The organism is Alteromonas gilva (genome assembly GCF_028595265.1).
Taxonomy (GTDB): Bacteria; Pseudomonadota; Gammaproteobacteria; order Enterobacterales; family Alteromonadaceae; genus Alteromonas; species Alteromonas gilva.
Genome location: NZ_JAQQXP010000004.1, coordinates 1 through 55,543, shown reverse-complemented (window position 1 = coordinate 55,543; position 55,543 = coordinate 1). Strand labels below are relative to the sequence as shown.

Here is a 55,543-nt window from a genome sequence, read left to right as displayed (position 1 = left end):
GACAAGTGCCGATAACGGGTCAATTTCACCACTACCACCCGAATATACGACTGGCATAAACGTATCTTCTACCACTTCTCTCAACGAAGACAATGCACTTGTTGCTAGCCATGCGGGAAGCGCCGCAAGCAAGGGAACATCATCAACAACACCAAACAATCCAGGATCTTGAGCTGAAATAACTTTAACATCAAATTTAGGAGTAATCGGAGAAGCTAGAAAGGTCCACATGATGATACCTAATGCAAATTCCTTGAGGGGATAAGGGGCATTTTCGTCCATCATTTGCTTAAAGAAACCCCAGGCTAAATACAGCACGAGTACTGTGGCAGATATCCCAACTAACGTACCATCGTTAGTTGTAAGCCTGGCAATACCGTTTATGGCCTGAAAGATGAATTCATGATTGCCATGAACTAAAATTTCTACTTCATTCATCGAAACAACTACCCAATATTAAAGATTGGGTAGAATTATAAGGATGGTTTGAGAGGAAGGGCGTCAGCAGACCTTATAGATTGGGGCAGTCTGCTGACACTTTACTAATCTTTATAGAATCGAGTACCGCTAGAAATTGTGTACACACCACCAGCAGCGATTTCTACCAATTTTTTAGCTTGGCGCTCAGTGATTTTGTAAGCAGAATAATGCACTGAACTTGAAGGATAGGAGCCCTCTTTTTCATCGCGCAAATGCGCTACCACACCTTTACGTGCTCGCAATGCATTTTCAACAATAGCCTGGGCTTCACCTGTTCTGGCGGTATTTTCAAGCAACAGCACAAAGTCAGGGGCTGAAATTGAGACAAATACATCGCGACTGTACTTTTCCAAGCTTTCGGATTTATCGCAGCCGTAGAAAGTGAACAGAACGTAATGTTCTTGATTAACAGTGATTACATCAGCACTGTTACTTTTACACCAAGCATGAGCATTTAAGCTAAAAACAAGTGCAAAAATAGAGAGTAAGATTGATTTCATAAAGGTCACCCTTAATTAAATTGAGTGACAACAAAACAGCCATGACAGCATGCCACAAACCGCACATAAAAACAACAATTAAGTCATATAGTTACAGGGGAAATTTGCTTACATTGAGAAGAGTTTACATAGTCAGAGAGTGGCAATAGGGCGACCATTTTAAATGGGGAATAATGCAGTAAATCGGGCCCCTAGTGGGGGCATGCAAACAAATGAGGCTTATTGCCTATATAAATAAAGACGCTACAACTTGGGTATGGTTATTTAATGTGGCTGTTGTTTTGTGGCGAGAGGAAAGTGATTAAATTTTAAGTGACAAAAAAAGGCCTACCTCTCGGTAAAGGCCTACCTCTCGGTAAAGACCTACTTATGGCTGTAGTTGGGATTATTCGAAAGGCGAGGGCTACCTGGATGAGTGTTTACTTGTAGTGAACTTAAAAGTTAAGAGTTGAAGAAAAACATCTTATTTCAATCATCGAGCACTCTGCCGGTTGCCCCTCTAATCAATGAGCCTCTTTAAATGTCTTGTAGGCACGGGCCTGAGGTCTGTCCGGGCGGATTGGTAACAAATTTTTGTCCCAGCTATTGAAAACCAGCCTCACTGAACAAATATCAGACAAACAACAGAAAGAGGCGCTTATGCACGATTATGCTGTATTTGGACACAATAGAGCTTCCATTGGTCGTTGGTTGGGAATCGCATCAGTAATCCTAACCGGCGCAATATCTAGCCTGATATCTTTGGTGAACGATTTAACTGGATTTCAGGCAGTAACAGGAGTTGCTATTACCACTGGTATTGTCTATTTCGGCTTGCACTGGTTGTTTAATAAATTTGCTTGGAAAATTCCTTTTTTCAAAATACCAAACCTTAACGGGTTGTGGAAAGTCGCAGGAACTACATTGACTGAGGAGGGGGAGATTAAATATCAGTGGAATGCTGAAATTGATATCGAACAAAATTGGGAAAAGATAGTTATATGCTTAAAAACAAAAAGCAGTACCAGTGAAAGTTACACTGCAACATTAGCTAAAGCCAATGGTAGTGAAGCCGGATGGCGTTTAAGCTATAGCTATAGCAACAACCCCAACTTAGAGCAATCACACGAACTTAATTCACACAGAGGATATTGCGAACTGTTGATCGACAAGCGATTGGAGTCTGGAACTGCAGCTTACTTTAATAGTAACGGCAGAAGGACATTTGGAAAAATGGAACTCACGAGGAGTGCCAATTGATTAGTTTCGATAATAGGCTAAAAAGTTTAAAAGATAGACGTCAAGGGTCGAGAGAAAGGGCGTTAATTGAGAATAATCTATCAATCTTTGATTCAATCGATGTTCGAACCAAAGAACGCTACGAAGAGTTGTCCGAGAGTGCTCCGATAAAATACGCAATTGGTGCGATGGCTGCTGTCGATTGTCGATCAACTCAGATATCCATTGACGAAGGCGAACGAGTTGCCACTACGCTGCTCAATATGCTAAGTACTTCAGGTATTAGTGCAGAAAAAGAAATTCAAGGCTCAGTTGCTTTGGACATCCACATCGAAGGTCATTCAGATGTTGATATGCTTGTATTGAAATCTGATATCGTAACGGTGCAAAATCCAAAAATAGACGCTACTCAATATTCAACACCAAAAGATAATCGACCGATGGTTGAGATCATAAAAGAGCTTCGTCAACAGTCAGAAGTCAAACTGACATCCAGATACTATCAAGCCAATGTGGATTGCACTGGCAACAAATCAATAGCTATTAGCGGTGGCAGCCTAAAACGTAAAGTGGATATTGTCCCTGCTTGCTGGTACCACAGCCATGATTATCAGCTAACAGGAGAAAAACATCATAAAGGTGTTAATATATATCATAAGGGCGAACATAAGCTCATTGGCAATCAACCGTTTCTTCATATCAAACGAGTCAACGATAAAGATTTATTGTATTCAGGTAATCTCAAGAAAGTCATTCGTCTGATGAAAAATCTAATAGCTGACATGCCCGACTACAAAAAGCGGATTGCCAAAAGCTTAACAAGCTACGACGTCACCGCAATTGGATACGATATGGGCGAGCAGCTAACTTGCCCATCCTACCTTTCACTAGCTCTTGTGGAAAAACTAAGAGCACATCTTTCATTGCTGGTAGATCTTGCTGCACTGCGTAATTTACTCGAAGTACCTGATGGCAGTAGGAAGGTATTTGATTCTGAAGATAAAGTTGAAGCATTGAAAATATTGCATCGTGAAGTAACAGATTTGGCCACATCTATTTATAAAAGTCTAAATCCGTATAGCCTAGATTCTTATAATTCAAACCAGTTACTGCAAAAGCAAATTTTTATCTGACGTTAGTTGAGTCCACAAAGAAGTAAGAAAGCTAGGTCCCGCATCTCTGTCTGTGAAGGTTACACCTCCACAGAGTTTGGACAAACAAGGCCCGCAAGAGAGAGGCTTTTGGATACAAAGTACTTGTACAGGGCTACCTTATACAGCTAACCTTTCATAATCTTGTCGCAGACAACCCATTTCACATAATCCTGAAAGTTGGCCACAGTATCGTCATTGCCGTTGTGGTATAAATACCCCTTGTTCACAATGTCCCTATTCCATGTATTAGCCAATTCAGACGTAACATAAGTAGTTCCAGCTTTGCCGGTCAAGCAAAGTCCGATCCGCTGTTTTTTCCAGGCCCTCTTTAAGACATCATTTTTCGACCAGTAAGTATTTAGACCTTCTTTGTTGAAATTTTGAGTGATTGTGTATGTGTAATACACCTTGGACTCGTCAACCTCGGTAATGTTTAGCACAGTGTTATTTCTGAGAACTGGCAGTACATACATGGCCTCATAAAGCTCAAAGGCTTCTTCAACATACTTTTGTCGAGCCTTTAGAGAGCTTTCTATGGTAGACCGTACAACCGTGTGAGAGGTGATCGAATTAATTGCTTCCTTTGCTTTCAGGTAGTCGGATGCAGTTGTTCCATCTAATTGTGAAAGCCTGTCAATTACCGCATAGGCTTTTTTGAGGTTGTCCTTAGCGTTGGCAGACCCCTTAACCAGTGCCATAACTGCTAGCGTTTTCTCACTATCCAATTCAACTTCAGCTGTGAGAGTGTATTTGTTGTTGGCTCGGTCCCATTGTTCATTGACAGGGTTAACAATTACATGAGCGACTGAAGCTGCTTTCACTTCTTCACTGAATTGCCCATTTACCAGCCTTTCGACTCCTGTGATCAGCACCGGCAAACGCACAATACCTTCACGCTGAGCCTTAACACGAGCGAACTGACGAACCAAATCATCTGGTTGACCATTGACAGCAACTTCAACCGTTACTTGAGTGCTGGCTGCAACTGCTGACGATGCAATAAACAAAAACAACAATAAATATTTCATTTGATCTCTCCAATTAGTACGCGCAAATTTTTACATGAGTCGCAAATCGCGCAACCAATTGGACCAAGCATAACTAAAATCTTTTAGAGCTTGTTTCTCTGCAGTTCTTTTCAAGGGCAACCCTTACGGCTGAAAGGGTGTTTGCTTGAATCTTCAAAGTCGAAGCTTTCCTTTTTTTGCCTTGCCTTTCAGACTGAGCGCTTTGAGCTATACGCTTATTAATCTGCCTGTCGATCTCTGCTACTAATCGAGATACATCTACTAACATAACTGACCTGTTCCACTATTCTTTGTTGAGTGCCATATACGAAGCCAATGCGCTGGTAACTTTGACTTTGCTATTGATATCTTCATTCACTTTCTGGCGAAGATGCTCAATTTGCGCTCTGAACTCCCCTGCCAATTTGTTCATATAGGCCGCATCAACCAACTTACCATCGTAATAGTTGCTTTCAGTAACAGCAGTTAGTTTCATTTTGGTCAGGATATCAAGCGCAACATCTTCAATTTGCTGATGTGCCATTTTTAGAATAACCATATCCGCAACTTCGTTTGCTGCCATGCCCTTCACATCTTTGGCGATTTTCAAGTAGTTTTGATCGGCCAACAGGGTTAACTTTTCTTGTTCTGCAGTAAGGTCTTCCTTTCGCCTTAACTTACCAATAACCCCGTCTTCTGTGGGGCCACTGGCATCACCTAACATAATCCTTTTATATTTTTCATAAAGGCCTTCGAAACTACCAGGTAGATTCGACTCAGCGCGTATATCAAGACAAGCCTCAACATAGTTACTGCCAGCCCCACACTCCCTGAACATACTTCCTTCGGTTGTGCCTGGCTGAATGCCATACAACAAGGTATCAAGAGACAATGAAGGCTCAATTGGCGTTGATTCTACACAATCCTTTCCAGCTGCTTCATTCGCAGTACAAGAGCCGCCTACTAACGCCTTGTGAATTACTGTTCCGAAAACTGATTGAATGAATTCGACCGTTGAACGGGTGTCGTTATATCCAAGATTTGGAAGAGTAAAGTTTGAATAAGAAGCGCTTATTGCTAATGCAACAAGGTTCTGGTCAAAGATTTCCTGCCTGGTGCTGTCAGACACTTTACTGCCACCATCTTCTTCATCTAATAAACCATCAAACCAGGAGCTAATGTTACCCTTGTAAGCATCCTTCCCAAGACCGGCTGAGTTAGCCATGTCACCAATCGCATTTGAAAACCCAGTGGTTTCGTCTAACGCCCCCCATGCGTTTTCACAAGCGTTTTTACCAAACTTATTCATCTTCTCGATGGTGTTGGAAATGTCTTTGGATACTGCTGCGCATGCTGGACAAATTGAATTCAACGCTATGTTGAAAAAATAAGGGGCGGCACCTTGCGCAACACCACGGGCTACCTGCACCAGCTCATCGCCAGACACCATGCCAAAAGATCCTGCAAAAATATCTATTCCGCTACAGCCACCTCCAACTGAAGGTGGGGAGAACCTAAGAAAGTCCACGTCAGTTTGTTTTACTCTGCCAGTAAATGAGCCGCCATAGAAATACCGGCCGTTTGATGTGTTATAAGTACCCGTCGCCCCCTGAGAATATGAGTCAAACAGCTCCTGCATATCTGCAGCAACAGCGCTCATTGAGAAAGCACAAATACCAGCCACAATAAAACGATTAATACTTTTCATGTCTATTTCTCTTTATTCAGATTCATTTAGAGGGGAGGTTTGGCCAAGTAGCTTTGCACGCAGGACATCGGCTAGATACCCGGGGTCCTTTTCAAGTTGTTCTTTATCTACAACGATGTTGCCTTTCTTGTTTTCGAAGACGTTGATTTCACGTACAGATTGAGCTTTAGCATATTGCTGCTCATCAATAAGCTTCGTTTCACGGGCTGCAAGAATTAATCTGTCTTCAATCTTCGGAAGCGCCTCAAGGCCTCGCGTCAATGGATAGAAAAACTCTTTGTTGTTACCAACCAAGAACATGGTGGGAGTAGCCACTACCTTCAGGCGTTTGGATACTTTCAACCCGTAGTCATTGACGTGTTGAAAGCCTTCCATGCCGGGAATCTGTTTACCATCCATAGAAACTGCAAGGATTTTCACACCATGTCGATGTTGTAACTCTTGAAGGATTGGTAGCTGTTTGTGACAAAATCCGCAATCAGAACGATAGAAAAACCAGATGTGAGCATTTTGTATCACTGCGGTAAGCGCTTCGCTGATTCCCCTTTTTGTCTGATCACGGAACATCGATAGGCCGACAGTAGTGGTTGGCCGGCGCTGGTTCTCATCGAGTGCAGGTTCAGTTTCAATAAACTCCATCATCTTTGTAGAAAAGCGCGTGGAGTAATCCAGCATTAGTCGCTGGGCATATGCGAATGATGCTAGGTTTTCCTTTGAAGGCGTTTCAATGGCGGTGTCACGCAGTCGGTCGATATTGTTTCTCAACCACTCAATATCCAACGTGATGTTCTTGGGTTCACTTTTCACAGACTTATTCGACTGAGTGCTAGACTCTGGAATAGCCTCATCTTCCTCAGTCGGCTCAGGTTCGACTTCAAACCAAAACCAACCGCGCTCTCTGTCAGAGTAGAAGTTTTTTGACTCTGGCTCGCCAGAGCTCAAGAGTGGCAACAACGCCAATAGAAGTAATGAATAACGCATATAGAAATAGCCCAAATATATAATTACCGGAATTATATTGCTGACTATTGCCTGCTTATGGTTACAGAGGTCAGTAAATTGCTATGTCTATGGTTGGGTAATAGGGTTAAGGACGCCAAAAGGCCTGTTGGCCCTTTCTCTGGGATAACGTTCTTAAGCCACTGCTGAAGTTGCTTCTGGCAAATCCAGTTGCATTGACTGATTTGAATCCTTGTCGGTTTTTTTTCTAAGCTTGCTAAGAGTTGTGCAAGTCATGCATTGCCTGACACGAACGTTCTTAGAAATAAAAGGCTTTTTGCATTTTTTCTCTGAACAATAGCTGATCACAAATTCACGCGAAGCCAGGCGCTTGAAAAAATAGTAAATACGATTCACAGACATCTCATCCTTAGGATAAAGCGCCATGTAGGTCGTATATAAACTAATCAATTTGCCTGCTGTCATACGATGGTTAACGACATCGCTACCAAATTTATTGATGAAAATACGCAGCAACCGGTCGGCGCTATAACGAAATTTGCCACGAGAAGTCAGCCAGGTTGTAGAATCCCTATGAGAATGACCATTAGGATCTGGCGCTGTGCTCACTTCAAACTCTTTTTTTCCATGACCAGTCAGCTCTGTAATAATTACATGCTGACAGCCAATCGAAGCAAGTAAGTTTGCTTGTTCTAATACCTGGATATGACGCATCGGTTATGCCCCCGCTCTACTCATTGAGTCGAACATCAGCGCCAATATTTCATCGTCTTCCTGGGAACTGGCAATTTCAAGTAATGCCTGAGTATCACGCACGTTAAACAAAGGAGAATTGTTAGCGATGGTAGCCAGCCTGAATATTTCGCGCTCACTCACTGCACCCAAGACATCAACGTCTTGCTTTGTATAACCGTATGCTCCACGAATTGCCATTGGATCCTTTCTTGCAATTCGAGCTTTACGCGCCAAGATGGCCAATTCATATTTCCTTATTGCATCAAAATCTGCCTGAACACTCATAATGACCAATCACCTTATTTAAAAATTACGTTAAAAGCAAAACAAGGAAAATACTATCAGCGCTTGCACATCTGGCAACCAATTTATTATTCATTGCTATCTCGATTTAGGGAGAAATATCAGTATAAGCACCATAGTTTGTGAGAAATCTCTTACACCAGTTGGATTCTGCATTATTATATTCAAAGAGAAAACAACAAACGAAAAATCAAAGAAGTAATTAAAAACATATACTTATGAAGGAAAATATAATTGGAATACCCAAAGGTATTATGATGCATACGTTTGTATCATCTGTAGCACCAGTTTTAGCCAAAAGAATAACGATTAAAACTTGACCAGATTTGTGCGGAATAAAAAGGCCGGTCAAAATCTATTTTTCCGGCTTTGGGTACAACAATGTATAAGAAAGGTTGCTACTGAATACTTAGCAAGTCAGTGCCGAAATCAACGTTGCCAGATGATTCTAAAACTTCCTCGTTACCTTGCTCTGCTGTTGAGGCCACTGCACTCGGTTCTGACAACACCTGTTCCTCAATTGCTTTCGCAGAAGGTGAAGTCTTAGTATTCTGAGTAGACTTTGGTTGAGCGATTGGCTGGCTCTCACCTTCAACACTTCTTGCGCCAACAAGTCCATTCATGGCTAACCTATATAGCTCATAATTCCTTGCTCTACCTTCTCGCCCTTGCAGATGATCAAACAACTCACCTTTAGGGATAGTGATCTTGAACGTAATACTCATGGTTAAGCAGCCTTGAATTTATTCAGCGCCTGATAGTACTGAATGCCACCAAAGTGCATTCCTGCACAAACAGCACTAAGTGGGTTCTTCACAATTTTGATTTTGTGATTTGGGTAAGCCTCCTGCAGAGCCTTTTTGTAAACCTTATGAGGGCCGCCCATCAAGATGATCTCGTCAATGTCTCCACCATTGCCAACAGCATTCTTCATTTTGGTAATCGCTGCACGGGTAACCGTTTCAATGGCGCCGCGTAAATCAAAGCTAACGTCTACCTCATCCCCATCGCAATCTTTTCCTTCGCAAACCGGGAATGGGTATTTCCGGCCAGCAATCCTGATGTGGTCTTTATGTTTCCAGAATGCCTCATCTAACTTCTCGATAGGAAAGTCAGTGAGCATTGGAAATGACAGTCGCATGACCTTGGATACTGAATCCAATACAGCAGACATACCCAAGTCTTCGCCACCAGAACGTGAGTCGTTCACTTTCAATCCATGAGACACGATCCAATCAAATGTGCCGTAACCTGGATCGACAGAAAGAACATTCAAGCCGCGCAGTTCGTTGTACCCATCCTGGCCAATCGAATTGGCATGAGCCAGAAGGCCACCTAACGGCTGCACAATTACCCATGCATCCTTGACTTCTACAATGCGGCCATTGATTTCATGCTTTCCAACGACAATCTTTTTGAGCTCATCACGCTTGCCCCAGTTTTCAACGGGCAGGCCTAATACCAACAAATCAATAGATGGTTCATTAATGTAATACAGAGCTCCGAGTAAAAGTGCCTGGTATTGCTCAGAAGATATGTAGGTATTGTTTAACACCCGGGCGGATTTCTTATCCGCGACTAAAGCGGCATCAGCACCAACCTCGTAAACAGAATCTTTGATTTTCACCTGCACTGTGTCACGACTATTCAGACCAGCGCTGAGTCCATCCTTTGTTGGGTCTACCTGAGACACCAACGAAGAGAATGTGGTGATAATTGGGTTTTGGTTCTTGTATTCCCCTGTTGTGAAGCTTGTGGTACCAAAACCAAGCTCAACTGCTCGAATAACTGCCATAAATGTATATCCTCTATAAATAAATCAGAAAGCACCCAAATGGCGCCAAATAGGTCTAAAACGCACTTTCGGTGAATCATCTATCTGAATAATCACTCCCAAGTAACCAAAAAGCCCTAAATAGGCCTAAAAGAGCGGGGTGATTCGGTTCTGGATAAATGGTTGGCCTAAAGTAACTAAAAAGACCAATAAAGACCGAAACTGGTATCAATCCTATATGCCGTTGGCCCTATTCGTTGTTTGTAGAGATGGGAAATATAGCGTGTCTATAGTCAAGAAACTGCTGTATTCCTGGGGTTCTGGAGTCTGCTGTCAAAACAATACCTGAACATTACATATTCAGTTTGGAATAATAGCTGAACACAGCTTCCTGCAGGTGTTTATCGAGTGCGGTTTCAGGCGTAAATAATAACTGCACATGTAATGTTCAGCTTTAATTTTCAGCGCCAGATTCAACAAATGAAGCTGAACAATAATATTCAGTTTTGTTTTATAAAAATATCGAGTGGCCTTACCGGGTGGTTCGTAATGTTCAGCTAAATTTATAACTGAACAAGATAGTATTATTCATTTTTAATAAAAATACCCCTTTCAGACAATTCAAGTTTTCATGGTCCTTTGGCCTTGAATGTTCATAGACCATTAAAAATACACCTCCCTACCGACCTAACTGCTTTTCATGCTGATACATAATTCGCTGCATTAAAGAACCGGATGGATGGTTATGTCAGAAGTAATTGAAGCGCCGAGTAGCTTGTCAGCGCCAACACAGATAGTTATCGACGCTATTAATGAGTCAATAGAGCATTACAAGCGTGAGGCTGAAATGATTGTTGCTGCCTATTGGCAGTGGGTTGAAGAGTCCAACAAACAACTGAGGGCGAGTAAGGCTATCGGTGAAAACCTGAAAAAGCGAACTGCGTATATGGGCCCAAGGGTTGAGTACAGACCTAGCGGCAGATACACCAAGCTAATTCCAAACTGGGTTTTCTATCCATACAGCGAAAAACGAATGAATAGTCCGAAAAACTTCAAGAATGGAGAGCGGATTAAGCCGGGCGCGAATAAAGAGTACGCATTATCCAAGCTGCTAAAAACGTCAGTGGGTTGGGACGGCAGAAAGATTATTGAAACCGAGAAGATGCTTATGCCAATACGAGAAAAGTTGGAGGCTCTTCATGAAGCTAAGGTGAGCCTGGAAAGGCGAGAGACAAGAATTCAGAGAATTGCTAACAAATATGAGGAATCTGGCAATGGCGAGTAACAATGAAAAGCAACACAGAGCTTCTTTTGGCAAAAAGCCAGTTAAGCAAAATAATGCTGTAACCATGACTTTGAAGGTGCCGTGCGACTCAGCAATCCTTCACAGCTATATGGAAAGAGTACAACCTTTGACATTGGCTATGTTTGAGCGGTTAGGCAGCCTAAAACGAATGCTTGTTAAAGACCGGCCGCTGACCGAGATGGTTACCAAGTGGCAGTCAACCAATATGCAGATTGCTTATGAGCAATTAGAAGAAATACGAATACGTCGCGAAACAGTCGTACTTACTGGTGCCCCAGATGTGCCGCAAATCAATGTTCCAGAATCATACGGTTTCACCTTTGAAGCATCACACCCAATTGTACATGACATGGTAAACCTCGTTAAAGCGATCAACCATGAGCTTAAAGAGAACGAGGCATTGTATTTTGCTGGTGTTATTGATGATGTCTATTTCGAACGCTTGAAGACGCAAACAGTATATACATTGTCCGGTGTAACAGACCGCATTGCTAAAGCGACCTCTCCAGGCAAAAGAAAGGAAGGGGGGAAATATGCGCCAGAATTGCTTGTTAAGCATATTCGTGGTGGTTATCGATTAGACTTTGCAGATGTTCCGTCATCATTTCTGGCTCTGGTCGAAGAGTATGAAGCTGAGACAGCTGCAATGAAAACGCTGGTCAACCGAACGCCGCTCCCGGAAAAAGTAGAAGAGAAAGTTGAAGAAAAAATCACGACAAAAGCCAAGTCAAAGGCAAAAGTGAAGGCTGCGTGATGATTGCGGGATTGGCTAAGAAGCTTTTTAAGCCGGCTTCGAAGCAACAGGTTGCCGGCTTAGTTGATATCTATGGTCGCCCTGTTAAAGATGCGAGGGAGTACTTTTACCCGAAAAAAGTAAAGGGTATTCCCGTATTTGATGTTCCCTCGATACTCACCCACTACCGAACTAAAGTTGATGAAATCATAAAAAGAAGTGGAATCGGAGAGCACCGTAAAGGTGTCAACGGGGAACCGTTGGTGGACTTACTGTTTACTCAGGTGATCGAGCGTTATATAGAATATATCCACATGCTTCCTGCGTCAGAAAACCACCACCACTCGACACCTGGTGGCATGATTGTGCATTCATTAGAGTCTTCTATTTATGCGCTTAGGCATGCAAGGGAGCACAAACCTGCTTCAACTGGGATGCAGGATTTGGACAGAAAGTGTGAGCCCATTTACCAATATGCTGCTTGGCTCGGTGGCTTCCTGCATGATGCGGGGAAGGTGCTTCAGGATATCCTGGTTGATGCTGTTGAGATATTTGATGGCAAAGACAATAAAACAATCACCAATGCTAATCGTGTTCCTTCATGGCAGCCGCAAAAGGAATCACTGATTTCATGGGCTAGAAGGTTTGGTGTTGCGACATACTCAGTAACCTACCTTCCTAACAGAATACATAACAAACACAATGTCGACTCGGTGCAATTGTTAGCCCCTGTTCTTGGTGGTGGCGAGGCATTGGATTACATCCTGAATGCCCCGGTTAACATCCACAGTGAATTGGCTCGTGTATTGACTGGCCATGACACAGGTAAGGACTACTTATCAGAGTCGGTGCGTCAGGGAGATAGATTGAGTACAGCTCGAGATGTTTCCAGAAACACGAACACATATCTTGGTGAGCAGAACGTATCGGCATCGGCAAAGATTTACCGTGGACTACAGTTGGCTCGTCCAACGTGGACCATTAACCGTGAACATGGGCACATGTGGATTATCGGCGGAGAGGTTTACCTGCGTTACTCCAAGGCGTTTGAGTCGATTGTTAAGACAGCGACAGAGAACCACTATGTCATTCCAAAAGATGTACGCACCGTGATTACGATCATGGAAGATAACGGAATGATTGAGCCGTATGACAAGTTAAACAAGACAGTCAAATTCACTGCAGGTCAATTCACACAGAAAGACATTAAAGATGTGTTGAGTGGCCAGAAAGTTGTTATCTGGGAAGAGTTAATCAAAGTAAAGTGGAAGGGCGTGGTATTTGGCTCTGACCCTATGCCTGATTCTGTCCCGGGCTTGATATTGTTACCCCGTGAAAATGCGTTGTTGGAGATTGATGAGAATGGAGGCGCTACCCGTCACGAACAAGGTGTTGGAGTGACTACGGAGTCAGAACAAGACAATCAGCCCCCTGCACCGGCCCCAGCACAGGCACAGGCACAGGCACAGGCACAGGCACAGGCACAGAATGACAATAATGCTGCTCAGAATGCTGCACCTGCCAAAAGCGCACCTGGTAAGAAATCCAGAAAGGAAGGCCAGGCTAAACAACAGGTCACTGAAATTGTAGCTACACCACAGCAGGGTAAGCCAAAGAAGAAGAATGACAATAAGGGCATTAGCTTTAAGAACGCACCGGTCAAGGAGGAGCAAGCTGATACCCCAGCTGAGTCAGAGTCAAGTACTGACATTACTGTCACAGAAGCACAAAAGGGAGTGGTTAAGGGCAAGGACACACTAAAGTCAGAGAGCGACAATGGTGTTAATCAACCGCTTGAATCGAGCGAGGCCTCATCACCGGTTGTGTCTCTTTTAGAGCTGCACAAAGCAGTATCTACATTGACGGTGAAGAGTGATAGCTCGTGGATGAAGCTAGAAGAAGTCATTTCCTTTATTGGCGAGGCAGATAAAGCCAAGGCTATCGAAAGCATGAAACAGCAGGGTTTATTGACGCTGACTAAAGAAGGTAATCCTATATTGGAAGTGGCCATGCTCGAAGGCAAGTTCACCCAACTGGTGAGCGTGTTACCGGTACCGTCAGAGGATGACAAAGAAGTTGTTCAGGAAAAACAAAAGGCAAAACCAGCTAAAGCAAAGCCTGCCACTAAAGCTAAGGCGAAGCCAAAAGCTCCAGCACAGAAAAAGCCACAAGCTAAAAGCAAATTAGTCGAAGGTAGTCAGAGTGATTCTGAAGAAAAGTCGGAATCTCCTGATTATGGTATCCACCTCATATTGCAGAACCCCAAAGAAAATTCACTGGGGGAGCTTATGGTGTACATGCGTGACAATGGCAAAGCATCTGAATTGGATGAAACACCCGAAGGGATGGCTTTCCAGTTAATCGCTTTGGCATACGCACTGAAGGACAGATTGGGTAAGCGCATCAAAGAGCGCGACATTGCCCGAGTTATTACTGAAGCCGGGTTCGGTGACTCAGTAATTGGTGAAGGTCATACGTTGAAGTATGTCATTCCCTACCCTTCCCTGTGCGACATTGATTTAACAGAGGTAATTAAATAATGGCGATGAAAAAAATAGACCCATCATTTTCAGAGCATTTGTTTCGCCCTATCTATGAATTGAACACCGCGTCAGCTTGGCTGGCCGGTGGTTTGACTACACCGTTTCTCAGTACCATGTATTCGGGTGGCGGTAGTTTGCCAACAGCAATGGCCATTGGCGCGGGGATGTTGGCTACTGGTACCTATCATGGGGTTAAGTCACTTCCTTTGCTGAAGAGACAGTTAAAGCTCTCTACCAATAAGAAGACATTCATGAGCGTCAAGGAGCTGCGTAAGCGAAATAACCTTGAAAAAATCATGACATCCGGAAAGGCGAACAAAAATTTACGAACCACCTTTATCGGTAGTGGATACAGCTGGGGCTCTGAGCATGCTAACCGTGCCTATCAAGTTATGGATATGGATAGCAACATGTCACAGGTGGAATTGCCCTTTTTCCTGAAGCCGGTCGTTAAGGCGATGATGAAGGAAACAGAAGCTCTGGGTGGTAAGCCGTGGATCCATGGTATGGGTGATGAGAAGAAAATCTCTGTTAACGAATCCAACTGGTTTGGTCATACGTGTATTACCGGGAACGTAGGTACCGGTAAGACCGTGTTGTTGAAAATGATATCGGTCAACGCCCTGCATATGGGTGACGTGCTGGTTATTCTCGACCCGAAGAACGACGCAGACTGGAAAGAGGCCGTGCAAAAGGAAATGGAATACCTTGGTATGGGTGACAGGTTCTATCACCTGCACCCAGCGAAGCCGTCTTCATCTGTGCGCATCCCGTTGTTAAAGAATTACACTCGTATCACTGAGATTGCTGACCGCATTGCGCCGTTGATGGGTTCTTCTGGCACCGGCAAGGCGTTCCAGGACTTTGCTTATGAAATTATCTATTTCACAGCACAGGGCCTGCATTATCTTGGTGAGCCGATTCGTTTGACCACGATTCAAAAAGTCATCTCTTCTAACCGTCGTGGCCTGGCCATGCGCGTATTGGATAAGTACTTCAAAGGTGCGGTAGGTGAGAACTATGCAGAGCAGCTGGCTGATGAGTTTGCGGATATAAATGCTGACCGATTAGCGGCTATGGCGGGTTATTACAACCAGTATTTGGCCAAAGACAACGAATGCAAAGCCGTAGAAGGGATGATTCAGTTCGCACTGCACAATGAAGAGCACTACGTAAGAATGGTGACCTCTTTGCGGCCGGTGCTGACCAGCTTAACAGCTGATCCGTTAGATGACCTGTTCTCCCCTATTGATGACATCCATGATGTGAACGACACAAGGGAAATTGTTGACCTGGCTGATGTGATGGAGCGCGGTGGGTGTATTTACATCTCACTGGATTCGATGACCGACTCATCTACAGCTGGCTTCTTGTCACGACTGTTGCTGGCTGAATTAGCGGCCATTGCCGGTAGTCGATACAACTCTGAAGACAAGAACCCTCGCCGGGTGACCATTGCCAACGATGAGGTGCATGCCTCTATCGAGAATAATGACGCAATGATGAACATGCTTGCCCAAGGTCGGGCAGCGTCCATGCAGATGTTCTTGGCTACACAGACAATCTCTGACATTGAAGCCAAAACGGATGAAGCGACGGCACGTCGATTCCTTGGCCTGTGTAACAACTTCATCTCGATGCGTACCACTGACCCGTCCACACAGGAATATGTGGCAGCACAGTTCGCTAAGGCGTCAGTGTCTCAGCAACAGGTGCGAACAGGGACATTCACTGACACTAACTCTTCGGTACTGGATTTTAGCTCCGGGTACCAGGAGACATTAATGAAGACCAGGGAAGACGCCTTCCCGCCGACGCTGCTCGGCGATTTACCAATATTGCAGTACGTAGCAAGGCTGGCTGACGGTAAGAGACTGAAAATGCGCTTACCAATCATATTGAATGACGATGAAGATGGAGAGGTAGCGCCATGGGCAGCATAGAAACCTTCACTCTAAAGAAAGCTGATATCGAGAAGTTCATGTCAGCCCGTTACAGTACTCACAACCTGTGCCTGGACAACCGTCATGCGTTGACTGAGTTATCAGCTCATCACAGCGGGATTGAGCGCGTTATTGCCAATCTGTGTCAATACTTCACACCGGCCTTGCCCAGTGGTAACACGACGCTGATGGACTTAATTGTTCACGAGGCGCTGTTGGAATTTGAAGACAAGATTAAATCAGAGAGCCTGGATATTGCGTACCAGGCATTTTGCAAAGCAGTACTGAAGAGCCTTCCAAGGGTAATGGAATACCGGGTCTTTATTGAATCATCGTCAAGGCGTGTGAATGACAACGAAGAATACTGGGATTGTACGCGGGAAGGTTTGCACACCTGGCTTGAGGCCAATTGCGTGACAAAACTGCTGGTGGAGCAAGTGCCGTTCTTAACGTCACTGAATAACAATGATATTGCGATGATGCTTGCCCCGAAGATATTTAACCGTCAGGACATGCTGTATCTGGGGCTACCTCCAACTGGATTCTTCCAGCTGAAAGGTTTTGACCCAGTACTGGCATAAGGGGGAATAGATGGCCACTGTAATTGCAGGCGAAAAGCTCACTAGAAGCCATGTGTTTCATATCATCATCTCGGTTGCCATGTTGATATCTGTTTTGATGGTCGGGCTCGTAGAAGAGCAAAAGTACAGAACAGATGTGCAAAAGGAATTGGCGGCAGCCAGGAATGAGCTATCCAGTGTTGAATGGGATTCCATTGAAACGCGGGTTAGAAAACGTCATCAGGAATACTTCTATGACAACGGTGTTTACGACCAGCTCAAGGGCATGATTCTGCCCAAGGCGGAAAGTCATGTGGATGTCATTGCGAACAAAGAATACCTGTACCGGATCATGAATAACGTACAGGTGTTTGCCTATCAGGTGTTTTACCGGTTGACGACAATGGAATACTGGCTATCTATGCTGGGGCCAGTTTTGTTCTGCATCGTCTATACCGGTTACAACGTCTGGCGAGTGAACAGGTACCGCATGGGTGGGGCTAAGACAAGCCGCGCTCGAATGTATATGAAGGCTCTGTGGCTAATTATCATTTGCTTTATCTTTCTGCTTGTTTCACCGGCCATGCTGAATGTGCTGTCAGTTTATACCCCGGCGATTCTGCTGGTATTGATGGCATTCACCGTTAGTAAGTACATCCAGAGCTTCCAGAAAGATGTGTAGGAGTGACAATGTTCATTAAATTAGAAAGACGTAAGAAAAAGGAAGGCACTCCACCACGGGTGTCTGAGGTTCTGGATAAGCATTTGGATACCTTGGTACGCAACATCAAAATCAAGAACTTCGTGTTTATGATGATGATGTTTGTGGGTATGGGATTTGCCGCGTATCGATTTGTCATAATGACACCAGAAGACCTGCAAAAACAGGCTGGCCATATCGCGCACATCGAGATATCCGGCGAGATAAGCAAAAGCAATCGTCAGGGCTCGGGTGAACCCCTTGCGACAGCCATTCGTGCAGCGCTGGAGAAGGAAGAGGCAAAAGCGATATTGATTACCGCTAATTCTGGCGGTGGTTCACCGGTACAGGGTGAAATTATTAATCACGCCATCAAGACAGTTATCCGGGAGAGGGATGAGTCCGGGTTAGAGAAGCCGATTGTTGTCGTCATGGAAGATGTATGCGCCTCTGCCTGCTACATGGCAGTGTCATCGGCTGACATTATCTATGCACACAGTTCCAGCCTGGTAGGAAGCATTGGCGTGCGTATGGATAGCTGGCAGTTGGCGGACGGTCTTGCCCGGTTAGGTGTGAAGCGTACAACTTTAACATCCGGCGAGAACAAGGCATTGCTGGACCCATTTTCAGAGCTTGACGAAGCACAGTCAGACAAATTGAAGAATGACCTGATCATGCCGTTGTTTCACATGTTCGTTGATTCTGTCAAAGAAGCACGCGGCGATAAGTTGGACTTAAGCGAGCCGGACATCTTTACTGGGATGGTGTTTCATGGGCGCAAGGCTAAGTCCATTGGCCTGGTAGATGAAATCAAAACTTTGGACCAGGTGATTGTCGATATGCGGGAGAAGTACGAAGTACAAAGGTTTGTGACTTATAACAAGCCGAAGTTCTCACTCAAGGAGATGATTATGGCCAGTATGGAAACTGCCATGGAATCCGTATTGTCAGAGACTATTTCTGTTCACTGATGAAAAGCAGTTGCGCACTCATCTCACCAGGGTGCGCAGCTGACGCTTTAGCCACAACCTTAACTTACCGGTCAGAGTATCTGACTCCAGCATTCCGCTAACCCACCTGCCGCCTTTAATCCATTCCATACGCATTCCATCACCGTGAGCCCTTACCCTTCCGTGTAACGGGAATATGGTGATACACGTAGAACACAGTCCATGACCATTAAAAGCAACGGCATCGGGAATTGGCCGGCTAACATGGCCACGCAGATGTTGATGTGGCACTTCGGTACCGCAGTCGGCGCAGGAACTGGATATTTCGGACACCTCGCAGCCATTGGGAAGCTTTAGCGGGAGCTGGGAGATAATTGTTGGCTCGGATTTATACCGAGCTTTCATGTTTTCCAGTCTGGTCATCGGGCACCATCACTTATTGTCAGTGATTGACACTATGCATTCTTCAGTTGGCAGTCGAGCCGGGCGGTTAATCCCGTGCTTTTCCAATACCGACTCAACCAGAATGCGAGCCTGGGCAAGGCCATTGGCGTGCAAATGGTTATCAGACTGCTTTGCGACTTGCTCTTCCTCGTGGATTTCCACCAGCGCAAATTTCAAGTCCGTTATAAGTTGATTCATGGCCTACCCTCTTGGTTATAAAATTTAAGCGTCACAGCAACACGATGGAGCGGTTGGAGTTGAAATTTTAGCTGATAGATACAGCGGGTACGTCAGCTAATCGTGATTCTTGCGATGTTGTTTCCATGTCGTGCTCCTGCTGGTGGGCGTTAGTGTTAATCATTGTTGCTATAGGGCTTAAATATAGGTATTACTCATATTGAGGAAATAGTGTGCAAATATGCAATTCTATAGTACTCAGCGCGTTACTGGAGTTGACCCCTTCAATACCCTCAATAGTGACTAAGTTGGCAATAGTGTGTGGGTTTTCCGGGTCACCCTTATTCCAATCGTGCTCGTTTTCATCCGGCATATTCGAACAGGAGAACATACACCCTCGCTTGGCTGAATCATTAACCATGGTTATGGCTTCATTCTTTGCTTGCTCAATACTAATTGTCATAATGGTTCCTGATTGGTGAATTTGATAGCCATAGTAGCCAGTTGTTGATTTGCCGCCACTACTTCAAATACTGATTTTCTATTCAGCTCCTTGAAGGGCTGACACTAGCTTAATAGCAATACTTTCTGTTTCAGTGGTGGCTTTCCACTCCTGAGCGCCTGTGCAATCAAGGCTAAATACCTCCCAGTTTTCACCATCTGCTCTATAGTCATAGGTTTTCTCAATATCTTCAGTGAAGCTAATGATTAATTCAGGCCAATTTGCAACTTCGTCAGAATCCCAATCATCATTGTGATCAGTGTGGTCAAGTATCTCCTGTATCTCTGAGCGAGTGTTTTTTATCTCAGAAGGTAGGCTTTTAATGAGCGCTACGAACTCTTCTGCCTCACTCCAATCGATAGCTTCGTTTTCTTCCCATCGACGATTGAAAGTCTGTGCTGCATCGTGCAGTTCTATAACCTGTTTAACGCTTTGGATGTTCATAGCAATAGCTTCCTGTCTCGGTGAATTCTATTGGTTCATTGTCACCCAATAGCAGGCTGACGCCACCAATTGGATTCGACAGGATATTTCAATGTCAGTCAGTGACAGTATGAGAATGAGTTAACCCGGAGATTCCCTTACGGATGTAATAGCCCGTAGGGATTTGCGAGGCAAAAGACTAAGCCATGAACTGCAGAGCCATTGCAGTAAGCTTACGCTTAGCAGCCGGGTAAGAATGATGGCTAATGGAGCGGCCAAACATCTTCTTAATAAAATCAATGTCAGTCTTCTTCTTTGCATGGCGCAGTGTACAAAACACTTCCGCGTCGTAGTCCTGATATGGGAAGCGGCGCAGATTTATACTGTTGTTAATTTGGTCGGTTTCTTTTAACTGGGCCAAGTGTGCTTCATAGACGTTCACCGGCAATGCCTTGATTGCGTCCACACCAATGCGCTGAACATGGTTGATAAGCTCAGGGTGGTCAACTAAATACTGTGCAGGGCGAATACATTCAATAATGATGGTACGTCGTTGGTCTTTGGTGAACTGTGCCAAAGCAAAGGCAATCTCATTGTCAGTGATGCTTAATGAGCTCATCCAGCTTTCGAGGCAATGATCATGTGTACCGAATTCTGATGCCAGCTCTTGAAGAGATAAAGTTCCCATAAAAAATGTCCCATTGGATTAGGCTTCCGCCTGATGTTATCGATGGGTTCATTATCAGGTAGGTGGTGAATGTCGCTACCGATTGAGATGTCACCTCTCGCTTTATTAAGTGGTTTAACTATCTCGCTTATCCGCATCGGTGCCGCCGCCCAGCCCCATTTAGCAGAGTGTAGGAGTGACATTAAGGGATACCTGGCAAACCAGAAAAACTCGATGCTTGTCCCGGATGTTTCATTCCTAACACCATAGACCTGCAAAATTCTGTGCCTCTATGAACATTGATTGATCATCAACTGATGTTTAATACGCTTACGCTTTAAAGAGGTGGAATTCATTTCACTGACTTTTGGCAAAGGTAGCTGAGGTACTGGCACCCGTAGGGTGAAACTGAAGACTCAGGGACATAACGGGTGTTGGGAAACGCCGTAGATTTTAGCTTATAGAGGCAAACTTAATGAAAAACATGATTGAAAAAATCAAATCAGTACGTGTCAGCAAGCGTACAGCTATCACTGCTGGCTTGGCTGTTTGTGTAATTGGTAGCGCTGTGGCCGGTACCGGTGGTCTGGGTGACTTCGATGACACCTACACTGATATCGTAGACTCTTTGGAAGGTACTATTGGACGTATCATCACTGCACTGGCCATCGGCTGGGGCTTTTTCCAGATTATCAAGCAAAACTGGTTGCAAGTAATCGGTGCATTCCTTGGTGCTTTGGTATTGTCAAACATTGACGCCATCGTATCGAGCGTATTTACCGCGACCATCTAAGAAAGGCTGGTCTGAACGAAATTTATAGCAATAGCCCCTCCCAGTGAGGGGTTGTTTTTTTCTGGAGAGTAAAATGAGCGAACAAGCAAAACAACCTAAAACAGTAAAGCAAAAAGCACTGATGTTTGTAGCGATTGCCGGTATGGCCATTGTTACTGCGAACTATTTGTTTGACCTAAAGGGACTATACTAAGTCCTGGTCGGATTGTTGTTCCAGAAGCCCGGTTTCCCGGGCATTTTCATTATTAAAACCCAAGATAATCACCCCATATAGTCATTCTCTGACATTCAAGCTCTGCTTCGATAATCAACATCGTTCATAGAGGTCCGAATTTTGGTTGCTCTATCGAACGTTGCCCTTGAATTCCTGTGAGAATATACGCGCCAATGATAAAGCTTTGGAGTAACGGTTTTGCAGCAGGAAAACCCTAATGAATACAGAAATCCACGGAGAATAAACGAGCCGTTGATTTTGATTGTGTGGCCAGCAATTCAGATCGCACCTGCAATCGCCCTTCTTTCAATGGGAATGCTGTTTAAGTATGTGGGCATTTTCACATTGGCGGCTTTTGCCTGGTTCCATGTGCTGGGTTATGTCATTCGACACTCTGCGCCGCATGTGGTGCTTCATAAGATTTGGACGTTTGGTTTTTTGGATATGGTGTTCAAAACGACTGCTACGGTTGTTGACCCCTTGAAAAAGAAATATTTCAGCTAATAGGTGCCGGGAAATGAAAAAAGAAAATTCTATGGTGGGCGCTGCATACAGTGACCTGCTTCAAACAAGAAAGGTAATGATGACGGTGATAGCCGTCTTATCTGCCGCGAATCTGTTCCTGGTGTTTATGGTCGCGACAAAGAGTACCACTGTGGTAGTCACGCCCCCGGATTACGCTACCGAAGTAATGATAGGCGAAGGCGAAGCGAATGAAGAGTACCAGAAGCAGTTTGCATACTCGATTGCATTGTTACTGGGCAACATTGACAAGCAAAACGTCGGTTTTGTTATCAACAGTATGTCAAAAATGCTATCGCCCTATTTGCGTAACGAATTGGTTCCGGCGCTGAAACGTGAAGCGACGTTGCTGGAGCTGCGTGATGCGGCACAGCAATTCATTGTCACAGACATGATTTTCTCGCCTAAAAACGACCTGGTATGGGTTTGGGGTGAAAAGCGATTGGCTAAGAAAGGCGCTGAGCCAGATGTGGTTCGATGGACTTATGAAATCACCGTTAAGCCAATTAACGGTCAGCCTCGCATTACGCACTTACGCGGATACAAAGGCACACCGAACATTAAGAGCCGTGATGAAATTATTGAAAAACCGCCCGTATTAACTGATGAACAGCACGACTTGGTTACTGGCACAGCAGATGTGGAGAAAGACTAATGAAACAAACTGTATTATTTGCATTGCTGGCAGCAGCATTGAGTCAGGGCGCAGCAGCTCAAGACCAAAGTAAACAATTGCCGACAATTCCAATTGAAGATGTACGTGCGGGACGCTTGAACTTAGACCAGGTTGTGCAAGCGCCACCAGCGGCGCAGAGAAAGAATGGTTTTCCAACCGAAGAGCAACAGGTTTCCGCATTGGCCGCCCAGTACAATCAGGTAATGGCTACGCCTGTAGCTAAGCCTCAGCAAAACAGTATTGTTGAGATGGCCAAGCAGAACTACAAGACTACCCAGAATTATGACCTGAAGCCAACGGACAGTATTTTGATTCCGGTTGGCCAGGGTTTCATGAACAGCATTCTGACCGACTTCGATATGGTAGCCGTGAAAACGTCTGACAAGAAGTCACTCCTTGAAGCAGATAAGGGTTATGTGTATGCAACGTTGCGCACCGATGAGCCGGTAAGCCTGATTCTTTACGAAGAAGGTGTGCCAGAGTCTCAGGTGTCAGTGACGTTGATTCCTATCCCTGCGCCGCCCGTGATCATCAATTTGAAAGTAGCAATGTCTCAGGCGATGCAGGCAAAAGCAGTCGCATATCAAAAGCAGATTGCTGAAGAAGAGAATATTGCAAATGCAGCGGCTGAGCAGGCTTCATATTCTGACCAACACACTAAGCGTATTGTTGAGCTTCTGAAGCCGGTGGCGTTGGGTGATTTGCCGCGTGGCTTCTCTCTATCCAATGACATTCCGCGACAATACAGAAAGCCATGTCAGGTGGGAATTTACCAGTACACAGGCCAGCGCTTGATGGGTGGCCGTGAAGTCATTGACGTAGTATTGCTGCGTAACGATTCAAACCGGGTTTATCAGGTACGTGAAGAGATGTGTTTAGCTGATGATGTCATAGCCGTAGCTTTGTTTGAGAAATCATATTTGCAACCTGGCGAAGACATGGAGTTGTATATTCTGCGAAATAAATTCTATGAGCGTGAGCAACAGCGTCAGAACCGCCGACCTCGACTGACTGGGGGTAACTAAGCCATGACGGATTTATTAGAAAAAATTAAACAACCGGAAGTGCGTAAATATCTGGTGATGGGTGTTTTAGTCGCACTGGTATTCGCATTCCTCACTTACAGCGGGGAAGATACGTCAGAAAGGCGCCGTGCCTCCAAGCCGGATGCAACAGAAAGTGTGTTTGGTTTAACCGAATCAACAGAAATGATCGAGCAACAGGAAATTTCTGTGCTGATGGATACGGTTAAAAAAGACCTTAACGAAAAGGATCGTGCACTTTCTGAGCGTGAACGTAAGCAGAAGGCGGAGCTGGATAAAGTTCGTGAGTCTTTGGATTCCACGCAAAATGAACTGTTTGAGCTTAAGAACATGATCCGCCAATTGGCAAAAGGGGGGAATCGTCCGATTGATGCCGGTCAAGCAACTGCTGGTGGCCAAGCGCGATTGGCGGGTGATAATACCCCTTTGGACGTAGCCCCCGGGCAGGAAGGTATTCTGTATCGCCAGCAAACTCAGGTGGTGACAAAAGAGCCGATGGTTTTTGATAACGACGTGATCAGAACCATTACTCAGCGCAAAGTACGCGAAGTAACCGAGTCCGGAAAAGTCGAAGTTAGAGATGTTCAAACAAATACCATTTCTGGTAACACTCAGCAAATTGACGACCAGACAGCCCGTGCAAAGTCGAAGGCTGAGCAGAACAACGCCAAAGTAAATGACGAAGATGGCGGGGAATATACACTGGCGATGGGTTCAATCATCAGCGGTACAACGCTAAACGGTGTTGCAGCACCTACTGGTGTTCAATCCACCAGCGAACCCATACCCGTGATGATGCGAATAAAACAAGAAGCGCTTATGCCAAATCACTTCACACTGGATATTCGTGAGTGCCACATGCTGGGTTCAGCTGTAGGAAACCTATCTTCAGAACGGGTTTATATCCGCGCAGAAGGCATCAGCTGTATCACAGAAGATGGTCAAGCCATTGAAAAGAATATCACAGCCTACGCAGTATCAAGCTATGACGGTATGGCCGGTGTTAAAGGTGATGTGGTATCACGGACTGGCAGCATGATAGCGAGCACGATGATGGCCAGCTTCTTAAGTGGCTTCGGTGAAGCTGCTGCGCCGCGTCAGGTGCAAGCTGTGAATACCGCGCCTCAAGTGGATACGCTGTGGCAGTCACAGAACCTGAGCACTTATGCCGGTTCAGGGATCTTGAATGGTGCCTCAAGCTCAGCTGAGCGTTTGGCAAACTACTACATGAGCATGGTTGAACAAACCTACCCAGTGGTAGAGCTGCTGCCGGGCACACAGATTGATTTCCTGGTGCAAAAAGGCATGACCATGAAGTTGGACGGCAATGGCATGGTGGGTGGCTAATATGAACCTGAAAAAAGCAATGGACTCAGCCATCCCCTTTATTCTTATCGCGGCAATTGTCGGTGCAGTAGGGCTTGGTGGTTACAAGGGTGTTGAAAACATGATTAACAACGCCCTTGAAAGTCAGCCAAACACACCGAAGATAATGGTGGTTGACCTGGAAGGCCTGGCCAAGGCGTTGACTGAACGCGGCGACTCCCCGGAGCAGACTGTATTGTATATGGATACACTGATGGCTGTCCTGACAAAGCAGGGTTACCTGGTACTGGAGAAAAAGGCCACATTGTCAGTGCCTGAAGGTATGACAATGAAAGTAGTATCGACTGAGTTTTTGATGAAGGCTGCGGAGAGATTGGGCGTTGCCCCTACCGAGGCTGATCGTGACAAGCTTAGGGAGTCAGTCAATGACTCGACCAAGAAGCTGGAAAGCTTTCTGAATTAATAAACAAACCGGGTGCAAATGCCCGGTTTTATATATCTGCTCCTTAATACCTCCACACTTAACACAATCAAATTTAAAATGGATTGTTTAAGTGTATCCCGGAAGGGAAAATGGGTACTTGTTGGAATAAGCGCGAACGCCTGATAACTGCCAACTCATACGGTAATTTATCAGATATCCCCAACTTACTCGTAATCAAACAGTGTTGGCAATGATTGAGCTTGCAAGGGGGTTATATTTGAACCAAAGTTAAAGACATCATCGACTTGAGCAGCAGCGGTCATTAATGAAAATACGCGGAATTTGCTCTTGGAAAACTTCTTCACAACAAAATACAACGCTACAACTGCAGCCTCACCGACAAACAATGCAAACCAAGTTACATCTTCACCAAACGTAGCCAGCACGATAAATGGCACCAATACTAATTTCAAAAATAAGTAAAACATGACTGTGTTCCGACCCTTCAAACTTGTAATAATGATATCGCAAGTTCAATTTTACGCCGCAGTTTGAATAAATATTAACCACTGGCGTAATCACCGGTCACTGACTGACATTAGGAAAGGGTAAGCAAAATTCTCGTCACCGGTTGTGTTTACTAAGAAGCCCTAAAGGTTGTTACTACAGGCAATACACGTTTGAGCCGCACACCATGGCATAGGTGTAAGGCAAGTCGCCAGAGAAGTGTTTGTTATCACTCAACCGATAAAACTCTTTCGCCTTATAAGGGTTATAGGTAATTGTATCAAGCTCATTAAACGCTCGTAGTGTGAGTGGCCTTTCGAACACGTCTATGAATGTACCTTTAATCATAGCGTGCACATTCTTCCTTTGCTCTCTCAAAACGCGCTGGCGAGATGATTCTGATAGTTTAACGCTAAGTGGTCTTTCAGGAGTAGCCTTAAGCACAACGACCTTCCCATACCCTGCAACACGCTGTTTAAGTTCGCCTTTGTTGTGCATCACTGAAAACATCTGTTTCTCGTACTTGTTAAGGTTGCGATAGACCGATACTGCATCGCCCGGTCGAGTTTGCCTGACATGAATCTTTTTTCTGCTTTTAACCTCGCATTCAAATACCCCATCCACCAGCAATGAATTGCCCTGTGTGAATGGAAGGTAAGCAGGGCTCGCTGTAGCGGCCATATCGTCGCGGAACTCAAAAAGTGATTGTTGCATACCGGGTTAGACTCTAGGTGTTTAGATGAGCTTATTATCCCTTACCTGAGAATTGACGCAGTAAAGTGGGAAGCGCTATTGAATGTCAGTCAGTGAAAATAGAAAGGGCAGTCAGTGCGCCCCCTCTTTCCGGTTGCTATATTTACGTTTAGTTCAAGAACCTGCTTTTTAGGTTACACTGAAGAAGCGATGGCGTGTCTCAAAACAAAAACACGGAGAGTATAATATTGTGCCCCCCCACAAATATAAAGTGAGCGATGTTACTCAACCAGAGAGTGACGTTATTTTTATTCTTGAATCCCCTCATAAAACCGAATTAGAAAAAGGCTACCCTGCTGCTGGGGATACAGGCATTAACATGAGTAGGGAGCTATTCAACAATGAAACAGCACTAGGCGAGCTGGTGGCTAATAGTGCCGCACTCCCCTACCGGATATCACTACTCAATAGCTCACAGTACCCTTTACAATACGAGGCTTACCCTAATCCATTAAAGGTTCCGAGAGATGCAGAGGAACTTTTTGATCTCAAAAAGTGCAGTAACAACGACGAAATGAATGAAGTGCTAAGCAAGCCAGAAGGCGTCATAGCACTAAACGACTTTCGAGAAAGACTACAGATCTTCCTCGATGCGTCCAAGAAGGCTAAAGTCGTGGTGTGCGGTAAAATTGCGCAGTGTTTTTTTGAAAGTGGGAAGATAATACCAAACACTTCTCTCGTGTTTTATTCGCCACACCCTTCAGGTAAAGCAGGCGGGTGGAAAGATCAGAACATGGTGAATAATCTTCGCCAATTTCTCCGCCAGCCTACATAGATTTAGCTTAATGTGCCTGATGTTTAATCGAAAGACGGAACGTCTTCCAAGATTGTCGCGTCTGAATCGAACTCCACCATGCGAAATCCAGCTTGGTGCGCCGACATCAATAAGCCCAACAAGTTACAGCTGTATGGTTCACCTGCAAAGTCTTCCACTTCTTCGTAAAGTTTGACGACAAAGCCTGTATCCCGCTCCATGACCATCTGAAAATCATCACGGGCAGCCAGGTTGCGTAATTGCTCGATGTCATTAGGAGTCAGGTGGCAGACCAATGCACTTGTATTGGTCATCAGTATTCAACAAATCGTGTTCGAACGTAGGTTCCTCAATGTCACCGGTCAAGATAGGCGTTAATGACCAGTCTTTGCTGGTTTTACGGGCGTTTTTGTATTCATTGACAGCGGTGCGCTCTGATAAGATTTCAAAGCTGGGGCGGTCGTTCCAGAGTTCACCGGTTTGGGTGTTCATAACCTGAAAGCCAATAATCATGCTAAAGCTCCTTATGCTGCTTTGCGGTATTCAAAGAAAAGTTCTGTACCATCATTCTTATTTGTAAAAACAATCTGCACGCAGTTCTGGCCAATAATGGTTGTTGAAGGTGACCAATGAGAGAATTCATCGTCACAGGATTCACCATCTTCATCGACAAATTCAATCGAAGGGTCTTCATAGGTTCGTAAGTCCATAACGCTGGGGTGGCTATGAAAATCAAAGATTTCTGAATACCTTGCTATCAACTCATTCAGTTCGGATGGATCAACTAAACCGAATTCTGGAATGTCGTTTTCTGAGTTGGTTTGCGCCTGTAATTTCATGTGCTAATGCCTTCTCGTTTAGATGGGATAAGTATCCTATGAACGAGAATTAGCGCAGCCGTTTGAAAAGGTCAGGCTAAGGCTTATGAGTATAATGTCAGCCTGTGACAGCCTGTGAGATTACTTTCCCGGATACCTTTGCCCGGATGTGAAAAAGCCTCGATTGTTAGCGAGGCCTTGTTGAGTATCTTGGAAAAGCCAAAGGCGTGATTCGGCTACCTAATGGCTCTGTGCCATCACCCCATTCAAATACCCACATCAGATAACGCTTTCCGGATTTTAAATAGTTCCTCATCTGAATAGTGCGTATCCGCATACAACGTTTCGCTGTCAATGAGTGACTTTAATCTCTGCAATATCAATCTGAAGCTCTTATTTTCTGCCAGCAGATGTTCGCGGGTCTTGTAGCTCATCCTAGTGGGCTCTCCAGTTCGTCACGGAATGTCCCGGTGGCACGTTCCAACAAATAATCAAAATCCAAACCCAGTGAATTGCACAGGTGCTGCAAATCACCCAGTAAATCGCGTATCCCCTGCTCTACCGGCTCCGGGTCAACGTTGCCATAGGCTTTGGATGCATACGCCATAAGGGCATTCCAGCCGCTCCCAGCGCGTGCCTCGTTGGCAGTTTCCTCGCTGCAATGGTCATTAGAGAAATGGTCAGCAATAGGATTGGCTTGTTCAAAAGTGATATCTGTATTGTCAGTCATTGTATGTAAACCTTGTAAGTGATAACGGTGTATAGGTTGCCACTGAAAGCAACCCGGGCAACTAATCAGCCAAACATCTCGATGGTGTGGGTATCGATTTGTTTTGCTCCCTTGGTCTTGGCAGTTTTCTTGGCCGCCTTCTCTGCCTCTTCAGCAGCCTTGCGTGCCAGCAGCTCCTTGTGACGCGCCTCGAGTGTTTTCATATGACGACGTACCGCCACTTCGTCAACCGGGACACCGGCTTTCTCAACAACCGAAACAGGAACACCTTGCTTCTTCACGGTTTTGAAAAACATGCTATGACCGGTGACGCGCTCGAGGGCTACGATTTTGGCGTAATGGTCGGGATACCAGGTAGCAGCGTTGCCGATGTCATTTTTGTTCCCTAAAACGCAGAAACGACAGCTAGTTCGGGTGTTAACCACTTCATTAGGGTCTACCAGCGTGCCGTCCATGTTGCGTTTGCCGTAGATATGGAAAGGTTCTTGACCGGCTTGTTTAATACCCGCAAAAACACCTTCCGGGCCATCAGCTTTCATATGGAATACTGGCAACCAGTCAAACACAGTCCTTGACTTTATGGTCAGTCGCTTGTTTACCCATAGAGGATTTTTCATTGCGCGTTGGCGGGATTCCTCGGCGCGAATACCGATGCAGTTAAAGCCCACCGTTGCGCCGCGCTCTTTCATCACTTTGCGGATCAACTTATCGATAGGGCCAGTCTTGAGCGTAGAAGTGCAAAGCCGGATTCTTGCACTAGGAAAACGAAATCTTAAAAGCACTAAATCAAAGAAGTCTTGGCGCTCGTTCTCGACCACATAGAATGGGGTGAAGGACGGTTTGTACCGCTCTATGTGCTCAAGCACTCCATCGTGCTCGACTTCACCCAAATGGGCGTGAACATAGATAATCTGATTGGCAGGCACCAGGCGCTGGACGGTTATAGCCAGAATCTGACTGTCGCGGCCTCCCGAGTGAGATATAAAGAACAACGCCCGGGGATCCTTTGCATAGTGCCGGATAATCGCTTCTCGACTTTCAACCGATTCCATAGACAGTTTATCTACGCCATTGATGTCGAACATTCCTAGTTGTGTACCTTGGCAGCTCATACTTCTGGCTCGTTTGTTTAGATGGGTTCATAGTACGGCAAGCCTGGATTGGCGCTACAGAATGACCAGTTGGGTATTGGGGTCGTGAAGCTAGATGTTAATCTAGTGACATTACACAGAAGTAGCGTCATGCATGCAAAAAAAACGCCCGTAGGCGCTCTGGCGGTTAAAGATTTTCCCGGCTCCAGTCATAAGCGCTGGACGCCTCATCCAAGCGTTGCAGCTTTTCTGCCAGCACGGTGAAGCCACTGACCCTTAGATGCTCTATCTGCGAGCTATCTTCTATAAGACTATTGGCAACGGCGATAAAGTGATCCTCTATCCGGTCATAGTCAGACCGTGACACGTCATCGACGCTGGCACAGTCAGTGGTTTCCAAAACGATGCTTTCTCTTGGGTCTTGATTGCTCATAAATATTGCGCCTTTTAAATTTTTAATGCTGCTCGCATAGCCTGGATGTACTCAGGGTAAGATTCCTGAATCTTCTCTACGGCTGTCCTGTAAAAATCACTTTCATAGCCAGAACCGTAAAAATCATTACCGACAAATCCGGCAATGCTATCTTCCTGCACTCCCATAACGAACAGTGAGTGGTAGTGAACGCCCTGACGATTGAAGCGTGCACGCTCACGTCGCTCCTGCTTCTTCAGCTCATCCTTTGGAATGTCTGGGTTGCATTCGGGGTTGTAGATGTCTCCAGCGTGGTCAGCAAACGTGAAATACTCATCAAGCTCTTTAGTGATTCGCGCCAAGCCATCCGCTTCGATTCGCTCAAACATCGCTTCTTGGGCACCCATCTCAAGGTAGCGTTTTAACGCTTCTTCCTCGGTCTTGAATGCGTAGCGATCAGGATTGCTTGTGAAGGCTTTAAGCAGGCGATTAGTGATGCTGTCTGCTCTGTTTACAAGCTGTTCCTTTTCGGATTCTGTAATGCTGTAAGTAACGGTTTTCATGGTTTGCTGCTCAGTGAATTAAGATGTGGCTATGATCGCAAAGGCGGGGATTCCCGCCACTAATCGGATAGGACCCCCGTGAATGGATGCCAGTGACTGACCTTTAGCGTTCCCAGCGCTTTTGCTCCAGATACGCGGCGCAGGTGCCGTCATCGAGCAGGTCATTTAATTCATCAGCCACGTATTCATGGGCGCTCAAGATGAAGTCAGGAAAGCCAGAATCATTGCATGACGTGCAGTAGGCGTTCTTAGGGTGCCTCTCCAGACGGGAATATGGGTCTAGGCTCAAATCATCAATCTTGAGCTGCCGGTCAGCGTCCATGTAAAACTGATACACGTAGTAAGATTTGTTCCCAAGGTAGGTGAACGTATTGGGGGTATAGTCAATGTTTGACTTCACGGTGTCGCCATTTTCGATAGCGTCATACCAGATGGCCAGATAGTCCTGCATCAGCTCGCCTATAGCAGGCTCAACGCACTGGTAATAGGACAGGCCGTCGGCTTCAAGCTCTTCAGAGGCTTCGATGATGTCTGAGTATTCCACGTCTGACTTGATTGGAATGGTGCGGGATGAGCAGCCGCACAGAACCAATATCAAAATAAACATTAGATGCTTCATGCTTTATTCCTTGTTGGTGGTCATTAGTTGGATGTGTGTAAATTTTAATTGAGCGTAGCAATTCCAAGGTAACCCAAGACCTCTAAAAGCAAGTCATCTTGTTTACCATTCACCTTTTCCCATGGAACCTTCCCTCCTACACTTCCCTTTGCGTGTATAGGGAATACATTGGGATGTTGCGCAATGTATGGGTGATCGGTCGGGATGGGCGTATCGTGATGCCAGGCGCAAAGCGGAAGTACCTTCTTGTGGCAGCCTTCTTTGGTTCTACCGTCAAAGTGATGGATTGACACCGGGCCCCCACTAAAGGGGGAGATTAGGCCCTGATTGATGCAACAAATACAGCCAAGCTTGGCCATTTTGTCATGCAGCTCAATCTCTGATTTGTTGCGGCTAATTCCGACCATGCCTTTGGACTTTAGCTTTTTACGATGCTTGTGAGGCTTACTGGCAGGCAAGCTCGGTTTGACCGGATAGGATTCTTGGGACTTTGCTTTGGCTTTTTCCAACTTTCGTTTGAATGCCGCCTCTGCCTTTGCTCGTTGCTTCGCCTGGTATTCAGGTGAATTGATTTTGGCAAGTTGCTTGAGCCTGGCTCGCTCCTGGTATTGCTTTCTCTTTTCAATCGATACTGGGATCATGACGTTCTACTTTGTTGAAAGTGTTCCGCCTACGGTATGGTGAGCCGATTTTCACGCAACTGATTGGACGCAAAAGGTGGCACGTCCTGTGCCGTTCAGAGTTATGAGAGGTCGATAAGGACCTGAATAGAGATGGCAGGGAGCTCTATGTCAGGGAGCCACATCCTTAGAAGTATGAAAGTTAGCGTGAGTGTTGCTGCAGCGATGTTAACAAGTTTCTTTTTTTTCATGGGATCTCCATTTGACTGTACATGCCATCGGAATGGCGCATACCCGCAAGGGGCAAATGGAATTTTCTGAAAAAATAATAAAATAAATAAATTGCGATTAGGCTAACTGTATTAGCGGTTAAATTACATTGGACTGAGCCAGCTGAGCTACAACATGAGATCGTACTTTGGGGCTGATTTGCTTCGCACAGGCTTCCATAAAGAACTGCTGAAGCACCCTCTCCGGCTGTCCGAAGGAATGCTCACTCAGGAACGTCCACAGCTCATCGCTCTCGACTGCCTGATACAATGACCTGGGTGAGCAGTCAAACGCTTTACACAGCGCTTTACGTTGAGCGTTAGAGAAGCGTTCCAGCTCAAGGGACAGATAGCCCAAGAAGTCTGTCTCATCAAAGCGCTCATCGATGCCGATGTGCGTCAGTGACTGACCATCAATAATGTGTGTCAGTGAATCAGACAGAATCTGCTGCTGCATTTCCGTCATTAGCCGGCCTTTACCAAGGTGCTTTCTTAATTGCGTTGCGTCACAGCTCAGCACGGTATTGGGTGAGTCATGCAAGCACATATGCAGGACATCTCGCTCAGAGCAACCAAGGAAGTGTGCAGCTGGAGGCTGACATTCCCGCATAAACTCTCTGACTTCAGCCGGTGATAAGGCTTCTGCGTTTGACGGCAGGCCTGCTACGAAGTCAAATGGCAGCAACGCGGCGCATCGACGGTAATGATCGCTGACGCTCAGCTCGCCCTTTTGCATGGGCACCATGATTTGCACACCTTTGTGGTAAAGCAGGTTGAGCTCACGCTTGTATTCCACAAGCAAATCATAGGACCGCTGTTGCAGACCGACGCAATCCGGCGCGACGACCAATAAGTTGGCCGGTGCGTGGCTTGCATCAATGATGTCGTGATACAGCTCCAAAACGGTATCGAAATCGATGTCCGGGGCCGTGGGATCTTTTTGTTGTGCCATGAAAGCACGAAAAGCGCCGCTATCGACAAAGATTTTACCGTTGTCAGTAGCGTATTGACCAAGAATGGCTCTCACTGGTTTGGATGTATCCATGACACAAACGCCGATGGCGGATCCAGATTGAATGTAGCCAAGCACATCAGAGCGGTTGCAGGCGCCCGATTTGTAGGTGGTAATAACCGGCGCTGTATTGGTTGCTTGCAGCATGTCTGACTGGGCGCTGGCAGTTACTTTGCGCTCAAAGGCTGACTGCCAGTCATAGACGTTGGCCAGAGGACGCTTACGAGCGACTGGGCGTATATCTGTGGCAGGAAGACCGAATAGGTCACCTTGCGCTTCAGTACTGGCTAATTGTGCTTGTGAGTTCATGTGAAGCCCCGGTAAATGAATAAGTTTGCATTATCCACCGGGCTTGATTTGGGGCATCAAAACGGAATGCGTGGCCGGTAGATTTACCGGCCATCGATTTCGAGAGCCGCGTTTCTTGCAAAGCAATCTTACGCGGCCATTAGCATCAATGGACTCAATGACAGCCGAAGAGAAATTTGTCAGGGATAGACTGATATCTTTGAAGGTTTGCCCCACTTTCAAACCTTTGCTTACGACGGCTTTGAGTGCCGCTTCCTTCTGGTGGATAGCTTCAACCAGAATTCGGCAATAAAAGATATCCATTCCCAGTGCGCCGTTTTCCGTTGATTCTAGCAATGCGGTACTTCTGGCCAAGTCGTCAGGTGTTGCACCAATAGCCTGAGTAACATGCTTAAACACGTCGCTAGTGTACGTTAACCCAAAAGTGATGACTGCCTGTGTCACTGCGTCAAACAGAATGATAGAGTTATCATCCAGAGCGTCACGCAATGACTTTACCGAGTCATATCGCTCCAGGCAGCGCAGGGGTTTTTGAAATGGCTCTTTGTTGCATTTTGACGTTTCAGTCATGTATTGAATCTGATAAATCATTACAACGTTTCCTATGCTTAGCATTGTAAAAGTTCGTCCCACGTCGCAATGTCGCCATTGAGGTGGTAGCCTGCAACGCCCTGTGATTCACTAACAATGCAGTGAAATACATCAAGCTCACCTTCAAGCTCCGCCACTTTGGCAGCAAGCTCCTCATAGGTTGGCTTGAAGTCCTCATTCCAAATGGCTATGTACTCACCTTCTGAAGCATAAGCTGGCAAGTTAGTTGAATGGTCGCAGTTGTTGCACTGAAGCCATTTATCGCGGTTTGCGTTTTGGTTTTTCTGAATATTTGGTGTCTCGCAGCATTGATGGTATTCCATTAGTAAAGCTCCACTTCAGAAGGTAAAAAGGCCAGTTTTTCACCACCGGGCATTTTGACAATCACGAGCTCAGCTTGGACTTCACAGCGGTCAATCAGGCCTGAACACTGATTCCAGATACAGGCGGTGTTAAGTTTAACTATTTCACCGGGGTGTAATGTATCCATGGGACGCTCCTAAAAAAGAACTGTTTAACTTGAAGACAGGTTAAGGCAGGCCGGTAACCGCGCCACAAAATAGATAGGCCTATCTGCCAACAAGCTCGTCGTATTTCAGGATGTATTCGAAGGGGCAAATATCAGCCTGTCTGCAGTAGGCCCATAGTGCCTCCTGACTTTTGACCATGACCTCAATGTCTTCCTGTGACACAGGCACAGACCAGATGATGTCGGTCGGATCATCTTCGAGATGGTAAAGAAGCCCTGCTTCTGCAAGCTGCTTGATATACGCTTCCACGTCGTCGCTGCTGTTGAAGGTGGTGATTTGAAGCGCCATGGCGTACCTCAGTTATTCAGTGAATAGAATTTAGTGTGTATTGCTGGTGGCATTTGCCGTCAGCATGTCTTCTAAGTCAAAGACGTTCAGGCGCAATTGGCGTAGCACCTTTTCAGCTTCTTTGTGCTTTTGATTTATGGCCAGCTTCTCTGTCAGAGAAAGGCCTGGCGATTTAGCCTTGGTGCGCAAACGTTGACTGTATTTCTTTGCCAGTAGAATCTGTTTTTCTGCATCTCCGGGGGTTTTCATTTTCGCTACACGAGCTTCATACGTGATCATGTTTGCCTCATCTGGACAGTTGTTTCAGTTAATCGAATTGTATGGCAACGCAGAGTTCGCGCATCAGGATGGCTTTTGTAGCCGGTGCTTGATGATTTACTGGTAACGGATTTATAGTGGGTTATCACTGACGCGGCTTTAATGACATGCAAACACAGGTAAAATGAAATGTGTGGTAGATTGAACGTAACAGATGACCCCCTGGTTGTTGGACTTTTGGCGAGACTTGGAATCGATATCCAATCTCAGCCTATTAAACCGAACCGGTTTGTCAGGGCCGCCAGCCCAATCCAAATAGTCAGAGAGCAAGAAGGTAAACGGGTATTGCAGACAGCGACCTGGTGGTTATTGCTGGAGCCATCTGAAAAGGGATTTAAACCGTCAAGATACACCAGCTTTAACACTCGCTATGACAAACTTAATGTGCCGCGTTCTGCCGGGTACCACCCCTATAGGAAAAGCAGGTGCATTATTCCTGCCCGGGGGTTTGGTGAAACGGAATTTGAATATAAAGGCAAAAAGAAGGTGCCAAAGTATTACCATGACATGGTGGCCAAGGACTGCGCCATAGCATTTGCAGGCTTATGCCGTGACTATATCTGCAAAGACACTGGAGAGGTCACTACCGGATGCTCTGTCATCACTCTCCCGCCCCACCCTAAACTGAAAGATATTCATACAAAAGCAAGCCCAATGATGCTACCACAAGACATTACCATGGATGATTGGCTTGATGCTGGAAATGAGGATGTTGAAATGTTCGCGCACCTGCTAGAGCCAAACATCCGGCATGATTTAGAGACGTTCCAGATAGATAAACCCAGCAGTCACAACTCAGTTGGCAAGGCATTTACGATACACTCGGATTAGCACAATAAAGGGAAGCTTAATGACACCGGAACAAGCGAGAAAAATTGTCGGATTGGCTAACAACAAGCCGAAGTCATTGTCACTCTACTACCAGAATGAGGGAGTGTTATACGAGGTCATCGAGGGCCAATACGATCACACATTTGAAAACTCTGATTTGCCACCAGAAGCAATGGTGAACGTCGAAACCCTTGATTGGATCAGACTTTCGGAAACTTCTGCCTCAAATTTTAAGCTTGCTCATTTTATGGATGCAGTGGATTAAAATGAATTAACCCCGCCTTTAATTGGCACAACCGATAGTAGAGCTAGAGCTAAACTATTGGGCAATCCAATTAAGGCGTTAACAAATTAAGGTGTATACTCCCCGCCTTATCAGTCGAGGTATCTAATTACTTACTTTCAAGTTCATCCATTGGCACAGGTACTACCCTATAAACTTCGATTGCATTGTTCTCGTCATAATTGTTTGATTCTAAAATCCAGTTTCGACGAAAATCACGATGCGCACCACCGTAATTTCGAGATACATAATAGACTGCTACTGCAACCATAACGACTGCAAAGATTTGCCAGTATGGGTGTACATACTCTTGATCATCTAATACAAAGACCTTGCTGCCTACCACTACCAGCCCTTTTTCCTCAGATGTCAACTTCTCTATGGATAGCAATATATTCTCAATTCTGGTATCGCTGAGATTGGTTCTAGACTCAATGCGCGACACCAGTCGTGCAACCTGTTCTTTAGTCGGAGTGGTGATACCTTTGACTCTTAATCCTTCAAATTCTTGACCAAACACTGAACGGCTGCTGTCTGCACCATACTCGATGAATATTGTTTTAATTTGCGGGTCTGTTTCAAATAGATTTATAAATGACATTATTTAGTTCCTTCTTAGGTAGAATGTTTAATATTGAAACTATGCTTTAAGATAATAGCGTTGTTTTATCTCACTTCGCTTATCGAATGACAACATGCCTAATAGGCTCCGCAGTTAGCTAGATTCCCTATTAATCCATTAATATGACTGAACTTTGTTTTCATAACAAATGTTATGTACTAAGCACAATATTTAATCTATTTTATATTGGATGGGCCGATTGATTACTTCAGCTGTTCGGTGTCGATTTAAAAAACTTCAAATTAGACAGGGAACGCAGCAGATGAAACAAAAACTCTCAATTATCCTTCTAACTCTGACATTTTTAGTTGCTTGCAACTCAACTGAAAAAAAAGCGAATTCAAATCCAACGACAAACAGTAATGATGATGCCAGTGCAGTAGCACCAAAGGTGGAAGAAAAAGCACTTAGGACCAATGTGTACATTAGTAAACATTGCTTATTTGAGCCCCCTCCACCTGAGCCAGAAGCGCTTGCTGAAATATTAATAGGTGCATTGGTGCCATTGGTTGTTAATAGTGCTGTCGACTATTACAAAAAGAAACTAACCGAAATCAAGAAGAATGAAAATAAGGGCCACATATATGCAGACCTTTATAGAGTTGTAAATGCTACTGACAAGTACGCCTACCCTATTTTAGACCCAAGCTTTTCATGTGTAACCGTCATTACCGGCATGTTCTATCCCAGTCAGTTAAATAAAGGGTTCTATAGTCACGCTGGAAAAATAAGTTATACGGACCTAGAAAAATTAGATACAACCGAAAAGGTAGTCAAGTATTTGAATGAAAATTTGCCAAAAGTTGCGCCACAAAATGCGCCGTCTAGATATGAACCAAAACCACTATTTGAAACAGGTGAGCTGTACTCAGTCTATGAATACAAAATGCATCAATCGAATGATAAGACCGGATTTAAGGTAGAGAATACATTCCTCCATATAGCTAAATTGTTAAAGGATGAAAAAGAGCGAGGGCAAATATATATCACGTCAATAATGGGGCCGGGTAAAACAGAATCAGGCAGTGAATACGCAACCATAACCATGAACTTCGGAGAGGTAACTCCAGGCACAACTAAGACGTTCAAACCTACAGATAAAAAATGGATGACTGGATATTATCAAACGCCAGGCATGTCTATGAGTTCATGGGGAGCGTTTGTCAGGGATGTTACGCCTATTATTACTTCGCCAACGTTCAAACCGGCAGACCTTAGAGAAATGATAGGTAAAGTTTATTCACCTGTACGCATTGATGTGACAAATGTTCAACTTAAGGAGCCGACAAAAGGTGATAAATTTTTAGCAGAATTGCTAGAAAATATTAAAGAGCCTTTATCTACAGCTATTGTGAGTAAATTGACTCCAACTGATAACGAAGAAGCTAAGCGAGACGCCAAAATAGCTCTGCAAGAAGCTGTAACAGCGTACAACACGGCTATCAATTCAGAAACGTCGGACAGCTACAATATAGAATTACAAAAGTTAAAGTTCGACAAAGCGTGCGAGGCGTATAAAGAGCTAGGTGGAATATGTATGGCACTACCTGTTAAGCCTAAGCCTAAGCCTAACCCTAAGCCTAACCCTGAATAGCAATTTATTGCAGGCAAATAGGGCGCAATTAGCGCCCTATTTGCCATTCACTAATTATTTTCTTCACCCATTACAAAAGAAGCCATCGCTCCCGCACCAAAACCACTCGCATTAATGAAAGTGTTACTGACGCAGGACCCGGTCTCTCAAAAAAATGAGCGTCCAGTTTCCGTAGAAAGCGATCACTTCAACTTTAACAATCGAGCGAAGCTGAATGTCCGGTGTTTGTCTATAATTGCCCTTCAGATAGTTCGAACATACAACCGAAAGTCATTACAAATAAAAAGGGGCTGGAAAGCCCAGCCCCTGAATGGGCCCTTTAAGGCCCTATAACCCTATTTCCTGGGCTTGTACTTTCTCTTCGCATCAACAAGCAAGTCTTCGACAAGACTGCCCAGCTCAGAGCCGGATACATTCGGCCAAGCATCAGCGATTGATTTTGCTCGCTGGCGCAATTCCTCATGTACATATTCATGGTCAGATAGGTTTATCATTTCGAGTTTAAAGTCCTCATCCGTTTGGAAACTTCCATTTCCCAAGAACCTTAAAATCTCATTGATAAACCGGGTGTGTGAAACTGTCATTTTCCCTCCTATGTAGGTTGCACACAGGAGCAAAATAAAATGATTCCAAATCGGCGCTACCGACTGTATTTAAAGGGGTTAAAGGGGATTATTAGGCCTGAAGATCATACTGAATCTATTGTCAATGACTTACATTGTGAGCATGGAGATAAACGAAATAATGACAGCTGAGGATCCCGCAGCCATGTTGTGACTCAAAGAGCAGCTTGAAGCTTCAAAGCAAAAGTATGTTGTTTAAGCTTTAGGGATGATCAGCCGCTGGTGGAGATATTATGGAACAGATTAAATCTTCATGAGCAATTCCAGATACAAAAAAAGCCACAACAATGTGGCCTTGATTGGTTGAGAGTTTTTATCCTCTTTGATTAAACATTCTTTCAGCTGACTCGCTGCCAATCTGCTGTTGCGTGACTGGCTGCTGTTGTTGTGGAGCATTTGGCTGTGCTGATGCCTGTTGCTGGCTTTGGTTCTGATAACTTTCAGATTTCTTACCACGAGACAGAACACGGAACTCACTCACAATCAGTTCTGGAGTTTCGCGCTTAACTCCATTGCTGTCTTTCCATTTGTTGATTGTCAGCTCAGCGTTTTTAAGCATCATCTCAGTGCCCACTGTTGCCAACTGACTAATCAGTTCGCCAGTTTTACCAAACGCCTTACAACGTACCCAAGTGGTCTTCTCTTGCTGCTGGCCTTGCTTGTCTTTCCAATACTTGGTGGATGCGAAGGTGAAGTTTGTTACTGCATCGCCTGATGGCAACGTAGCTGGGCTGATTTCACCGATATTACCTACTGCTAAAACTTCAATAAATCCAAATGACATCTTCATACCTCATGTTGTTGAGCTTGTTTTCAGTCACTTCTTGCGACAGGGATATAATCCCATATAGCCAATATGTCGCTACCGTATGAACGCCTTCCCTTCATGGTGTTTCGATGTCTCTGGCTGACAGGTAGTTACGCGAATAACCCTTACGGATGTTGATTTGAAGGGTTGCCCGGCCACTTCAGGGAGCGAATGTGACCGGACGGTTGGGCCTAGGCCTGCTTGATTGGAAGTAAGGCTTTTATGGTGTCTTCAACTGACTCCACCGCGCTTTCATAGGGGTGTTCTGGGTTCTCATTATCATCATAAAAAATATCACCCATGTTATTTACGCACTCCTGCGCCAGATCTTTAATGCTGGCTACAGTTGCCTGGGTCTTGATTGGTACCTGGTGAATGACCACTTTGCGAGTGGCAACGAATTCTTCATTGAAGATGTAAAGCTCTGACTGCTTAAGCCCTTGCAGCTTAGCCATTTCCAAAGCCTGCTCAATGCTGATTGCTTCACCGCGATAGTCATTGTCAGGGACCAACTCTCCATCCTCCACATCCGCAGAAAGGCAATAGGACAATTGGAACCAGCGACTCTCTAAGATGAAAAAAGTTTTTGGGGATACAGCATCTACGAAGCTAACCGGAGTACATTCTTCGACCGTGAACAAGTCTCTGATTTCAGTGTGATTGGCATGCTCGGCAGTTAGCGCATCCAGTTCAGACTGGTATTCAGACTTAACCGTAATCGCGAAAGTATCGAACGGGTAAGGCTCCATCGCAAACGGAAGGTATTTTTGAGCAAGACTTGCGATGACCTTAGTGGCCACCGACTGCTTTAATTCGACTGTATGGTTCATCGTGCTACGGCAAGGAGACCCGGTACTTTAGTGCCGGGAGGAATTGCCGCTCCATAGTTAAAGTTATAGCCATCACTGCGTTGTGTTATCCGACAATGTTTGTGGGATACGCCCTGCACAGCACCCGATTCGGTTTGAATGTTGAAATAGCCGCTTTTGCGAACAGCCACTCTTCCGACATGTAACCCTTGTTTTTTTCCAAACGGGACATTGGCCACGACCAAATCACCCGTTCTGAATCCATGAACGACAGAGGATGCTTTGGCTGACGTTCTGGGGAAACCATACTTGTCAGCCAGACACATCTGTCGTGAGCCATGTCCTTTTGCCGAAGCAATAAGGATATGATTACATTCCAGCGAAACAGCGCTACCGTTTGGACCGACACACGCGGCATCAATCCAGTGATCTTTTGGATAGCGCTGAACAGACCGATTCTTCTTTGTCAGGCCGCCCGACAAGAATTGCGTATTTGGAATGATTGATTTGATTCTGTTGCCGACAGCATAGCGTGTGGCATTCACCGAAGCGGCGTCTTTCATCGAGGGCCGGTATCCGTCCATGATGCGCTGCATGTTATTGGCGCGTGTCAGGTTGAGTTTATCACCGCGCTGTTTGCATAACGCCATCCAAACATTGGGATGCAGGCTACCTTTGTCCTCGTTGCAATTGCGGCAACTAATGACATGGTTAGCCAATCGGTTTGAGCCACCCAGTGCTTTGGGCATGATATGTTCTTTTTCCAGCACCGCATCCTTTGTCAGACCATGACAATACGCGCAGGTATGCTGGTGGCGATACAGAAGATACTCACGTAACTCCCAGCCAAACAGCGAGCCTTGCTGGTAAGCTCTTCCGGCAATGTCCGGATTTTCGAGCAACTGTGTATCGAAGCGCACCGTTTCTACATTTGCCGATGTGACAGGCGCGAACCTATTTAGGCGTTTCGCCCACGTTTCCACATTGTGTGCCCGAGACATCAGTGATGGTGGTAACCATCCCGCTGTACGGGTTCGGTTCAGAAAGCGAGGCTTGCGATAGCGTGTCTTGCGTTGACGACGTGAGCGGCGTAAGGCGCGACGACTTTCCAGTGCATCACGCACCTGTTGTCCACGATGGACAATATGCTGGCCGTAGATGGCAACGTGACCGCGTTGAAGTAACGCGACCAGTGCAATCCCGGTAGTCTTACTCCCAGGATCGACATTCAATGACACTGCTTGAGTATCACCTCCCTGTCTCTCCTTGAGAATGATGGTGAAAGGATAACGACGAAACACCGCTGCTTTACCATCACGTAGGAGCTGGCGTGCTCGCGCTTGACGACAAGGCATTAAAGGTTGTTTCTGATTGTCGAGCACCAAAACTCTCACGATATCAATTCTCCAAATTAATGTCTGTTACCAGACGCTCTCCGCATAAAACGGGTAATGTTTGCCTCGACCAAGTTAGTCGGAGGTTTGAAGAAATCGACACTGGCTTAACCCATTACGCCTGTTTAATCGCTTCCCGCAGAGCGTGGAACTGGCAAGTCATCCCACGGTGCCTATCTATTCTCCGATAACGGCTCCATCAGTTACCTGATGGGGTCTGGTCAACATAGGGCTTTACAAGCCCGCCCCTTTAGGGGTGGGTAGTTGACGTTAAGCCTTTTGAATTTGTGGTTTACGTGGATCAAGGTCTGCCCATGACTGAAGCAATGCCAATTTGTCAGATTGAATTTGAAGGTCGTGATTGGCGTAACAGTAAATGCCGACCTGGATAAGCTCGCTGGCAGGAATGGCTGCCTTTGCAGTTGTCGGATATCTCTGGTGAAGACGGCCTGCCGCAATCATGGCGCGGTCGAATATGGTATTCAGATTACACGCATCAAAGAGGTTGCCTTCGAAATACACGGTCACGTAGCCCTCAATTGATGACTCAAGACTACCTACAATAGCGCTGCCGCCTTTAATCAAAGTGCTTGCAACTGAAGCGCCTTGTACTGGTACAAATACTGGATATTTCATGTGAATTACTTCCTCTTACAAACGTAGGAATATCGTACTATCAAGCTGATTTGCCGCATCCATTTGAACGGCCATAGCCCGTTATTGAACAGATGGGCCGAGTTGAAGCTTTTCCAGATTCTGATACATCAAACCATGTATAAACTTGTGTCGCTGGTCGAGAAGGAATTCCTGGGTGGCTCGCCAATTTGTACGATTGAAATCCCGCGTATATTGGTTGTAGGCCTCGACGGTCGCATCTGAGAATGTCACGCCCGTATACTGGCATTTAAGGTCACCGTACTGAGCCAGAGGCTGCTTATCCAAGGGTGGCTGGCCGAGAAATTCACGCTCATAATTCATGATGCCACCTGAGCTTTTGCATTGTTGAAAGCCGTAGCGAGCGAAGTGTCAATTGCTCCGCATTTAATCTTTGAAGGCCGTTCGTCATCGTAGCCAGTGATTGTGTTACCTATAACCTCTAGGTCGTCTTCAGGCTTGAATGTGAATCGCTCAGCGCTTTTAATATGCGTAGGCATATTCATACACATGAGCGTATTGGCAAATTCACCGTCTATCGGTTTAAGAATCCAACCGCAGACACGCACGGCATCCCCCCAATCCTGGCCATTGTCAAAGTATCCATAAACCAGCTCGTACAGCTTGTAATCATATGGATTGGCATCGGAAAAGCGACGAACCGCAAATTTAATCACGTCACCCTCAAACATGGGTTTGCCGGTGCAATCATGCCACTGAGAAAACTGGCGGGTGTGCACGACTGAAGAGAAGTCAATTTCCAGCATCTCTTTACTGCCTACCTCAACCTGTTTTTCAACAATAGCGTCATTCTCGCGAACAAAAAGTGACATCAAAGGGCGCTGTTTAAACTCGATTAAAAATGCGTCATACATAGCTGTACTCCTGTCCTTCGATTAGTTTGGTACTACTAAATTTTCACGATAAACGGCCAGTGGACGTTTAAACATGTGAGGGCCGTCCGGCTTCAATGGTTTGCCAAATTGACTGTATAAGGGCAGTCGGTCCATAGCTTGGTTGGCCAAGTCTTTCACGCTGACACGCACTACTTTTCCGTAGGTGGTTTTTAACGTTTTGATATGTGGGTGCTTCATGTCGGATATCGCTTTGTTTCAGTTGTGACTATGGTACCCCTGACTGGTTTTGGCGCTACTGGATGGAACAAGCCGGCATTGTCACTGATGAACAATGAATGTGTTCCCGCCCAAGATTCATTCGAATGGTATTAGATGAGCTATCCAATTATGAAAAGTTAATCTTTCACGGTTGTTGTTCTGTTGCTAGAGTCACAACCGCAGCCTGGGTAGGCTAGATCCTAATAATCAGATATTGACAAGAGCAAAAGGGAACAAATAAATGAATAAGTCTCAATTAATTGACAAAATTGCTGAAGGTGCAGACATCTCCAAAGCGAAAGCAGGTCAGGCTTTGGATTCAACCTTAAGTGCAATCACTGCTGAATTGGCAGCTGGTGGCTCCGTTTCTTTGATTGGATTTGGTACATTCGCCGTATCTGAACGCAAAGCTCGGACAGGCAGAAACCCGCAGACAGGTGAAACGATACAAATTGCTGCGGCTAAAGTACCAGGCATGAAAGCCGGTAAAGCACTGAAGGATGCCGTAAATTAGAACGTCGGCGCTTCCGGTATCATTGTAGATGCAATTTCAGCCCCTGACTTCCGGGGGCTTTTTTGTTTTGGCAGCTTACCCCTTATTCTTTTAGCCTCATCCAGTACTGAAAGTAGCACTTTACATCCGCATCTGTGGTATCCCTTACATATTCAAGTATTGCGAACACCATATATACCCCCTACGAGGATGAATAGGCACAATATATTGAAAAATTGTAAGAGCTTGCTTATCAAAATAAATTGTTCTAAGTAATCATAAAAATAAAAAAAACAGCTTGCATTCTTTTAAATTATGCCTTTTCAGAAGGCTCATAGTAAGTGATTACTAACCTAAATACAGGCTACGTAGATATTGGGTTGCATTAAAACTAAAACCTCACTATCTTGATTAAAGAAGACGCACTGTGGATAACACAGTACAGGGGTTATACCGTCACGATATGTGATATTGACTCTTGCCAAGGAAGGAAAGCTTAGGGTGGTCTGGTACACCACCCTTCGCCTATCTACATGTCAGAAAACAATGACAGTAGGGTTCGGTTTACGTTTTGTTAGCACTCACGTTTCCGAGTAGATACAAATTTGTATCTACATTGATAGACTAGCTTACTATTCGAAGTGTTGACAACAGTTAAGATGAATTATTTCAATATCTTTATCTGTCAACATTCAACACTTCATATAATACAAGTAGTTACATCTGATGCTCTGCTGTCTCCTTAAAAGCTTTAAAATCTCTAGGAGATTATTTTATGAACAGTTGTAAATTTACTTTAGGCAAACATTGCCCGTACAAAATGGGGGTGCTCTGCGCTTGCCCAGAAGCTAAGCCGCTACGTTGTCATTTACCTTATATTATATCGGAGTTTGAACTATGAATTCTGGTATAAATAACAACGAAGATTTCATCTATCGCCGTTTTAAGCGAAAGAAGAACAGCACGGAACTTATGGATGCTTATAACTACGGTTATAAAGCTTGGAAGATTCCCAAACGGAAATAGCAGTTAAGCTTTGGGAGGCTGTTTATAGCCTCCCTATTTTGCACCGCCACTATCGGGGTGTCTGAAGCTTAATCAGCCCTATACAGCCAGCTGCAACTGCATTCTCGGTTGTAATAATGAATCACTATAGATTGCATCTGGATGGTTACCCTCCATCCGACTGATAATCCCCTCCCTTTGAGATTCCTTTTTCTCAAACCCAATAACGTCGCGTCCTAATGAAAGAGCGGCATCCATAGAAGCGCCAGAGCCCACAAAAGCGTCAAAAACCAATTCTCCGGGCTTGGAGCTATTTAGAATTAAATCATTAAAAAGGCTCACCGGCTTTTCAGTAGGATACCTGTTGCGAATTCGTTTATGACTCAAAACATCCGGAAGTGAGTTACTGAATAAGTTTCGCTTACCCTTCTCCAAGTAACAAATCACTTCATGCTTAGCTCTCCAAGAATAGCCAGTGCTTATGGCCATCTTGTCCCATACCAAAAACTTCTTCCATGTGAAGCCACAAGCTAAAGCGGCTTCTCGAACAACATAATGGGTTTCCTGATCACACATAATATAGCAGTGCGCGTTATTCTTTAAAATTCGATAGCAATCTACAATGAACCCTTTCAGTTCCTCGTTTGTTATCACTTCGAACCACTCCCCTGATAACCTAGTAGTAGTTCCCACTGAGCGGTGCTTCTCAAGAGATTCATATGCTGGGTCTGTGACAATTAGGTCGACGGACTCATCCTGCATGTCCTTAACAAGCCGTAACGAGTCTCCTGTAGCGAGTTGATATTGGTTCACCATGCATCCCTCTGGGTCATTGATTTGTTTCTGCAATGGTAACGGTTATTGAAGTTGAGGCTATTGAATGGCACAGCAGGTACAAAAAAGCACGCCTTGCGAAAGCTTGGCGTGCTAATTTATGTTTTTGTTTTATGTAATTTCAATCGGTCCAGGCCCTCATGAGAATACGCGATTATAATACTCCAACTTCTTAGAGCTATGCTGCAATAGAGGCGTCTTTTGCGGCATGTCTAGGGTATAAAAGTTCGAAGTCGGACAAATCTTCTTAACCCACGCCTGAATCAATAGCGCCAACAAGATAGCATGTGTCTCGGCTTCCTGTGGGACTGCCTCAACTAGCCATCAAAAGGCTATTCTCCGGCTGAGTATTTAATAAAGCTTCAAATGCTCTGGGCTCAATGTATTCGATGAGCTCAATGTCAACCGCACTGGGGTGCGGCAAAAAGTTTGTGGTGATTTCAGCCATGACTTTTCCATCTTTAATGGAAAGCCCTGAAACCAAAAAAAGTATATCAATCGCCATAGTTCCATAGAACGCTATAACGCTCTCTGTCAGGCACTGACGTTTGAACATAACTGTTTTATTGAGCATCCAGCTATACTTGCTTGTTTCATTTTCCACAGGATTGCCTCTTTTTATGCAACGTTGGCATGCTTGAAGATGCCAAGAACTTGATTATTAAACTGACCAATAACCTTTCCGATTAGCACATCTTTGCGCGTTACATCGTGCGCCCTTCTTAGCTCAAACTTACCAGCGACTGAAACAAGCATGGTTTTATTATCCTTGCAGTGTAAGAAACTTGTATCGACAACAAAGTGAAGCTCTTGTTGTCCTTTATAATTCGCTATCGTTGATGAAGGCGTGAGAGCCATCATCTGGGGCATTAAGCATTTAAACGAAAGTTTAATGTAAACCGGCTCAGGGATTGGAATGCGACTTTGAGCAAGTTTTGCAATAGATACACCATTATGGATGGACGGGAAAAGCACTGCGATATTTTTAACTCCATTAGTTAAATTGTGTTCTTCTAAGAGCTCTTTTCTAAATAAACTCATCTGTTTCAGTCCAAGTATCCACCATAACTGAGGATATTTTCCCATGGATAAGAATTTGCCTGGGTGAATAGAACGTAGTGAATCAGCTATCCTATGGTGCAGAATGTTTAAAAGAGCCCGCCTTGTTCTGGTTCAGGGGCTGATGGCCAATGGTTTTTTGCGCCCTATTGGCCTTTTTGGTCAACCTTTTGTGAACAATAACGCCCCTGGAATTACCCTCTAACTTTTTTGTAAACCTAAAGTTGAGCTAATTGACACCTATCGTTTGAGGTTGCTCAATTATTTCATGTTGCTTATTGTGTAGGATTAACTCTGGCAAATTGACCCGTACCAATGCTTCTGAGAAAACAGGTGGAACCGCGTTACCGCATCTTGCAACTTGTTTGGCTTTGGAAATCTTCCTTCCGTCTTTGTCAACATCTATAACGTAGCTATCCCTAAACCCTTGGGCGCGGAATAATTCACGAGGCTCGAACATCCGCATGCCGATATCGATAAGAATGCCGTTGACGGCTCTTACGAATTGCCTTCTCGGATGAGGGTAAACGTAATCCGGCTCTGTTCCCGCATAGTCCATTATCCTGGCAATCCACCAGGCGCTGTAACGTTGGTCATCGGTGAGTTGTTCGACCTGGATTTCTGCATCCACTTTTGCGAATCGGTCTTTCGTGGTGACGGTATGCAGTGGGCCATTCACTGACTGGCCTACATTGGGGCCGTAGTATTTCAATATGCAGCTACGGACTTCTCCAAGGTGGTTACCCCCGGCAGTAATTGTGTGAAAAGGATCTTTAGCACCGTGGCCAGTACACTGCCCTCTGAATTTAACAACATGTGCAGAAACAAGTTGTGACTTTCCGCCGCCACCAGCTGTAACAGTCCCGCTGGGTTCATCAATTTTATGGCCAACAGAATTACCGAACTGCCGTGCAACAAACGGAGTGACAATGCCAAAATGCCCCCCTTTTACGCCTGCACAGATTGTTCTAAGTGGCTCATCAATTGGCATATTTCGTTGAGAAGAGGCATTAGCGTGCTCAGTGATAAATGGTGTTACAACGCCCCACCCATTCTTGCTGGTAATGGTTTGAAGTGGGGAATTGATGTCCTGACCTCGGAAATCCTCACTTGAGTGGTTTACTTTGATAATGAAAGGATCATCTGAATCGATGACATATCGCTGAACGCCTTTAGCAATTCGGCGTAATGTATTGAAGGCTAACATCCTCTTCCGACCAAGCACAGAATTGCATTCTATTGACCAATCAATGCATTCAGCAGACGTTCTCCAAGGCAAAAGCCTACCTTTTGCTACGCAATCTGATTTAGGATCTCCGTGAGTGGGCCTTGGCCATTTGATTGCTGCGCCATCACAACGAGCAATCAGGAATAGTCTTTTTCTGATTGTTGGTGCACCATAATCACAAGCCCGAAGTTCGCGCCATTCCACAGAGTAACCTTGCCGCTTTAATGCATTGACAAATGATTTGAAGGTTTTCCCTTTGTTTACCGGGCACGGTCTGCCATTCTCAAGGACTGGGCCCCATGTTTTAAACTCTTCTACGTTTTCAAGCATGATTACGCGGGGGCGAACAGTAGCTGCCCATCGTACAGCTACCCATGCCAAGCCGCGTATTTCTTTCTTTACTGGGACGCCGCCTAAAGCCTTGCTGAAGTGCTTACAATCTGGCGATAGCCACACCAAAGCAACTGGCCGACCGTTAGCAGCTTCACGCGGATCAACTTCCCAAACTGACTCATTGTAATGCTTCGAATTTGGGTGATTAATTTGATGCATCTTAATTGCATCGATATCGTGATTGATTGCGATATCAACGTGACGGCCAGTACCCAAAAAAATACCTTCGCTCGCGCCACCTCCGCCACAAAAGTTATCAGCGACAATTTCTCTGAACAGCATTATCGTTCTCCAAAAATCTGTTTTAAAGACGAATTTCTTAAAATATGCTGTTAAGGTACTGCTGATGGTATTTCGCGCCACCGAATAGAAGTAACCCGAATTAAGTAAGGGTTACTCAATCTGCAGGACTGACAATACTGAATTGGAGCAATAGATGATAATCAACGTGCTGTTACTAATTTTGGTGGTTTTTGTGCTGTACTTTTTACTGAAAAAGAAGCCGTCAGAAAGCAAGGTTAATTCCTTCAAATCCTATGTTTTTCGGGAAGGTGAAAATATAGAGGCTGATAAGGTCTTTGAAGCCTGGACTTCTGGTGATATCAATTTAATGGTTGCCCAGCTTGAAACGCCAACCAACCTAATAGATAGGCACTTTCTGTTGATGGGTATCGTCGATTATTGCTACAAGAAGCGTTCTCAACCGGATTGCGCGAGAATGCTTGAGAGCACGGCACTAACTCATTTTAAAGAATTTCCTGCTATCAGAAAGGCGTTAATCAAGCAGCATGACATGCTGCCAAGGGTGACCACATTTCAGTACTTTGCCACTTATTTATCAGAATGCGGAAAGTATGAAGAGGCTATCAAAGTCTGCCAAGATGCAATTGGATTCGGCCTGCATGACAACACAAAGTCTGGGTTCGAAGGGAGAATAAAGCGAATTACTAAAAAAATGGAAAGTAACTCTGCTTGATTAACCAATGAAAAAGGGGCCGTTAATGCCCCTTATGAATGTTATATCTGTAAAATGTGAGTCATTAGATGGTGCAAGCGCCGCCTTCGATGAATCTTCCAAGTTGACTCACCAGCGCCAAAGTATTGCCGCTGTCTCACATGGCGGCAGTACAGACAAGGGAAGCGAATCTGCCACATGTTTTGGATTTAGCTCCCTCAATCACACGTTAAGCTTTACCAGCTCCTTGATGTATTTAATTCGCAGCAAGGCATAACCTAAGCAGCTACAGGGAAGTCGATGATATTAACATCATCTGATTTGTGGGTAATGCAGAACACAAGCAAGGCATCGAAAACATCATGAGTGAGCTCAACTTTGAAATATTCTTTGAATACTGTGATCTGAGCGCCAGCTTTCGAGCCAAACTTTGTCCGTGAGGCTAAGTGTTCTGAATACCCACATGCCCGGAAGGCCTTAAATAATGAACGGAACGTTGCAGCGAGCGCAGGCACCCCGCATTCGTTGGACACCAATTGGATGTCATTGACGATGTTGCTCATTCGCTTGTTGTCCGAACAGTCGTACCCGCCCAGCGTGCCCCAGTAATGGTGCGAGCAAATAGTCGTATGGGTAGCGGTCTTCTTAACGCCGTAGTCGGAGCGGTGATCTCTTTTCTTCAAGTTAAAGGCACAAAGTAATCTGTCGGCCGCATCGCGGCGGCCCTTGCTATCCAGTCCCTGCCCTTCCCTTTCTAATAGATGAATCATTTTTTCAAAATCCATTAGGTCGGCAGCCGTGATTATCGCTTCCTTAATGTCATCCAGTGACAATTCGGCCAGCTCAAGGCCTCGATAGCGAATGTTGACAGCTTTTGCACAGGAATTAAAAATCCGCTCAGCCTCGATGGTGGCTTGTGTATCATTTGAATAATACGCTTGAACGTTCTGTGCGATTTTATCAAACCAAGCTTTGTGCATTTGCACGAACTCAGTATTACCCGAGATATAAGGCATTCTCAGACTTACCCCGAATCCCCTCATGGACTCTGCTAAGTTGATCATTTCCTTAAGTTTGACCATTCCGGATGTGCAGTGTTCGATAAACTGCTGGCGGTATTCATGGGGAGTAAAATACTGATACATGGTTTAACCTCATTGAGAAATATGAGGGTAAAGTAACCTGGCGTTGAATTGGCGCCACTATATGGCGCCGGATTCGTAAGCATTAAACGAAGGCTTTGTTGAAAAGTCCTTTTGAAAAATCGATAGCTAAATTACAAACATTTCTAAATTTATATTCAGCACAGCTGCGCTCGAACCGAACTGGATTTACTTCGAAAATCTCCATGCACTGATCTGAAAAGCCGTCGTAATTTCCATTAGGGAAAATCAAGCTTGCTCCGTGATGACTCTCCCCTATTTGATAAGCCTCATAGACTACCGCAACCGATCCAGCTGGGTTGCCTAAACATGCCTTTGCCACAGTACACAACATGCCAACAGGATAAGCGGTATGCAGCTTAGGGCTGGTAGAGGTGGGAAGGTTGTATCTGCTTTTACTCATCTTTGTTCCTATGCAGCTTCTAAAGAAAACAGATCCAACTGCCCTATTATTGGCTTGGCTGATGGCATGGAAGTGGATTTCCCAATAAGGCCATTCATCCAGTTCCCGATAAAGCTTCCTGTTGCATCCCATGACTCCGGGCTTACCGAATTTCCAAGAATTCTATGGGCGCGAACCGCATTTGTTCGTGAGCCTTGGCACAGGTGATGTCTGCCTTCGGCAAGATCTACGATTATCTGTTTAAGTGGTCCATCAACGTCACGCACATTGCAATGCTCTGCGGTGCTGAATATTCGATGCAAATCAGGGTTGCTGGGGTGGGCTACCATGGCACTGTCAGGCTGAATTTTGCCGTAGTTTGCACCGAATGTAGGTAGCACAGTATCGGTCGGTTTGACCTCACAGAATCTGTGACTGTGATGCTTTTCTGTGTTTTTGACCCTGATATAGCCTAAGTCTTTCCATGCCGGTGAATCATCCGCAATTGGCTCAAGGATGTCGGACACGGTACGCAGATTGGTTTTGCTGCCGGTCAATTGACTTAAATCGATGTCACACAGATTGGCTGAATAAAACAACTTGGCAATGCGAGGACGAATTTCAAAGCCGCCGTGCTCTGTACCTTTGATTGTGGTACTGGTTGATTTGTAGCCGGTGCGCTCAAGTACCGTAGAGATAATGTTGTCCGTGTCAGAGCCTTCGAACCTGTGAGAGTTCTCGACCAGAATGAGCGCAGGATTGGCGCGGTTAATCAACTCAAGGACCGGTACAAACAACAGGCCAGCCAAATCATGAGCAGTATCCTTTTTGCGCTTAGCGGATTGCTGCTGACTAAACGGGGTGCATGGGTAACCCATAATAAGCATATCCATTTGCGGCACTAAACTCATATCCATCGTGAACAGGTCATCATTGAGCAGGATGGCATCGTCAGTCTTGCTAGACCACATCTCATTATTGTGCGCGTGAGTGTCGCTGGCAAAGCGATCTGTGTCGCCAGCGAAGCAAAGGCTGGTCTTGATGCCTTGGGATTTTAATCCACGTTTAATTTGTCTTGCCAACAAACCGAAGCCTGCAAATTGTTCCCCAATACGCAGTGGCGAACCGGATTTCAATTTTGAAAGCAGAGCGTTTTCACGTGCGGCTACTTTGGAGTCGTGATGATAGGCGCGAATTCGGATTTTGCCTTGCGGCAGATAATCCACATGGACGCGACTGGCTTTTGGGAAAGCGTTGGTCATGCCCTTATTTTGCAAATCGATTATCGGCCCCTTGAATGTGTCAGCAACCGTTCGGGTACCTTCCGTGCTTAACGTCAGTTCGACAAAGTTTTTTTTGTAATTTGCTGAATACTTGGCGCCGGCCACAAATCCACTGCGAACCAAAGAGGCGTTATTCAAAAAGACGCGCTTACCTTTGGCGGTTTCCTTAAGTGATAAAGTCTCGATGTGATGCATGATGGTTGCCCTCAAATTTTATCTAAGAGCACTTTATCAATATACTCAATTGGCGCTACAAATCAGGTTGATTTGGTGTCTTTGTTTTTTCCCATCAGGGTTAATAATGAAAGTGAATTCATCTTCAATGGATTTGGCATTGTGTCTCTGTGTTATTGCCTGCCCAGGTTATGTCTAATAGTAGTTTTGCCACTGGATTATACGTCAAGTAGATTTCAAGCGGCCTTAGTCAGAATGGTGCTAATACACCCACTTGGCAGGTACCCCTGATAGTCCAAATATTTTCCTCCGTTATGGATTAATCGGTTTAAATAGATCTTGCTGAGCGAGCCAGTGTTATCTTTTTCAACACCAAGAACCCCGGCAATGATTGGATTACTCCGGTTGCTTATCCGAATAGTCGCCGTCTTTTCGTCTTCAGACAATGACACTGAAATATGCATTGTGGTTTTTGACATGCAAAGTCCTTAGTGGTCGATAAATAGTTACGACGTTTCCAGTGGAAACACTCTCTAGCGCATGCCTAATAAGGCGAGCACTGTTTGCTAAAAGCTATTGATGTAACTTACGCAACTCTTTGTTGCTGTTCTGGAATGTACTTTATGTCGATATTTTCTGGTTTGTTGATTACCAAAAATGCCATTAGTGAAGACAGAGCATCACGAGTGATCGTAACTCTCGAATGATTATTAAAAACCCTGACTTCTAGCGTGTTTTTGCATCCAAACACCGAGCCAGAACCAATAACCTGGCCATCATTGAACATATCCGCGATATCACTAAAAGGCTTTGATAGGCCGGTAACACCGGTTTGCTTTTCAATGGCCGCCAGACCTTCAGATATCACGGTAATTCTTTCACGGCTCTGATAGGTTAATCTGCCATCTTCCCAAACATTATCTCTCTGTGTCCTGATGTCCCAGCAAACCCGACTGGCCATTAACTTGAAAAAGCTAGTTTCATGAGAATGGTGTTTATACATCGCCAAGTTAAGGTTCCGGATTACATCGCCAGCTATATCTTTGAACCCTTCCACCTCCAGGTCTTCGCTAAACCTCTTAAGAGTCTTAACCAGTATTTCGTAAGGGTATTGACTAACTAGCTCCCGGTAGCGATATAGCGAGTCGTCATCAAAGTAAGATGAATTAATTGGGGCACTTATTACCTCACCTATTTTAGACAATGATTCGTCAAATTCATTTACCATAAACTCTTTATTGGTATCTCCTTGGCTCGAAATAGATACTTCCTTGCAGATACGTTCAAGCCATGTGTTCAAAGCTGTCTTCAGTACTTCGCCTGGATAAATTCTATTAAAGGCTTTTCCCGTGAGTGCAGCCAACTCTTTTGCGGCTTTTTGATAGCCTACTGACTCTGAATGAACTAATTCAATTATTTCCCCCAGCTCACATTTATATTCAGCTGCTGATTTGATGCCTTTTGATTTCATTTCGATACCCTTTATCTATGTACCTTAATTTTCACACTAAATGAATTTTGCGCTACTCAACATGTTCATGGGTGTTCGAGATCCCCCGGGGGGATTTTTTAGCTTTTGTACATAGACCCCCTAATTAAGTGCTGTCTATTTACAAAGCTAATTTAGTAAATCCTTTAAAATCCGCACATCAGAAGTGCCAGTTGCTAATGTGTACCTGACCCTAAGTTAAACCTATTTGTATAGATGCTGGCTGTATAACTCATATAGACAAATGCACTATGTCTCATATTTCCCCCCGGGGGATCTTTTGGGATTAGCTGTTTAACAGGGCTACTCAAATGTCAGGGATACAATTTGAAAGAGAGTAGGTGAACGACGTGAACCAAATTTCCCCCCGGGGGATCTTTTGG

At 45.0% G+C, this 55,543-nt stretch carries 69 protein-coding genes (1 of these 69 cut by a window edge); 21 read left to right on the top strand and 48 right to left on the bottom strand.

Annotated features, from left to right (window positions below; translation table 11 throughout):
• Together OIK42_RS19100 and OIK42_RS19095 are read right to left on the bottom strand one after the other, a co-directional pair.
• Positions 1–438, bottom strand: the start of a protein-coding gene (locus tag OIK42_RS19100) for a conjugal transfer protein TraG N-terminal domain-containing protein (RefSeq protein ID WP_273642756.1). The gene continues 3,198 nt to the left of window position 1, outside the view; the window shows 438 of its 3,636 coding nt (coding positions 1–438); its start codon is at positions 436–438; its stop codon lies beyond the left edge, outside the window.
• A 104-nt stretch (positions 439–542) separates the two neighbouring features.
• Positions 543–980, bottom strand: coding sequence for a hypothetical protein (locus OIK42_RS19095; RefSeq protein ID WP_273642755.1), 438 nt, complete (start codon positions 978–980; stop codon positions 543–545).
• A gap of 639 nt (positions 981–1,619) precedes the next feature.
• Between OIK42_RS19095 and OIK42_RS19090 the strand changes: the two genes are divergently transcribed.
• Together OIK42_RS19090 and OIK42_RS19085 are read left to right on the top strand one after the other, a co-directional pair.
• A complete protein-coding gene (locus tag OIK42_RS19090; RefSeq protein WP_273642753.1) occupies positions 1,620–2,219 on the top strand; it encodes a Cap15 family cyclic dinucleotide receptor domain-containing protein in 600 nt (199 codons plus the stop codon).
• Positions 2,216–3,331: a nucleotidyltransferase family protein gene (locus OIK42_RS19085; protein ID WP_273642752.1), complete on the top strand. Its 1,116-nt coding sequence runs from the start codon at positions 2,216–2,218 to the stop codon at positions 3,329–3,331. Before OIK42_RS19090 ends, OIK42_RS19085 begins: the two co-directional genes overlap by 4 nt.
• Before the next feature lie 146 nt (positions 3,332–3,477).
• Here OIK42_RS19085 and OIK42_RS19080 read toward each other — a convergent pair whose 3' ends face one another.
• From OIK42_RS19080 to OIK42_RS19050, 7 genes are all read right to left on the bottom strand, one after another.
• Positions 3,478–4,380 (bottom strand): hypothetical protein, encoded by a 903-nt coding sequence (locus OIK42_RS19080; RefSeq protein WP_273642751.1) that lies wholly within the window; start codon positions 4,378–4,380, stop codon positions 3,478–3,480.
• 283 nt (positions 4,381–4,663) lie between these two features.
• Positions 4,664–6,067, bottom strand: coding sequence for a conjugal transfer protein TraH (locus tag OIK42_RS19075; RefSeq protein ID WP_273642750.1), 1,404 nt, complete (start codon positions 6,065–6,067; stop codon positions 4,664–4,666).
• Between the two features lie 12 nt (positions 6,068–6,079).
• Positions 6,080–7,048 (bottom strand): conjugal transfer protein TraF, encoded by a 969-nt coding sequence (gene traF, locus OIK42_RS19070; RefSeq protein WP_273642749.1) that lies wholly within the window; start codon positions 7,046–7,048, stop codon positions 6,080–6,082.
• A gap of 153 nt (positions 7,049–7,201) precedes the next feature.
• Entirely contained in the window at positions 7,202–7,741 is a 540-nt protein-coding gene (locus tag OIK42_RS19065) for a hypothetical protein (protein ID WP_273642748.1), read from the bottom strand.
• A 3-nt stretch (positions 7,742–7,744) separates the two neighbouring features.
• Positions 7,745–8,047: a hypothetical protein gene (locus tag OIK42_RS19060; protein WP_273642746.1), complete on the bottom strand. Its 303-nt coding sequence runs from the start codon at positions 8,045–8,047 to the stop codon at positions 7,745–7,747.
• A gap of 416 nt (positions 8,048–8,463) precedes the next feature.
• On the bottom strand, positions 8,464–8,790 hold the full coding sequence (locus OIK42_RS19055) for a hypothetical protein (protein WP_273642745.1): 327 nt from the start codon (positions 8,788–8,790) through the stop codon (positions 8,464–8,466).
• A gap of 2 nt (positions 8,791–8,792) precedes the next feature.
• Positions 8,793–9,860, bottom strand: a complete 1,068-nt coding sequence (locus OIK42_RS19050; RefSeq protein ID WP_273642744.1) for a ParM/StbA family protein — start codon at positions 9,858–9,860, stop codon at positions 8,793–8,795.
• A gap of 724 nt (positions 9,861–10,584) precedes the next feature.
• Between OIK42_RS19050 and mobI the strand changes: the two genes are divergently transcribed.
• From mobI to OIK42_RS19015, 7 genes are read left to right on the top strand one after another with little or no spacing between them, the layout of a single operon-like run.
• Positions 10,585–11,124 carry a conjugative transfer protein MobI(A/C) gene (gene mobI / locus OIK42_RS19045; protein WP_273642743.1) on the top strand — a complete coding sequence of 180 codons (540 nt, stop codon included), beginning with the start codon at positions 10,585–10,587 and terminating at the stop codon, positions 11,122–11,124.
• The gene (locus OIK42_RS19040; RefSeq protein WP_273642742.1) at positions 11,114–11,899 is read left to right on the top strand and encodes a hypothetical protein; all 786 of its coding nucleotides are present in this window, start codon (positions 11,114–11,116) and stop codon (positions 11,897–11,899) included. Before mobI ends, OIK42_RS19040 begins: the two co-directional genes overlap by 11 nt.
• Positions 11,899–14,418, top strand: a complete 2,520-nt coding sequence (gene mobH, locus OIK42_RS19035; protein ID WP_273642908.1) for a MobH family relaxase — start codon at positions 11,899–11,901, stop codon at positions 14,416–14,418. Before OIK42_RS19040 ends, mobH begins: the two co-directional genes overlap by 1 nt.
• Positions 14,418–16,364, top strand: coding sequence for a conjugative transfer system coupling protein TraD (gene traD, locus OIK42_RS19030; protein ID WP_309568790.1), 1,947 nt, complete (start codon positions 14,418–14,420; stop codon positions 16,362–16,364). The genes mobH and traD overlap by 1 nt, the downstream gene beginning before the upstream one ends.
• Positions 16,352–16,945 carry a hypothetical protein gene (locus OIK42_RS19025; RefSeq protein ID WP_273642741.1) on the top strand — a complete coding sequence of 198 codons (594 nt, stop codon included), beginning with the start codon at positions 16,352–16,354 and terminating at the stop codon, positions 16,943–16,945. Before traD ends, OIK42_RS19025 begins: the two co-directional genes overlap by 13 nt.
• A 10-nt stretch (positions 16,946–16,955) precedes the next feature.
• Positions 16,956–17,606, top strand: a complete 651-nt coding sequence (locus OIK42_RS19020) for an IncC plasmid conjugative DNA transfer DtrJ family protein (RefSeq protein ID WP_273642740.1) — start codon at positions 16,956–16,958, stop codon at positions 17,604–17,606.
• An 8-nt stretch (positions 17,607–17,614) separates the two neighbouring features.
• A complete protein-coding gene (locus OIK42_RS19015; protein WP_273642738.1) occupies positions 17,615–18,595 on the top strand; it encodes a S49 family peptidase in 981 nt (326 codons plus the stop codon).
• 18 nt (positions 18,596–18,613) lie between these two features.
• Here the strand turns inward: OIK42_RS19015 and OIK42_RS19010 are convergent, their stop codons facing one another.
• The 5 genes from OIK42_RS19010 to OIK42_RS18990 all read right to left on the bottom strand — a co-directional run bounded on the left by OIK42_RS19010 (position 18,614) and on the right by OIK42_RS18990 (position 20,808).
• The gene (locus OIK42_RS19010; protein ID WP_273642737.1) at positions 18,614–18,997 is read right to left on the bottom strand and encodes a hypothetical protein; all 384 of its coding nucleotides are present in this window, start codon (positions 18,995–18,997) and stop codon (positions 18,614–18,616) included.
• 9 nt (positions 18,998–19,006) lie between these two features.
• Entirely contained in the window at positions 19,007–19,216 is a 210-nt protein-coding gene (locus tag OIK42_RS19005; protein ID WP_273642736.1) for a hypothetical protein, read from the bottom strand.
• Between the two features lie 190 nt (positions 19,217–19,406).
• Positions 19,407–19,658 carry a hypothetical protein gene (locus tag OIK42_RS19000; RefSeq protein WP_273642735.1) on the bottom strand — a complete coding sequence of 84 codons (252 nt, stop codon included), beginning with the start codon at positions 19,656–19,658 and terminating at the stop codon, positions 19,407–19,409.
• A 78-nt stretch (positions 19,659–19,736) separates the two neighbouring features.
• Entirely contained in the window at positions 19,737–20,141 is a 405-nt protein-coding gene (locus OIK42_RS18995; RefSeq protein ID WP_273642734.1) for a hypothetical protein, read from the bottom strand.
• Between the two features lie 178 nt (positions 20,142–20,319).
• Positions 20,320–20,808 (bottom strand): hypothetical protein, encoded by a 489-nt coding sequence (locus OIK42_RS18990; protein ID WP_273642733.1) that lies wholly within the window; start codon positions 20,806–20,808, stop codon positions 20,320–20,322.
• 454 nt (positions 20,809–21,262) lie between these two features.
• Between OIK42_RS18990 and OIK42_RS18985 the strand changes: the two genes are divergently transcribed.
• From OIK42_RS18985 to OIK42_RS18960, 6 genes are all read left to right on the top strand, one after another.
• Complete coding sequence (locus tag OIK42_RS18985; protein WP_273642730.1) at positions 21,263–21,580, top strand: hypothetical protein; 318 nt, start codon at positions 21,263–21,265, stop codon at positions 21,578–21,580.
• 412 nt (positions 21,581–21,992) lie between these two features.
• On the top strand, positions 21,993–22,298 hold the full coding sequence (locus tag OIK42_RS18980; protein WP_273642729.1) for a hypothetical protein: 306 nt from the start codon (positions 21,993–21,995) through the stop codon (positions 22,296–22,298).
• A 13-nt stretch (positions 22,299–22,311) separates the two neighbouring features.
• A complete protein-coding gene (locus tag OIK42_RS18975) occupies positions 22,312–22,971 on the top strand; it encodes a TraE/TraK family type IV conjugative transfer system protein (protein ID WP_273642728.1) in 660 nt (219 codons plus the stop codon).
• Positions 22,971–24,017: a type-F conjugative transfer system secretin TraK gene (locus tag OIK42_RS18970; protein ID WP_273642726.1), complete on the top strand. Its 1,047-nt coding sequence runs from the start codon at positions 22,971–22,973 to the stop codon at positions 24,015–24,017. Before OIK42_RS18975 ends, OIK42_RS18970 begins: the two co-directional genes overlap by 1 nt.
• Before the next feature lie 3 nt (positions 24,018–24,020).
• The gene (locus tag OIK42_RS18965; protein ID WP_273642725.1) at positions 24,021–25,382 is read left to right on the top strand and encodes a TraB/TrbI/VirB10 family type IV secretion system protein; all 1,362 of its coding nucleotides are present in this window, start codon (positions 24,021–24,023) and stop codon (positions 25,380–25,382) included.
• Position 25,383: 1 nt separating this feature from the next.
• On the top strand, positions 25,384–25,824 hold the full coding sequence (locus OIK42_RS18960) for a hypothetical protein (protein ID WP_273642724.1): 441 nt from the start codon (positions 25,384–25,386) through the stop codon (positions 25,822–25,824).
• Between the two features lie 185 nt (positions 25,825–26,009).
• Here the strand turns inward: OIK42_RS18960 and OIK42_RS18955 are convergent, their stop codons facing one another.
• Positions 26,010–26,273, bottom strand: a complete 264-nt coding sequence (locus tag OIK42_RS18955) for a hypothetical protein (RefSeq protein ID WP_273642722.1) — start codon at positions 26,271–26,273, stop codon at positions 26,010–26,012.
• Between the two features lie 175 nt (positions 26,274–26,448).
• On the bottom strand, positions 26,449–27,006 hold the full coding sequence (locus OIK42_RS18950) for a L5-gp82 domain-containing phage-derived protein (RefSeq protein ID WP_273642717.1): 558 nt from the start codon (positions 27,004–27,006) through the stop codon (positions 26,449–26,451).
• A gap of 229 nt (positions 27,007–27,235) precedes the next feature.
• On the opposite strand from OIK42_RS18950, the gene OIK42_RS18945 reads away from it, so the two are divergent.
• Positions 27,236–27,820, top strand: a complete 585-nt coding sequence (locus tag OIK42_RS18945; RefSeq protein ID WP_273642716.1) for a hypothetical protein — start codon at positions 27,236–27,238, stop codon at positions 27,818–27,820.
• A gap of 23 nt (positions 27,821–27,843) precedes the next feature.
• Here OIK42_RS18945 and OIK42_RS18940 read toward each other — a convergent pair whose 3' ends face one another.
• The 15 genes from OIK42_RS18940 to OIK42_RS18870 all read right to left on the bottom strand — a co-directional run bounded on the left by OIK42_RS18940 (position 27,844) and on the right by OIK42_RS18870 (position 35,930).
• Positions 27,844–28,113 (bottom strand): DUF5983 family protein, encoded by a 270-nt coding sequence (locus OIK42_RS18940; protein ID WP_273642714.1) that lies wholly within the window; start codon positions 28,111–28,113, stop codon positions 27,844–27,846.
• Complete coding sequence (locus OIK42_RS18935) at positions 28,073–28,312, bottom strand: hypothetical protein (protein ID WP_273642712.1); 240 nt, start codon at positions 28,310–28,312, stop codon at positions 28,073–28,075. The genes OIK42_RS18940 and OIK42_RS18935 overlap by 41 nt, the downstream gene beginning before the upstream one ends.
• 11 nt (positions 28,313–28,323) lie before the next feature.
• Entirely contained in the window at positions 28,324–28,638 is a 315-nt protein-coding gene (locus tag OIK42_RS18930; RefSeq protein WP_273642711.1) for a hypothetical protein, read from the bottom strand.
• A 409-nt stretch (positions 28,639–29,047) separates the two neighbouring features.
• Positions 29,048–29,347, bottom strand: coding sequence for a hypothetical protein (locus tag OIK42_RS18925; RefSeq protein ID WP_273642710.1), 300 nt, complete (start codon positions 29,345–29,347; stop codon positions 29,048–29,050).
• A 65-nt stretch (positions 29,348–29,412) separates the two neighbouring features.
• Entirely contained in the window at positions 29,413–30,432 is a 1,020-nt protein-coding gene (locus OIK42_RS18920) for an adenine nucleotide alpha hydrolase family protein (RefSeq protein WP_273642708.1), read from the bottom strand.
• A gap of 193 nt (positions 30,433–30,625) precedes the next feature.
• Positions 30,626–30,871, bottom strand: a complete 246-nt coding sequence (locus OIK42_RS18915; RefSeq protein WP_273642707.1) for a hypothetical protein — start codon at positions 30,869–30,871, stop codon at positions 30,626–30,628.
• A 14-nt stretch (positions 30,872–30,885) separates the two neighbouring features.
• A complete protein-coding gene (locus OIK42_RS18910) occupies positions 30,886–31,413 on the bottom strand; it encodes a hypothetical protein (protein WP_273642706.1) in 528 nt (175 codons plus the stop codon).
• Between the two features lie 103 nt (positions 31,414–31,516).
• Positions 31,517–32,032: a hypothetical protein gene (locus tag OIK42_RS18905; protein WP_273642705.1), complete on the bottom strand. Its 516-nt coding sequence runs from the start codon at positions 32,030–32,032 to the stop codon at positions 31,517–31,519.
• A gap of 44 nt (positions 32,033–32,076) precedes the next feature.
• Positions 32,077–32,673 (bottom strand): Ref family recombination enhancement nuclease, encoded by a 597-nt coding sequence (locus OIK42_RS18900; protein ID WP_273642704.1) that lies wholly within the window; start codon positions 32,671–32,673, stop codon positions 32,077–32,079.
• A gap of 348 nt (positions 32,674–33,021) precedes the next feature.
• The gene (locus OIK42_RS18895) at positions 33,022–34,242 is read right to left on the bottom strand and encodes a hypothetical protein (RefSeq protein ID WP_273642702.1); all 1,221 of its coding nucleotides are present in this window, start codon (positions 34,240–34,242) and stop codon (positions 33,022–33,024) included.
• A 30-nt stretch (positions 34,243–34,272) separates the two neighbouring features.
• A complete protein-coding gene (locus OIK42_RS18890) occupies positions 34,273–34,833 on the bottom strand; it encodes a hypothetical protein (protein WP_273642701.1) in 561 nt (186 codons plus the stop codon).
• A gap of 17 nt (positions 34,834–34,850) precedes the next feature.
• The gene (locus OIK42_RS18885) at positions 34,851–35,156 is read right to left on the bottom strand and encodes a hypothetical protein (RefSeq protein WP_273642700.1); all 306 of its coding nucleotides are present in this window, start codon (positions 35,154–35,156) and stop codon (positions 34,851–34,853) included.
• Positions 35,156–35,323, bottom strand: a complete 168-nt coding sequence (locus OIK42_RS18880) for a hypothetical protein (RefSeq protein ID WP_273642699.1) — start codon at positions 35,321–35,323, stop codon at positions 35,156–35,158. The genes OIK42_RS18885 and OIK42_RS18880 overlap by 1 nt, the downstream gene beginning before the upstream one ends.
• A gap of 79 nt (positions 35,324–35,402) precedes the next feature.
• The gene (locus OIK42_RS18875) at positions 35,403–35,651 is read right to left on the bottom strand and encodes a hypothetical protein (RefSeq protein WP_273642696.1); all 249 of its coding nucleotides are present in this window, start codon (positions 35,649–35,651) and stop codon (positions 35,403–35,405) included.
• Positions 35,652–35,681: 30 nt separating this feature from the next.
• Positions 35,682–35,930 (bottom strand): hypothetical protein, encoded by a 249-nt coding sequence (locus OIK42_RS18870; RefSeq protein WP_273642695.1) that lies wholly within the window; start codon positions 35,928–35,930, stop codon positions 35,682–35,684.
• A gap of 180 nt (positions 35,931–36,110) precedes the next feature.
• Between OIK42_RS18870 and OIK42_RS18865 the strand changes: the two genes are divergently transcribed.
• Entirely contained in the window at positions 36,111–36,800 is a 690-nt protein-coding gene (locus OIK42_RS18865) for an SOS response-associated peptidase family protein (RefSeq protein WP_374211884.1), read from the top strand.
• A gap of 19 nt (positions 36,801–36,819) precedes the next feature.
• The gene (locus OIK42_RS18860) at positions 36,820–37,065 is read left to right on the top strand and encodes a hypothetical protein (RefSeq protein ID WP_273642693.1); all 246 of its coding nucleotides are present in this window, start codon (positions 36,820–36,822) and stop codon (positions 37,063–37,065) included.
• Between the two features lie 127 nt (positions 37,066–37,192).
• On the opposite strand, the gene OIK42_RS18855 is transcribed toward OIK42_RS18860, so the two are convergent.
• Entirely contained in the window at positions 37,193–37,684 is a 492-nt protein-coding gene (locus OIK42_RS18855) for a hypothetical protein (RefSeq protein ID WP_273642692.1), read from the bottom strand.
• 283 nt (positions 37,685–37,967) lie between these two features.
• Between OIK42_RS18855 and OIK42_RS18850 the strand changes: the two genes are divergently transcribed.
• The gene (locus tag OIK42_RS18850) at positions 37,968–39,299 is read left to right on the top strand and encodes a hypothetical protein (protein ID WP_273642691.1); all 1,332 of its coding nucleotides are present in this window, start codon (positions 37,968–37,970) and stop codon (positions 39,297–39,299) included.
• Between the two features lie 335 nt (positions 39,300–39,634).
• Here OIK42_RS18850 and OIK42_RS18845 read toward each other — a convergent pair whose 3' ends face one another.
• From OIK42_RS18845 to OIK42_RS18815, 7 genes are all read right to left on the bottom strand, one after another.
• The gene (locus OIK42_RS18845) at positions 39,635–39,883 is read right to left on the bottom strand and encodes a hypothetical protein (protein WP_273642690.1); all 249 of its coding nucleotides are present in this window, start codon (positions 39,881–39,883) and stop codon (positions 39,635–39,637) included.
• 352 nt (positions 39,884–40,235) lie between these two features.
• A complete protein-coding gene (locus tag OIK42_RS18840; protein WP_273642689.1) occupies positions 40,236–40,706 on the bottom strand; it encodes a single-stranded DNA-binding protein in 471 nt (156 codons plus the stop codon).
• A gap of 215 nt (positions 40,707–40,921) precedes the next feature.
• Positions 40,922–41,560 (bottom strand): hypothetical protein, encoded by a 639-nt coding sequence (locus tag OIK42_RS18835; protein ID WP_273642688.1) that lies wholly within the window; start codon positions 41,558–41,560, stop codon positions 40,922–40,924.
• Positions 41,557–42,933, bottom strand: a complete 1,377-nt coding sequence (iscB, locus tag OIK42_RS18830; RefSeq protein ID WP_273642687.1) for an RNA-guided endonuclease IscB — start codon at positions 42,931–42,933, stop codon at positions 41,557–41,559. Before iscB ends, OIK42_RS18835 begins: the two co-directional genes overlap by 4 nt.
• Positions 42,934–43,203: 270 nt before the next feature.
• The gene (locus OIK42_RS18825) at positions 43,204–43,569 is read right to left on the bottom strand and encodes a hypothetical protein (RefSeq protein ID WP_273642686.1); all 366 of its coding nucleotides are present in this window, start codon (positions 43,567–43,569) and stop codon (positions 43,204–43,206) included.
• 81 nt (positions 43,570–43,650) lie between these two features.
• On the bottom strand, positions 43,651–43,911 hold the full coding sequence (locus tag OIK42_RS18820) for a hypothetical protein (RefSeq protein ID WP_273642685.1): 261 nt from the start codon (positions 43,909–43,911) through the stop codon (positions 43,651–43,653).
• Positions 43,908–44,462, bottom strand: coding sequence for a hypothetical protein (locus tag OIK42_RS18815; RefSeq protein ID WP_273642684.1), 555 nt, complete (start codon positions 44,460–44,462; stop codon positions 43,908–43,910). The genes OIK42_RS18820 and OIK42_RS18815 overlap by 4 nt, the downstream gene beginning before the upstream one ends.
• A 481-nt stretch (positions 44,463–44,943) precedes the next feature.
• Between OIK42_RS18815 and OIK42_RS18810 the strand changes: the two genes are divergently transcribed.
• On the top strand, positions 44,944–45,216 hold the full coding sequence (locus OIK42_RS18810) for an HU family DNA-binding protein (RefSeq protein ID WP_273642683.1): 273 nt from the start codon (positions 44,944–44,946) through the stop codon (positions 45,214–45,216).
• 1,083 nt (positions 45,217–46,299) lie between these two features.
• On the opposite strand, the gene OIK42_RS18805 is transcribed toward OIK42_RS18810, so the two are convergent.
• The 4 genes from OIK42_RS18805 to OIK42_RS18790 form a co-directional block, all read right to left on the bottom strand.
• Positions 46,300–47,016, bottom strand: a complete 717-nt coding sequence (locus OIK42_RS18805; protein ID WP_273642682.1) for a DNA-methyltransferase — start codon at positions 47,014–47,016, stop codon at positions 46,300–46,302.
• A 331-nt stretch (positions 47,017–47,347) separates the two neighbouring features.
• Complete coding sequence (locus OIK42_RS18800; protein WP_273642681.1) at positions 47,348–47,638, bottom strand: hypothetical protein; 291 nt, start codon at positions 47,636–47,638, stop codon at positions 47,348–47,350.
• A 14-nt stretch (positions 47,639–47,652) separates the two neighbouring features.
• On the bottom strand, positions 47,653–48,120 hold the full coding sequence (locus OIK42_RS18795) for a hypothetical protein (protein WP_273642680.1): 468 nt from the start codon (positions 48,118–48,120) through the stop codon (positions 47,653–47,655).
• 202 nt (positions 48,121–48,322) lie between these two features.
• Complete coding sequence (locus OIK42_RS18790) at positions 48,323–49,996, bottom strand: DNA cytosine methyltransferase (protein WP_273642679.1); 1,674 nt, start codon at positions 49,994–49,996, stop codon at positions 48,323–48,325.
• A 154-nt stretch (positions 49,997–50,150) separates the two neighbouring features.
• Here OIK42_RS18790 and OIK42_RS18785 point away from each other — a divergent pair, with 154 nt between their 5' ends.
• Positions 50,151–50,690 carry a hypothetical protein gene (locus OIK42_RS18785; RefSeq protein WP_273642678.1) on the top strand — a complete coding sequence of 180 codons (540 nt, stop codon included), beginning with the start codon at positions 50,151–50,153 and terminating at the stop codon, positions 50,688–50,690.
• A gap of 257 nt (positions 50,691–50,947) precedes the next feature.
• Here OIK42_RS18785 and OIK42_RS18780 read toward each other — a convergent pair whose 3' ends face one another.
• From OIK42_RS18780 to OIK42_RS18760, 5 genes are all read right to left on the bottom strand, one after another.
• The gene (locus tag OIK42_RS18780) at positions 50,948–51,814 is read right to left on the bottom strand and encodes a hypothetical protein (RefSeq protein ID WP_273642677.1); all 867 of its coding nucleotides are present in this window, start codon (positions 51,812–51,814) and stop codon (positions 50,948–50,950) included.
• 82 nt (positions 51,815–51,896) lie between these two features.
• Positions 51,897–52,235, bottom strand: a complete 339-nt coding sequence (locus tag OIK42_RS18775; RefSeq protein WP_273642676.1) for a hypothetical protein — start codon at positions 52,233–52,235, stop codon at positions 51,897–51,899.
• Between the two features lie 8 nt (positions 52,236–52,243).
• Positions 52,244–53,692, bottom strand: a complete 1,449-nt coding sequence (locus tag OIK42_RS18770; protein ID WP_273642675.1) for a DNA cytosine methyltransferase — start codon at positions 53,690–53,692, stop codon at positions 52,244–52,246.
• A 215-nt stretch (positions 53,693–53,907) separates the two neighbouring features.
• Positions 53,908–54,150: a hypothetical protein gene (locus OIK42_RS18765; RefSeq protein WP_273642674.1), complete on the bottom strand. Its 243-nt coding sequence runs from the start codon at positions 54,148–54,150 to the stop codon at positions 53,908–53,910.
• 107 nt (positions 54,151–54,257) lie between these two features.
• Positions 54,258–55,142 carry a hypothetical protein gene (locus OIK42_RS18760; protein WP_273642673.1) on the bottom strand — a complete coding sequence of 295 codons (885 nt, stop codon included), beginning with the start codon at positions 55,140–55,142 and terminating at the stop codon, positions 54,258–54,260.
• Between the last annotated feature and the right edge of the window lie 401 nt (positions 55,143–55,543).

Coding starts and splice junctions, on each gene's coding strand:
- OIK42_RS18975 (WP_273642728.1), top strand. CDS start 22,312: ATGAAAAAAGAAAATTCTATGGTGGGCGCTGCATACAGTGACCTGCTT.
- OIK42_RS18760 (WP_273642673.1), bottom strand. CDS start 55,142: ATGAAATCAAAAGGCATCAAATCAGCAGCTGAATATAAATGTGAGCTG.
- OIK42_RS18820 (WP_273642685.1), bottom strand. CDS start 43,911: ATGAATTATGAGCGTGAATTTCTCGGCCAGCCACCCTTGGATAAGCAG.
- OIK42_RS18990 (WP_273642733.1), bottom strand. CDS start 20,808: ATGGGAACTTTATCTCTTCAAGAGCTGGCATCAGAATTCGGTACACAT.
- OIK42_RS19005 (WP_273642736.1), bottom strand. CDS start 19,216: ATGAATCAACTTATAACGGACTTGAAATTTGCGCTGGTGGAAATCCAC.
- OIK42_RS19010 (WP_273642737.1), bottom strand. CDS start 18,997: ATGACCAGACTGGAAAACATGAAAGCTCGGTATAAATCCGAGCCAACA.
- OIK42_RS18815 (WP_273642684.1), bottom strand. CDS start 44,462: ATGTATGACGCATTTTTAATCGAGTTTAAACAGCGCCCTTTGATGTCA.
- OIK42_RS19050 (WP_273642744.1), bottom strand. CDS start 9,860: ATGGCAGTTATTCGAGCAGTTGAGCTTGGTTTTGGTACCACAAGCTTC.
- OIK42_RS18995 (WP_273642734.1), bottom strand. CDS start 20,141: ATGAACATCCAAAGCGTTAAACAGGTTATAGAACTGCACGATGCAGCA.
- OIK42_RS19095 (WP_273642755.1), bottom strand. CDS start 980: ATGAAATCAATCTTACTCTCTATTTTTGCACTTGTTTTTAGCTTAAAT.
- OIK42_RS18825 (WP_273642686.1), bottom strand. CDS start 43,569: ATGAAATATCCAGTATTTGTACCAGTACAAGGCGCTTCAGTTGCAAGC.
- OIK42_RS19040 (WP_273642742.1), top strand. CDS start 11,114: ATGGCGAGTAACAATGAAAAGCAACACAGAGCTTCTTTTGGCAAAAAG.
- OIK42_RS18780 (WP_273642677.1), bottom strand. CDS start 51,814: ATGTATCAGTATTTTACTCCCCATGAATACCGCCAGCAGTTTATCGAA.
- OIK42_RS18910 (WP_273642706.1), bottom strand. CDS start 31,413: ATGAAAACCGTTACTTACAGCATTACAGAATCCGAAAAGGAACAGCTT.
- OIK42_RS19015 (WP_273642738.1), top strand. CDS start 17,615: ATGTTCATTAAATTAGAAAGACGTAAGAAAAAGGAAGGCACTCCACCA.
- OIK42_RS18785 (WP_273642678.1), top strand. CDS start 50,151: ATGATAATCAACGTGCTGTTACTAATTTTGGTGGTTTTTGTGCTGTAC.
- OIK42_RS18895 (WP_273642702.1), bottom strand. CDS start 34,242: ATGAACTCACAAGCACAATTAGCCAGTACTGAAGCGCAAGGTGACCTA.
- OIK42_RS19055 (WP_273642745.1), bottom strand. CDS start 8,790: ATGAGTATTACGTTCAAGATCACTATCCCTAAAGGTGAGTTGTTTGAT.
- OIK42_RS18985 (WP_273642730.1), top strand. CDS start 21,263: ATGAAAAACATGATTGAAAAAATCAAATCAGTACGTGTCAGCAAGCGT.
- OIK42_RS18875 (WP_273642696.1), bottom strand. CDS start 35,651: ATGGCGCTTCAAATCACCACCTTCAACAGCAGCGACGACGTGGAAGCG.
- OIK42_RS18790 (WP_273642679.1), bottom strand. CDS start 49,996: ATGCTGTTCAGAGAAATTGTCGCTGATAACTTTTGTGGCGGAGGTGGC.
- OIK42_RS19060 (WP_273642746.1), bottom strand. CDS start 8,047: ATGAGTGTTCAGGCAGATTTTGATGCAATAAGGAAATATGAATTGGCC.
- OIK42_RS18955 (WP_273642722.1), bottom strand. CDS start 26,273: ATGTTTTACTTATTTTTGAAATTAGTATTGGTGCCATTTATCGTGCTG.
- OIK42_RS18840 (WP_273642689.1), bottom strand. CDS start 40,706: ATGTCATTTGGATTTATTGAAGTTTTAGCAGTAGGTAATATCGGTGAA.
- OIK42_RS18885 (WP_273642700.1), bottom strand. CDS start 35,156: ATGGAATACCATCAATGCTGCGAGACACCAAATATTCAGAAAAACCAA.
- OIK42_RS18835 (WP_273642688.1), bottom strand. CDS start 41,560: ATGAACCATACAGTCGAATTAAAGCAGTCGGTGGCCACTAAGGTCATC.
- OIK42_RS18940 (WP_273642714.1), bottom strand. CDS start 28,113: ATGACCAATACAAGTGCATTGGTCTGCCACCTGACTCCTAATGACATC.
- OIK42_RS19075 (WP_273642750.1), bottom strand. CDS start 6,067: ATGAAAAGTATTAATCGTTTTATTGTGGCTGGTATTTGTGCTTTCTCA.
- OIK42_RS19090 (WP_273642753.1), top strand. CDS start 1,620: ATGCACGATTATGCTGTATTTGGACACAATAGAGCTTCCATTGGTCGT.
- OIK42_RS18935 (WP_273642712.1), bottom strand. CDS start 28,312: ATGATTATTGGCTTTCAGGTTATGAACACCCAAACCGGTGAACTCTGG.
- OIK42_RS18860 (WP_273642693.1), top strand. CDS start 36,820: ATGACACCGGAACAAGCGAGAAAAATTGTCGGATTGGCTAACAACAAG.
- OIK42_RS18805 (WP_273642682.1), bottom strand. CDS start 47,016: ATGGTGAACCAATATCAACTCGCTACAGGAGACTCGTTACGGCTTGTT.
- OIK42_RS19065 (WP_273642748.1), bottom strand. CDS start 7,741: ATGCGTCATATCCAGGTATTAGAACAAGCAAACTTACTTGCTTCGATT.
- OIK42_RS18880 (WP_273642699.1), bottom strand. CDS start 35,323: ATGGATACATTACACCCCGGTGAAATAGTTAAACTTAACACCGCCTGT.
- traD (WP_309568790.1), top strand. CDS start 14,418: ATGGCGATGAAAAAAATAGACCCATCATTTTCAGAGCATTTGTTTCGC.
- OIK42_RS18925 (WP_273642710.1), bottom strand. CDS start 29,347: ATGACTGACAATACAGATATCACTTTTGAACAAGCCAATCCTATTGCT.
- OIK42_RS19025 (WP_273642741.1), top strand. CDS start 16,352: ATGGGCAGCATAGAAACCTTCACTCTAAAGAAAGCTGATATCGAGAAG.
- OIK42_RS18855 (WP_273642692.1), bottom strand. CDS start 37,684: ATGTCATTTATAAATCTATTTGAAACAGACCCGCAAATTAAAACAATA.
- OIK42_RS18965 (WP_273642725.1), top strand. CDS start 24,021: ATGACGGATTTATTAGAAAAAATTAAACAACCGGAAGTGCGTAAATAT.
- OIK42_RS18775 (WP_273642676.1), bottom strand. CDS start 52,235: ATGAGTAAAAGCAGATACAACCTTCCCACCTCTACCAGCCCTAAGCTG.
- OIK42_RS18765 (WP_273642674.1), bottom strand. CDS start 54,150: ATGTCAAAAACCACAATGCATATTTCAGTGTCATTGTCTGAAGACGAA.
- OIK42_RS18770 (WP_273642675.1), bottom strand. CDS start 53,692: ATGCATCACATCGAGACTTTATCACTTAAGGAAACCGCCAAAGGTAAG.
- OIK42_RS18890 (WP_273642701.1), bottom strand. CDS start 34,833: ATGATTTATCAGATTCAATACATGACTGAAACGTCAAAATGCAACAAA.
- OIK42_RS18795 (WP_273642680.1), bottom strand. CDS start 48,120: ATGGGAAAATATCCTCAGTTATGGTGGATACTTGGACTGAAACAGATG.
- OIK42_RS18850 (WP_273642691.1), top strand. CDS start 37,968: ATGAAACAAAAACTCTCAATTATCCTTCTAACTCTGACATTTTTAGTT.
- OIK42_RS18870 (WP_273642695.1), bottom strand. CDS start 35,930: ATGATCACGTATGAAGCTCGTGTAGCGAAAATGAAAACCCCCGGAGAT.
- OIK42_RS18905 (WP_273642705.1), bottom strand. CDS start 32,032: ATGAAGCATCTAATGTTTATTTTGATATTGGTTCTGTGCGGCTGCTCA.
- OIK42_RS18920 (WP_273642708.1), bottom strand. CDS start 30,432: ATGTTCGACATCAATGGCGTAGATAAACTGTCTATGGAATCGGTTGAA.
- OIK42_RS18810 (WP_273642683.1), top strand. CDS start 44,944: ATGAATAAGTCTCAATTAATTGACAAAATTGCTGAAGGTGCAGACATC.
- OIK42_RS18915 (WP_273642707.1), bottom strand. CDS start 30,871: ATGAGCAATCAAGACCCAAGAGAAAGCATCGTTTTGGAAACCACTGAC.
- OIK42_RS19000 (WP_273642735.1), bottom strand. CDS start 19,658: ATGACAATTAGTATTGAGCAAGCAAAGAATGAAGCCATAACCATGGTT.
- OIK42_RS19080 (WP_273642751.1), bottom strand. CDS start 4,380: ATGAAATATTTATTGTTGTTTTTGTTTATTGCATCGTCAGCAGTTGCA.
- traF (WP_273642749.1), bottom strand. CDS start 7,048: ATGCGTTATTCATTACTTCTATTGGCGTTGTTGCCACTCTTGAGCTCT.
- OIK42_RS18970 (WP_273642726.1), top strand. CDS start 22,971: ATGAAACAAACTGTATTATTTGCATTGCTGGCAGCAGCATTGAGTCAG.
- OIK42_RS18950 (WP_273642717.1), bottom strand. CDS start 27,006: ATGCAACAATCACTTTTTGAGTTCCGCGACGATATGGCCGCTACAGCG.
- mobH (WP_273642908.1), top strand. CDS start 11,899: ATGATTGCGGGATTGGCTAAGAAGCTTTTTAAGCCGGCTTCGAAGCAA.
- OIK42_RS18845 (WP_273642690.1), bottom strand. CDS start 39,883: ATGACAGTTTCACACACCCGGTTTATCAATGAGATTTTAAGGTTCTTG.
- OIK42_RS18930 (WP_273642711.1), bottom strand. CDS start 28,638: ATGAAATTACAGGCGCAAACCAACTCAGAAAACGACATTCCAGAATTC.
- OIK42_RS18960 (WP_273642724.1), top strand. CDS start 25,384: ATGAACCTGAAAAAAGCAATGGACTCAGCCATCCCCTTTATTCTTATC.
- OIK42_RS19020 (WP_273642740.1), top strand. CDS start 16,956: ATGGCCACTGTAATTGCAGGCGAAAAGCTCACTAGAAGCCATGTGTTT.
- mobI (WP_273642743.1), top strand. CDS start 10,585: ATGTCAGAAGTAATTGAAGCGCCGAGTAGCTTGTCAGCGCCAACACAG.
- OIK42_RS18900 (WP_273642704.1), bottom strand. CDS start 32,673: ATGATCCCAGTATCGATTGAAAAGAGAAAGCAATACCAGGAGCGAGCC.